We start from the raw sequence: 55,469 nt of genomic DNA on the forward strand, positions 1-55,469 counted from the left end.
CGGGGCGTCGTCGGGGTGACGACGTCCGGCTCGGCGACTTACCTGGGTCCCCCGCTCCTGCCGTACACGGATGAGTTGGTCCGATGGTGGATGCCGGACGGCGGCAGGATTAGGCGTCCATCCGACAGGCCGGGAAGTTATGCGAGAGCTGATGCCGGGAACAAGTACCGGTTTCACCTAATGCCCTGGTTGACCTTGGTCCGGGGCGTTTGGGCTGCTTGATCCTTTGTGATCGTCTAGGCCCAACTTGCTTGTGAGGGCTGGTTAAACGCGGGGCGGACGGACAGGAGACCGACGAGAGGCTCGCGTGACCCAATTCACTGGTGTCACAGGGGAAACACATTTGGTACCAAGGTGACCAAGGTGGATCGGCTGATTAATTACGGCAAAACGGGCAGTCGGGTCGTGTTGTGGCACGGTGGGGCGGGGTCTGTCGCCGAGGGTGGGGGTGGTCTTCGCGGTGGTCTTCGCGACACGAGCATGGTTGATATCGGTACTTTTCGGTTGATCAGATTTGATCGATAAACATATCGGGCGCGATCCGATACCGCCTGGCCTGTAACCGTGGGCGCTATCGGTGATCGAAACGTGACCGGATACGCTGACTTGAGTGATGTCAGCGACCTATCGACAAACCGTGTAATCGCCAACCGGCACCAGCAGACAGGAGACCCCTCGTGACCGTCGTCGGGCCGTTCGGGCTTAGCGTGCGGGACCAGGCTCTCGAGGCCGATGTCCAGGCCGGATTGGCGGCTGTCGAGGAAGGGCTGCTCGAGGCCACCAAGAGCGAGGTTCCCTTCATCACGGAGGCCGCGCAGCACCTGGTGCGGGCGGGCGGGAAGCGGTTCCGGCCGCTGCTCGTGATGCTGGCGGCGCAGTTCGGGGACCCGTATGCGCCGGGTGTCGTGCCGTCGGCGGTCGTGGTCGAGCTGACCCACCTGGCGACGCTCTACCACGACGACGTCATGGACGAGGCCGCCGTACGGCGCGGGGTGCCCAGCGCGAACACGCGGTGGGGTAACTCGGTCGCCGTACTGACCGGCGACTTCCTCTTCGCGCGGGCCTCGCAGATCCTCGCCGACCTCGGGCCCGAGGCGGTGCGGGTGCAGGCGCTGGCGTTCGAGCGGCTGGTCACCGGGCAGATCCTGGAGACCGCGGGCCCGCAGGACGGGCGCGACCCGGTCGACCACTACCTCGAGGTGCTCGGCGGCAAGACGGGGTCACTGGTGGCGGTGTCGTGCCGGTTCGGCGCGATGATGTCCGGCGCCGACGAGACGGTCGTGGACGTGCTGACGCAGTACGGGGAGCGGCTGGGCGTGGCCTTCCAGCTGGCGGACGACGTACTCGACATCGCCTCCGACTCGCACGAGTCCGGCAAGACGCCGGGGACGGATCTTCGCGAGGGCATCCCGACACTCCCGGTGCTGCGGCTGCGGGAGCGGGCCGAGCGGCTCGGGCTGCCGGAGGACCGCGCCCTGTGCGAGCTGCTGGACTCCGATCTGAGCGACGACGCGCGACACGCGGAGGCGCTGACCGCGCTGCGGGCGCACCCCGCGCTGGAGCAGGCGCGGCGCGACACCGTCCGCTACGCCGAGGAGGCGCGGGCCGCGCTGGCGCCGCTGCGGGAGTGCGGCGCCAAGGCGGCGCTGATTGAGCTGTGCGACGCGGTGGTGCACCGGGCGGGCTGAGGGCCGCCGTCCGCCCCGTTCGTTCTCCGGCTGCCGGCCCGCCGTCCGCCGCGTTCGCTCTCCGGCTGACGGCCCGCTGTCCGCCGCGTGCCTTTTCCGGCTGACGGCCCGCTGTCCGCGGCGTGCCTTTTCCGGCTGACGGCCCGCTGTCCGCCGCGTTCGTTCTCCGGCGACGGCCCGCTGTCCGCCGCGTGCCTTTTCCGGCTGACGGCCCGCCGTCCGCCGCGTTCGCTCTCCGGCTGACGGCCCGCCGTCCGCCGCGTGCCTTTTCCGGCTGAAGGCATCCGTCCGCCGCGTACCTTCTCCGGCTGACGCCCGCCATCCGCCCCGTACCACCTCCGGCCGGCGCCGGCCCCCCGCCCCGTGCCTTCTGGAGCCCCTTCCCCCGCCCCCCTTCCCCCGCCCCCTTCCTCCCCCGGCTCACGCCCCCGGGCTCCCCGGCCCCCCACTTCCCCTACGGGTAGGGGTACCTGAGGCCCCGCCATGTCATACCCCAGCAGTACACGCAGTTGCGTCCAGGGAGTGACGTCTCCCGGCGGCCGATTTGGTCTCATGGAAAGCACGGAAGACACCACTCCTCACCGATTCGGGTGAGAATGGCGGCTCGGGGTGGGGCCCGGCGGGAGCACGCGCCGCGGGTCACGGGACGGACAGCCGCCGCCGACGACGGAGGTAGCGCACACATGGCACCGTTTGGAAGCGATGACAGGGCGACGGCCGTGCAGGAGCCGGCCGGCTCGTCGGGCGGGGGGCGTCGCAGGGCCGCGCGGTACGTCGTGCCCGCGACCGTCGTGGGCGTGGCCGCCGCGACGATCGGGATCGTCCCCGCGCTCGCCAGCTCCGGCGACCCGGATCTGCCGAAGATCACCGCGCAGCAGCTCATCGAGAAGATCGCCGCGTCGGACGTCCAGCAGATGTCCGGCACCGTGCGGATCACCACCGACCTCGGGCTGCCCGACGTCGCAGGTCTCGCCGGCGGTCTCGGCGGGAAGGCGGGCGGCGCCGGCGACGGTTCGGCCGCCGATCCGTCCGCCAAGGTCACCGAACTCGCCACCGGCTCGCACACGTTGCGGGTCGCGGCCGACGGACCGGACCGGCAGAAGGTGTCGGTGCTGGAGGAGGCCGCCGAGTACAGCCTCATCCACAACGGCAAGGACGTCTGGGGCTACGACAGCAAGTCCGACGAGGTGTACCACGCCACCTCGGACGCCACCGGGAAGGACCACCGCAAGGACAAGCGGGGCGCGGACGACTTCACCGGTACGCCCAAGGACTTCGCCGAGCAGGCCCTGAAGGCCGCCGACTCCACCACCGCCGTCACGGTGGACGGCACCGCCCACGTCGCCGGCCGCGACGCCTACAAGCTGCTGATCAAGCCCAAGCAGTCCGGCAGCACCGTCGGCGGCATCACCATCGCCGTGGACGCGAAGACCGGCGTGCCGCTGAAGTTCACCCTGACCCCGAAGAGCGGCGGCGCCGCCGTGGTCGACGCCGGCTTCACCCAGGTCAGCTTCGCCCGGCCGGCCGCCTCCACCTTCGACTTCACCCCGCCCAAGGGCGCCAAGGTCACCGAGGGCGGCGACCGTGAGCACGGCAAGGGCGACGACGAAAAGAGCCCGCTGAAGGGCGGCCTCCCGCAGCACCTGCTGCCCACGCCGGGCGGGGAGCCGGGCAAGGGGCTCGGCGCACCCAAGGTCCTCGGTGAGGGCTGGAGCGCCATCGCGGTCTTCGACACCGGCGCCAAGGGAGGCGTGCCCTCCGGCAGCAAGGCCGACGGCGACCTCGGCGGCTTCCTCGACTCGCTCGGCGACAAGGTCTCCGGCCCGTTCGGCAAGGGCACGGTGTTCTCCACGCGCCTGGTGAACGCCCTGATCACCGACGACGGCAAGGTCTACGTCGGCGCGGTCACCAAGGACGCCCTGGTCAAGGCCGCCGACGCGGGCAGGTAAGCCGGCGGGACACCGCCGGGAGACGGGAAACGATCGGGGAGCCGATGGACGACGCGCCCGCCGCACGGGGTGAGCAGGGGCCGGAGGACGAGTACGTCATCCACACCCGCGCCCTCACCAAGCGCTACCGCGGCGGGCAGCTCGCCGTGGACGGCCTGGACCTGACCGTGCCGGCGGGCAGCGTCTTCGGCTTCCTCGGCCCGAACGGATCGGGCAAGACCACGACCATCCGGATGCTGATGGGCCTGATCGAGCCCACCTCCGGTGCCGCGCGCGTCCTCGGGCAGCCGATGCCCCGGGCCGCCCGCTCGGTGCTGCCACAGGTGGGCGCACTGATCGAAGGACCCGCGCTGTACGGCTTCCTCTCCGGCCGGGACAACCTGCTGCGCTACGACGCCGCCGACCCGACCGCCGACCCGCGCACCCGGCGTACCCGCGTCGCCACGGCGCTGGAGCGGGTGGGGCTGACGGCGGCCGCCGGGAAGAAGGCGAGGGCGTACTCGCTCGGGATGAAGCAGCGGCTGGGGCTCGCCGCCGCCCTGCTCCAGCCCCGCCGCCTGCTCGTGCTGGACGAGCCGACCAACGGGCTCGACCCGCAGGGCATGCGGGAGATCCGCTCGATCGTGCGGGAGCTGGCCTCGGACGGCACGACCGTCTTCCTCTCCTCGCACCTCCTCGACGAGATCGAACAGGTCTGCACGCACGCCGCGGTGATGGCGCGCGGGCGGCTCCTCGTGCAGGGCGCGGTCGCCGACCTGGCGGCGCGGGCGCGCGGCCGGCTGGTGGTCGTGACGCCGGACGTCTCCGACGCGGCCCGGGTGCTGAAGGAGCAGGGCGTCGCGGATGTCGTCGTGGCGGAGGACCGGGTGACGGGTGAACCGCCGGAGTCGGAACCGGCCGACCTCAACGCCGCGTTGGTCGCGGCGGGCATACGGGTGCGGGGCTTCGGCGTGGAACGGGCCTCGCTGGAGGACGCGTTCGTGGCGCTGACGGGGGAGGGCTTCGATGTCGCGGGATGACAGCACCGCCACCGGGACCACGGGAACCGGGGCCTCCGCGGCCGGGACCACGGGGACGGGGGCCTCCGCGGCCGGGACCACGGGGACCGGGGCCTCCGCGGCCAGGGCCACCGCCGGTGACTCCGCAGCCGGGACGGCCCGGGCGGTGCGGCCCCTGTGGACCCTGGGACTCTTCCGCAGCGAACTGCTGGTCACCCTGCGGCGCTGGCGCACGCTCGCGCTGCTCGGTGTGCTGGCCGCGGTGCCCGTCCTGGTCGGGATCGCCGTGCGGATCGAGACAGACGGTTCGTCGTCGGGGTCCGGGGGCGGCGGGGGACCGGCGTTCATCTCCCAGGTGACCAACAACGGCCTGTTCCTCGTCTTCACCGCGCTGGCCGCGACCCTGCCGTTCTTCCTGCCGATGGCGGTCGGTGTGATCGCGGGCGACGCCATCGCCGGCGAGGCGAGCGCGGGCACCCTGCGCTACCTCCTGGTCGCGCCGGCCGGGCGTACCCGGCTGCTGCTCGCCAAGTACACGACGGTGATGGCGTTCTGTGTGCTCGCCACTCTCGTCGTCGCGGTGTCCGCGTTGCTGGTCGGGGCGCTGCTCTTCCCGCTCGGCGATCTGACGACCATCTCCGGCACCAGGATCGGTTTCACGGAGGGGCTGGGGCGGGCCCTGCTGATCGCACTGGTCGTCGCCGCGTCCCTGACCGGGGTGGCGGCGCTCGGACTGTTCGTCTCCACGCTCACCAACAGCGGTATCGCGGCGATGGCGACGACCGTCGGGCTGCTGATCACCGTGCAGATCCTGGACCAGTTCCCGCAACTGCACGCGATCCAGCCGTATCTCTTCCCGCACTACTGGCTGTCCTTCGCCGACCTGATGCGCGAACCGGTCTACTGGGACGACCTGGTGAAGAACCTCGGTCTGCAGGGCCTGTACGCCGCCGTGTTCGGTTCGGCGGCGTGGGCCCGTTTCACCGCGAAGGACATCACCGTCTAGCGGCTCAAGCCCGCTCGTACGGGAAGCGGGCGAGCGGTGCCTCGCCGGCGAAGAAGGTCTTCGCGCGGGTCAGCGCCGCGTGGTCGGCCAGGACGTCGCCGGGGCGGCTGCCGTTGCCGAGGAGGACCCCGCCGAACCGCATCCCCAGGTAGGCGGCGGAGTTGTTGAGCGTGCCGACGAGCGGGTCGGCGACCTCCTCCTCGCGGTGCGCGAGCGCGGTCACGCCCCACAGGGTGCGCCCGGCCATCCGGGACTTGAAGTCCAGGCCGGGGGTGCGCAGCCAGCCCGACCAGTGGTCCAGATAGCGCTTGGTGTGGGCGGAGACCGAGTACCAGTACAGCGGTGAGGCGATCACGAGATCCGTCGCGGCGAGCGTGGCGTCGAGCAGCAGCGCGGTGTTGTCCCCGGTGGGCCGGGCGTGGTCGCTGTCGTGGCGCAGGTCGGTGAAGTCGGGCAGCGGGTGCTTCGCGAGGCTGATCCACTCCTGTTCCACGTCCTCGGGCAGCTGCTCGGCGGCCTTGCGGGCGAGCAGTTCGGTGTTGCCGTCGTCGCGGCTGCTGCCCAGCACGAACAGGAAACGGCGGGTCATGGCATCCCCTTGGCACTCGGTTACGGCGATCAGAAGGCGTCAACGTTGTATGCGTGCGCATTTAATCCCGGTGGGTCCGCTGGGCCCGGGGGCCCGGGGCCCGGGTGGGGAGCCTGCCGGGGGCCGGAAGTCGGGACGAGTCTGTGACGGGGTGGTGACCTGTGCACGGGGAGCGAGGAACGAGACTCGACAGTGCGTGTTCGACAGGGTTGTGTTGCCCCGGAGCACCATGAAAACGCTTGTGCCGTCCGCCGGCTCGCCGTCGAGTCCGAGTGACGCATCGGGAGTGAGGGAAGCGATGACTCGACTCAGCCGCGTGAAGACGCTGGAGGTCCGTGTCGCGGTGGACGGCTCGTTCGTGGACGAGGGAGGCCGTGCGGTGGCCCGGGCCGGAGCCTGGATCGCCGGTGTGCCGCTTCCGGTGGCGCCCGGCGAGGAGGCCCAGGACGCCGTCCTCGCCCACCTGCACCGCCTGGCCCGCGCCGACGGCCACTCCGTCCTCGCCACGATCCACGACGAACGCCTCGGGTACGTCGTCCCCCTGCGCGTGGACCCGGACGGCTCCAGCCACCTGACCTCACAGCCCCAGCCGCAGCCACAGCCGCAGGCGCCCCGGACGGTGCCGCTGCGTGCGGTCCCCGGGCTCCACCGGGACGCGGCCGTCCCCGGCGCGGTCGCCGCACCCCAGGGGGTCTTCGGGCCGCCGCCCGAGATGTCCCCGCCAGCGGCGCGTCCGGCAGCCGCCATAGCCGACGCTGCTCCGCAGGAACCCGCGGCCCCGGCCCCGGAAGCCGTCACGGCCCCGGAGCCCGCCCCGACCGCACCCCCCGCCCCGACCTCGACCCAGACCCCCGACCCCTACACCTACATCGCCCTCGCCGAAGCCGCCGCCGAGGCGAAGCCCACGCCCGCCCGGGGGTTCGATGCCATCGCCGAGGCCGTACTGGAGGATGTGCCGTCCGCCAGGGGCGGTGCCGCGTCCGCGCTGCCGGCCGGGCGGGTCGCGCGGGTGAACGAGGCCGTGCGGTCCGGACGGACGGATGCCGCGGCGGAGCTGGCCGAGGAGACCGTGGCCGAGGCGACGGCCACGTTGGGGCCGGAGCACCCGGAGGTGCTCCGGCTGCGCGAACTGACCGCCTACATCGCCTACCTGGCCGGAGAACCCGAGCGTGCCTTCCGGATCTCCCTCGACCTGGCCGGCATCCACCGCCGCAAGCAGGACGCGGAGGCCGCCTACGGCAATGTCCACAGCGCGGCCACCGCGTGGCGTGCGGTGCGCGACCCGCGGCAGGGCCTCAGCCTGGGCGGCGAGCTGATCGCCCTGTGGGCCGCACTCGCCGCCGAGAGCGGCCCCGCCGCCGACGACGCCGAGGAGCTCCGGTCGGCCCGCGCCCGCATGGACCGGCTCACCGCCCGCCTCGCCGCCCGTGCCGCCGACGGCGACTGACGACTGCTCAGCAGGAGGTCACGACGGCAGCGTCACGACGACAGCGTCCACACCGCGTACGCGATGGCGTCGCTGTTGCGGTCCAGTGCCGTGTCGTCGATGTTGGCCGTCGTGTCGCACGACGAGTGGTAGCAGCGGTCGAAGGCCTGCCCGGCGGTGCCGCCCCACTTGGCGGCCTGGGCCGACGTCTTGATGTAGTCGGCGCCGCTGAACAGCCCGCCCACCGGTACGCCGGCGTTCTTGAAGGGGGCGTGGTCGGAGCGGCCGTCGCCCTCGGTCTCGGGCTCGGTGGCGATGCCGAGGCCGGCGTAGTAGTCCTTGAAGGTCTTCTCGAGGGCCGGGTCGTCGTCGTAGACGAAGTACCCGGGGTTCGGCGAGCCGATCATGTCGAAGTTCAGGTAACCGGTGATGCGGGCGCGGTCGGCCGAGGACAGTCTGCCGACGTAGTAGCGCGAGCCGACCATGCCCAGCTCCTCGGCGCCCCACCAGGCGAAACGCAGATGCTTGGCGGGGTGGTAGCCGGTCCGTGCGACGGTGAGCGCGGTCTCCAGGATGGCGGCGGAGCCTGAGCCGTTGTCGTCGATGCCGGGGCCTGCGGTCACGCTGTCGAGGTGGGCCCCGGTCATGAGGACCTTGCCCGTGTCGCCGCCGGGCCAGTCGGCGATCAGGTTGTAGCCGGTGCGGCCGGAGGAGGTGAACTGCTGGACGGTGGTGGTGAAGCCGGCCGCGTCCAGCTTGGCCTTCACATAGTCGAGGGAGGCCTTGTACCCGGCGCGGCCGTGCGCCCGGTTGCCGCCGTTGGCGGTGGCGATGGACTGCAGCTGGGCGAGGTGGGCCTTGACGCCCGCGACGGGGATGTCGGGAGCGGCGGCGACCGCGGTGGGGGCGGGCGCCGCCCCGGCTATGGAGCCGGTGGCGACCAGGGTGGCGCCGGCGACGACGGCAGCGGCCGTCGCCCGCGCGGAAACGGAGAGGTTCATGTGGGGGGCTCCGAATTCCTTGAGGAATGGGGTGCCCGATGGTGAAGCTGATGCTGACGCTCCGTCAAGAGCACAATCCGGACACTGCTGTTCGCATTCCGGATCATTCACCGGACCCGCGCGGGAGCCCCACGCCCGGTGCACGCGGACCCCTCCGCTCAGTGCACGCAGAACTCGTTGCCCTCCGGGTCCGCCATCACCACCCACTGCCCGCTCGGCTCGTTCACCTCGCGCAGCACGCTCGCGCCGAGCGCCTTCAGTCGCTCCACCTCGTCCGCGCGCCGCCCGTCGCCCGGGTGCAGGTCGAGGTGGAGCCGGTTCTTCACGGTCTTCGGCTCCGGCACCCGCTGGAACAGCAGCCGCCGCCCCAGCCCGGTACCGCTGTGCGGGTCGTACGGGTCCTGCGGATGGCGTACGGCGACGAGGTCCCGGAAGGCGGGGCGGCCGTGGTACTCCACGGTGGCCGCGCCCGGCAGCGCCCCCGCGGCGAGCAGCTGCTCGATGAGCGCGGCGTTGTCCTCCACCGTGTAGTGCAGCGCGGCGGCCCAGAAGTCGGCCTGCGTGTGCGGGTCGGCGGCGTCGATGACGATCTTGAAGTGCACCGGAGCCGGTGCCGTCGTGGTCATGTAACCAGTAATAATGGTTACATGAGTGAGCGTGCAACGGAATCGCCGGAACCGGCCGGTCTTTCCGCCCGTGCGAGCGGCCCCCCGGGGCTGGTCCTGCACACCTACGACGGCCGGCCCTACCGCTTCGACCCCGGCGCGCTGTGCCTGGAGCTGCTCACCACCGGCGGGCCGGGCGCCTTCGCCCGGTACGAGACGCTGCACACCCCTGCCGACCTGGTCGCCTGGGCCGCACGCAGCCGGCTCCCGCAGGGGCTCGACCTGCGGGTCACGGACGCCGAGCTGGTCCGGGCCCGCGAGGTGCGCGACGCGCTCTTCCTGCTCACCGCCGACCGCGCGCACGGACGCCCGCTGCGCCCGGATCTGGTGGCGACGCTGAACGAGGCGGCCGCGCGGCCGTCGCTGGTGGCCCGGCTCGGCCCGGACGGCACGCGCGCATGGGCGCCGGGCGCGAGCGGCGCGCAGCTGTTGTCCACGGTCGCCCGCGACGCGATCGACCTGTTCAGCGGCCCGTACGCGGACCGCGTCCGCGAGTGCGGCGCCCACGACTGCCATCTGCTCTTCGTCGACACCTCGCGCCCGGGTCGCCGCCGCTGGTGCGCGATGGAACACTGCGGCAACCGCGAGAAGGTCCGCGCCCACCGGGCCCGCGCCGACCGGCCGGCCGGCTAGGGTCTGTCGTTTGGATCAGGCCGGCCTCGAGTTGCGGTGCGTCTCGGCCGACCCGAGCGGGGTCTGGTGCGTGCAGCTGCAAGGCGGAGGAGGGCGCCAACGCGGTGGGGGTCCCCCCTGCTCGAAGAGCTAGGGGGAGTGCGTGCCAGACCCCGCGACGCCGGGATGATCCAAACGACAGGCCCTAGCCCCGGCGGGCGTACGCCGGACTACGCCTCCACGCGAGGCGCCGCCGGGGCCCCGGTGGTCGGGGATTCGATGGCCGGAAGCCCGGCCGCCGCGGAGCCGCCCGCCGCGGGTTCGGCCGCCGTGGAAGCGGCCGTCGGGGCTTCGGCCGTCGCCGTGTCGGGCGTCGTCGCTTGGGTCGCCGCCGCGAGGGTCGTGCGGAGGCGGGCCGTGCGGCGGGCGGTGCGGAGGCTGTCGGCGGTGAGGAGGATCAGGGCCAGCCAGACGAGGGCGAAGCCCGCCCAGCGCTCGGGCGGCATGGCCTCGTGGAAGTAGAGCACTCCGCACAGGAACTGGAAGACCGGGGCGAGGTACTGCAGCAGCCCCAGCGTGGACAGCGGCACGCGGATCGCGGCCGCGCCGAAGCAGACCAGCGGGATCGCGGTGACCACGCCGGTGGAGGCGAGCAGCGCGGTGTGGCCCGGGCCCTCGGTGGTGAACGTCGAGTGCCCCTGCGCGGTCAGCCACAGCAGATAGCCGAGCGCGGGCAGGAACTGGATCGCGGTCTCGGCGGCCAGCGACTCCACGCCGCCGAGGTTCACCTTCTTCTTCATCAGGCCGTACGTGGCGAAGGAGAAGGCGAGGATCAGCGAGATCCACGGCGGCCGGCCGTAGCCGACGGTCAGGACGATCACGGCGGCCAGGCCGACGCCGACGGCGGCCCACTGGGCCGGACGCAGCCGCTCGCCGAGCAGCAGCACGCCCATGGCGATGGTGACCAGCGGGTTGATGAAGTAGCCGAGCGAGGCCTCGACGACATGGCCGCTGTTCACGGCCCAGATGTAGACGCCCCAGTTGATGCTGATGACGCCCGCGGCGACCGCGACGAGGGCCAGCCGGCGGGGCTGGCGCAGCAGCTCGCCGGCCCACCGCCGGCGTCGCATGACGGCCAGCACCGCGGCGACGACGACGAAGGACCACAGCATCCGGTGGGCGAGCACCTCGCCGGCGCCGGCGGGCTCCAGCAGCGGGAAGAAGAGGGGGAACAGCCCCCACATCCCATACGCAGCGAAGCCGTTCAGCAGGCCTATGCGCTGCTCACCCTTCGACGTCCCGCCCACGGGCTCCTCCTTCGCCTCTGCACATGCCTCCACGAAGGTAACGCCGCGCCGCCCGCCTGTCATGTCCGTATCGCCATACGGTCATGACAGCGCGGGCGGGTGAGACTACGCGGTCCTGCGCTCGGCCGTTCAGCCCTTCAGTGCGGCGGTGATCGCCTCGGCCAGCGGGGTGGTGGGGCGGCCGGTCAGGCGGGACAGGTCGCCGGAGGTGACCTCCAGCTCGCCCTTCTCGATGGAGACGTCGACCCCGGCGAAGACGGCGGCGAGCGGCTCGGGCAGCCCTGCGCCGGTCAGGACGGAGGTGAGCGCCTCGGGGGTGACCGGGTTGTAGACGATCTCCTCACCGGTCTGCCGGCTCAGCTCGGCCGCGTACTCGGCGAAGCTCCACGCGGTGTCACCGCCCAGCTCGTACGTCTTGTTCTCGTGACCCTCGCCGGTCAGTACGGCGACGGCGGCGGCCGCGTAGTCGGCGCGCGAGGCCGAGGACACGCGCCCCTTGCCGGCCGCCGCGACGACGGCGCGGTGCTCCAGGACCGGGGCCAGGTTCTCCGTGTAGTTCTCGTGGTACCAGCCGTTGCGCAGCAGCACGTAGGGCAGGCCCGAGGCGAGCAGCGCCTCCTCGGTGGCCCGGTGGTCGTCGGCGAGCGCGGCGGTGAGGCTGCCCGGGGCGCTGGTGTAGGCGAGCAGGGCGACGCCCGCGGCCCTGGCGGCGTCGATGACGACCTGGTGCTGGCCGGTCCGGCCCTTGTCGAACTCGTTGCCGGAGATCAGCAGCACCTTGTCGCCGGCCGCGAAGAGGCCCTCGAAGGTCTGCGGGGTGTTGTAGTCGGCGATCGCGAGGCGCACGCCGCGTTCGGCGAGGTCGGCGGCCTTCTCCGGGGTGCGTACGACGGCGGTGACCTGGTCGGCCGGGACCTTGTCGAGCAGCTGCTCCACGACGTGGCGGCCGAGGTGTCCGGTGGCTCCGGTGACGACGATGCTCATGGTCTGCGCTCTCCTCGGGGGGTGACTTCTCCGTTGTCTGACACCCACCGTACGGATTGCGCTAACTTTTGGAAAGTACCCACTTTGAAGTAAGGTACTGGCATGACGGTAAGTGCAGTGGGCTCCGACGCCGAGGCGATGTGTCCCTACCGGCTCGTCCTGGAGCACGTCACCAGCCGGTGGGGCGTGCTCGTCCTGATCGCGTTGCTGGAGCGCTCCTACCGGTTCAGCGAGCTGCGCCGCGAGGTGAGCCGCGTCGGCCGGACGGTCAGCGAGAAGATGCTCACCCAGACCCTGCAGACCCTGGAGCGCGACGGACTGGTCCACCGCGACGCCCGGCCGGTCATCCCGCCCCGCGTCGACTACTCCCTGACCGCACTGGGCCGGGAGGCCGCCGAGCAGGTCCGCGCACTGACCCAGTGGACGGAGCGGCGCATGCCGGACGTGGAACGCGCCCGCACGGCATACGACGAGGCCCGGGACGCTTCGTCGTCGTCCCGGGCCTCGTGAGGGAAGGCGGCGTCAGCCGACGACCGTCCAGGTGTCGCCGCCGGCGAGGAGCGCGGCGAGGTCGCCCTTGCCGCGCTGTTCGACCGCGGTGTCGAGCTGGTCGGCCATGAGGGTGTCGTAGACCGGCCGCTCGACGGAGCGGAACACGCCGATCGGCGTGTGGTGCAGGGTGTCCGGGTCGGCGAGCCGGGACAGCGCGAAGGCCGTGGTCGGGGAGGCGGCGTGGGCGTCGTGGACGAGGACGTCGGCCTCGTTCTCCGGCGTCACGTCCACCACCCGCAGATCACCGGTCCGCGCATCCCGTACGACCCCGCGCTCGCCGTCGGTGCCGAGGCGGATGGGCTGCCCGTGCTCCAGGCGCATCAGGGCCTCGGCGGCCTGCTGCTGGTCCTTCAGGGCGTCGAAGGCGCCGTCGTTGAAGATGTTGCAGTTCTGGTAGATCTCGATCAGCGCGGTGCCCGGGTGGGCGGCCGCCTGCCGCAGGACCTCCGTGAGGTGCTTGCGGTCGGAGTCGATGGTCCGGGCGACGAAGGACGCCTCCGCGCCGAGCGCCAGCGACACCGGGTTGAAGGGGGCGTCCAGGGAACCCATCGGCGTCGACTTGGTGATCTTGCCGAGCTCGGAGGTCGGGCTGTACTGGCCCTTGGTCAGACCGTAGATCCGGTTGTTGAACAGCAGGATCTTGAGGTTGACGTTGCGCCGCAGGGCGTGGATGAGGTGGTTGCCGCCGATGGACAGCGCGTCACCGTCACCGGTCACCACCCACACCGACAGATCCCGGCGCGAGGTGGCCAGGCCGGTCGCGATGGCCGGGGCGCGGCCGTGGATGGAGTGCATCCCGTAGGTGTTCATGTAGTACGGGAAGCGGGAGGAGCAGCCGATGCCGGAGACGAAGACGATGTTCTCCCGGGCCAGACCCAGTTCGGGCATGAAGCCCTGCACCGCCGCCAGGATCGCGTAGTCGCCGCAGCCCGGGCACCAGCGCACCTCCTGGTCCGACTTGAAGTCCTTCATCGTCTGCTTGGCCTCGGCCTTGGGGACCAGCTGAAGCAGCGTGTCGGCGTCAGTCATGGATGGCCTCCTTCAGCGCCGCGGCGAGCCTCTCCGCCTTGAACGGCATGCCGTTGACCTGGGTGTGGGAACGGGCGTCGACCAGGTACCTCGCCCGGATCAGGGTGGCGAGCTGGCCGAGGTTCATCTCGGGGATCACGACCTTGTCGTAGGCCTTCAGGACCTCGCCGAGGTTGCGCGGGAAGGGGTTGAGGTGACGCAGGTGCGCCTGTGCGATCGCCTCGCCGGCCGTCCGCAGCCGCCGTACCGCCGCCGTGATCGGGCCGTACGTCGAACCCCAGCCCAGCACCAGCGTGCGCGCCTGCTGCGGGTCGTCGACCTCGAGGTCCGGGATCTCGATGCCGTCGACCTTGGCCTGCCGGGTGCGGACCATGAAGTCGTGGTTGGCCGGGTCGTAGGAGATGTTCCCGGTGCCGTCCTGCTTCTCGATGCCGCCGATCCGGTGCTCCAGACCCGGCGTGCCCGGCACCGCCCACGGCCGGGCCAGGGTGTGCGGGTCGCGCTTGTAGGGCCAGAAGACCTCGGTGCCGTTGTCCAGGGTGTGGTTCGGGCCCTGCGCGAACTGCACCCGCAGGTCCGGCAGGCCGTCCACCTCGGGGATCCGCCAGGGCTCGCTGCCGTTGGCCAGGTAGCCGTCCGAGAGCAGGAACACCGGGGTGCGGTAGAGCAGCGCGATCCGCGCGGCCTCCAGCGCGGCGTCGAAGCAGTCGGCGGGTGTCTTCGGCGCGACGACGGGCACCGGCGCCTCGCCGTTGCGGCCGTACATCGCCTGCAGCAGGTCCGCCTGCTCGGTCTTGGTCGGCAGACCGGTGGAGGGGCCGCCGCGCTGGATGTCCACGATCAGCAGCGGCAGCTCCAGCGACACCGCGAGGCCGATCGTCTCGCTCTTGAGCGCCACACCCGGACCGGAGGTCGTCGTCACGGCCAGCGAACCGCCGAACGCCGCGCCCAGGGCGGCGCCGATGCCGGCGATCTCGTCCTCGGCCTGGAAGGTGCGCACACCGAAGTTCTTGTGCCGGCTCAGCTCGTGCAGGATGTCCGAGGCCGGGGTGATCGGGTACGAGCCGAGGAACAGCGGCAGGTCGGCCTGGCGGGAGGCGGTGATCAGGCCGTAGGCGAGGGCCAGGTTGCCGGAGATGTTGCGGTACAGGCCGGGCGGGAACGCCGTCGCCGCCGGCGCGACCTCGTAGGAGACCGCGAAGTCCTCGGTCGTCTCACCGAAGTTCCAGCCCGCCCGGAAGGCGGCGATGTTCGCCTCGGCGATCTCCGGCTTCTTCGCGAACTTGGTGCGCAGGAACTTCTCGGTGCCCTCGGTCGGGCGGTGGTACATCCACGACAGCAGCCCCAGCGCGAACATGTTCTTGCTGCGCTCGGCCTCCTTGCGGGAGAGCTCGAACTCCTTCAGCGCCTCCACCGTCAGCGTGGTCAGCGGCACCGGGTGCAGGCTGTAGCCGTCCAGCGAGCCGTCTTCCAGCGGGTTGGAGTCGTAGCCGACCTTCTGCATGGCCCGTTTGGTGAACTCGTCGGTGTTGACGATGATCTCCGCACCGCGCGGCATGTCGCCGATGTTCGCCTTCAGGGCGGCCGGGTTCATCGCCACCAGCACGTTCGGCGCGTCGCCCGGGGTGAGGATGTCGTGGTCGGCGAAGTGCAGCTGGAAGCTGGAGACGCCGGGCAGGGTGCCGGCGGGCGCCCGGATCTCGGCCGGGAAGTTCGGCAGGGTCGAGAGGTCGTTGCCGAACGACGCGGTCTCCGAGGTGAACCGGTCGCCCGTGAGCTGCATGCCGTCACCCGAGTCCCCCGCGAACCGGATGATCACCCGGTCCAGCCGGCGGACGTCCTTTCCCCCGGCCGGTCTGCGCTGCTCTCCTACGACGGTGGTGTCGGCCTGCTCCGCTGGGCTGCTGACCTGACTGGTCACTGAACTGGACCTCCCTCGAGGCGGCTGTCGGGAGCGGCCCACCCACGGGCCTCCCAGATCAACCCTACGTCTGTAAGGGTCGCCTTCCCTTGAGTTTCACCATGGTGGTCACTCGACCGCCCTGCCGCCGCCGCGAGCCGTGCTCGTCATCGCTCCGGGTTCCCCCAGGGGTGCCCCTGTCCCGGCGCGGCGCTCAGAAGCTCAGGAGTCCAGAGTTCAGGAGTTCAAGGCCGATGGGCCAAAAGCTTCGCCGACGGGCCAAGAGCTCAAGAGCTCAGGAGTTCAGATACGTCAGCACGGCGAGCACCCGGCGGTGGTCACCCTCGCTCGGGGACAGGCCGAGTTTGAGGAAGATGTTGCTGACGTGCTTCTCGACCGCGCCGTCACTGACGACGAGCTGCTTGGCGATGGCCGAATTCGTACGCCCCTCGGCCATCAGTCCGAGGACCTCCCGCTCCCTCGGGGTGAGCCCGGCGAGGACGTCCTGCTTGCGGGAGCGGCCCAGCAACTGGGCGACGACCTCGGGGTCGAGGGCCGTACCGCCGTCGGCGACGCGCACCACCGCGTCCACGAACTCGCGCACCTCGGCCACACGGTCCTTGAGCAGATAGCCGACGCCACGGCTCGAACCGGCCAGCAGCTCGGTGGCGTACCGCTCCTCGACGTACTGCGACAGCACCAGCACCCCGAGCCCGGGATGCGCCTTGCGCAGCTGTACGGCGGCCCGCACGCCCTCGTCGGTGTGGGTGGGAGGCATCCGTACGTCCGCGACGACGACGTCGGGCAGCGCGCCCTCCGCGTCCAGCTCGGCGATGGTCTTCACCAGCGCCTCGGCGTCCCCCACACCGGCGACGACGTCGTGCCCGCGGTCGGTGAGCAGCCGCGTCAGCCCTTCCCGCAGCAGCACCGAATCCTCGGCGATGACCACCCGCACCCTGACCTCCACGACGCCGTTCCCCCCACACTGCGCGACAACAGCCCAAGCATTCCATCATCGCGGGCGCGCCGCGGCCCCGGGAGCAGGGAGAGGGGGGAAGGGTGGCGGCTTTCGGCCGGGGCGGGGCCGGGGCCAGGAAACGGAGGCCGGGTGCGGCGTGAGTCGGTTGAGTCGGTTGAGTGGGTTCAGTGGGTTCGCCAGGGGAGTTCCGCCGTGACGCGGGTCGGGCCGCCGGGCGGGGAGTCGACGATGAGGATGCCGTCGACCGCGTCGAGGCGTTCGGCGAGGCCGGTGAGGCCGGAGCCGGGGCCGGGGGCCGCGCCGCCGGTGCCGTCGTCCGTGACCTGGAGCATCAGACGGTCCTCCGAGCGCCACACGTCCACCGTCGCGGACCGCGCCCCGCTGTGCTTGCCGACGTTCTGCAGCAGCTCGCAGACCGTGAAGTAGGCGATGCCCTCGATCGCGGGGACCGGCCGCGACGGCAGGTCCACCTCCACCCGCACCGGCACCGCCGAGCGGGAGGCCACCGCGGACAGCGCCGCGTCCAGGCCGCGGTCGGTCAGCACCGCCGGGTGGATGCCGCGCGCCAGGTCCCGCAGCTCCTGCAGAGCCGTCTTCACCTCACCGTGCGCCTCGTCCACCATCCGCGCGGCCGCCCGCGGGTCGTCCCGCAGCTTCTCCTTCGCCAGCCCCAGATCCATGGCCAGGTTGACCAGCCGGGCCTGCGCCCCGTCGTGCAGATCACGCTCGATGCGGCGCAGGTCCGCCGCCGCCGTGTCCACGACCACCCCGCGGTCCGACTCCAGCTCCACCACCCGCGCGCCCAGCCGTGACGGGCCGAGCAGCCCGAGCACCAGCAGCCGGTCCACCGTCGTCAGCGCCCGCACGATCCACGGTGTGGCCATCGTGAAGAGGGCCCCCACCAGCACCGTCACGGTGATCTCGAACGGGTTGTCGATGTAGATCCGGTGGTGCTCGTCGCCGTACAGCTGCAGGCCGCCCTGTCCGGCGTACATCGGGAAGACCCAGAACCACAGCGGGTACGTCAGCATCGCCCAGCCGTACGCCCAGAACGCCAGCGCCACGCAGAAGGAGAACACCGCCCACGGGAACTGCACCACGGCGTACAGCAGATGCCGCCAGGACGCGCCGCTCTTGAGGACGGCCCCGATCCAGCCCATCAGGCCGCTCTTGCGGGTCCGCAGCGGCTCCGGCTCGGCCACCTCCAGGCCGAGCAGCCCGCGCGCCCGCGCCCGTTCCAGCGCGCCGAAGCCACGGCAGCCGGCGAGCGCGGCGGCCAGCACCGGGACGCCGAGGAACGTCACCAGCAGGCCGGCCCCGAGCGAGAGCATCGTGACCGCGAAGACGAACAGCACGATCCCGATCGGCAGGCCCAGCAGCACATATCCCAGCTCCCGCCAGCTGCGGCCCTCGAACGGCGCCCGCAGCGCCGCGGGCATCCGGTGCCGGCCGGAGCCGTCGTCGTACCCCGGCCGGTAGTGCTCCTGATACTGCATGGCCATCGGTGTGTCCGTCCGTTTCTGCTCGTGGCCGCCGTCCGGCTGCACGCCCCGTCATCTGCGTCCAGCCTGCTGCGTCGCGGGCCGACGGACCATGGAGGCCGTCGGCCTCTTGGACGGGGGGTTTTCCCCACCTCGGGAACTCCGGCGGGTCAGGAGGGGGCGGCCTCAGGCGCGGGCGTCCTCCGCCCGGTCGCGCCACGGCAGCTCCGCCGTGACCGTCGTCGGGCCGCCGGGCGGGGAGTCCACGACGAACAGGCCGTCCACGGCGTCCAGCCGCTCCGCCAGCCCCCGCATCCCGGTGCCGCGGTCCGGCGACGCGCCGCCCCGCCCGTCGTCCCACACCTGGATCAGCAGCCGGTCGTCGGACCGCCACACCTCCACCGTGGCCGACCGCGCACCACTGTGCTTGCTGATGTTCTGCAGCAGCTCGGACACCGTGAAATAGGCGATGCCCTCGATCGCGGCGGCCGGCCGCGAAGGCAGTTCGGCGGTCACCTTCACCGGCACCGTGCACCGCGACGCCACGGACGACAGCGCCGCGTCCAGACCGCGGTCGGTCAGCACCGCCGGATGGATGCCGCGGGCCAGATCGCGCAGCTCCTGAAGCGCCAGCTTCACCTCGCCGTGCGCCTCGTCGACCATCGCGGCCACGTGCTCGTCGGCCTGGCCCTCCAGCAGCTTCTCCTTCGCCAGGCCCAGTCCCATCGCCAGATTGACCAGCCGGGCCTGCGCCCCGTCGTGCAGATCACGCTCGATGCGCCGCAGATCGGCCGCCGCCGTGTCCACGACCACCCCGCGGTCCGACTCCAGCTCCGCGATACGGCGCTCCAGCTCGTCCGACGGCGACAGCAGCCCGCGCACCATCGCCCGGTCCACGTTGCTCATCCCGCGCGCCAGGAACGGCAGCACCGGCCACAGCACGAACAGCGAGGTCAGCGTCACCACGAAGGTCACGATGCCCCACGGCAGCCTGACCAGGTCGTACAGCGCGGTCCGCCAGGCAACCGAGTCCTTCAGCACCATCCACATCCGGCCGAGGACACCGTCCGCGCGGTGCAGCGGCAGCCGGCTCGGCTCCTCGACCCGCACCCCGAGCAGCGCCCGCGCCCGGGCCCGTTCGAACCGTCCCAGCAGCCGCGCGCCCATCAGGGCCAGCGCCAGCAGCGGGAAGCCGATCACGGTGATCGTCAGCGTGCCGCTCACCAGCAGCACGGTCATGACGTAGACGAAGCCGATCAGCGTCAGCGGAAGGTTCGCCAGAAGATGGGCGATCTCCTTCCAGGTGTGCGCGTCAAAGGCGAGGCGGGCCGGTGGCGGACGGTCGTCGTCGGCCGGCCGGCGGGCGGGGTCGGTTGCGGTCATATGGGCTAGCGTGCCGCGCGCCGCCGCGCCGCGCCATGAGGTCGCCCGGCCTCGCCCCGGTGGGGAAAACCCCACCCCGGCCCCAGCGCGCCCCCCAGCCTGCCCCGTGCCGCGCGTCTCAAGGTGTGACGGGCTGCTTACCGCCTCTTTATCAGGGCCTAGACTCCCGTGCGTACAGATCGTCGAACACCTCTCGGTGGTCGTCGAAAGCCGAGAAACGCGAAGCCAGGGAGCGAGGAGACGGACGTGCGGGATATGACCGTCGTCGTCGCGGCGGACTACTTCCACTCCTATTCGGTCGTGGGACTGCTCGCCGTCGTCGGCGTGCTTTTCGTCGCCGTCGCCTTCGGGGCCGGCCGCCTGCTGCGGCCCGTCGTCCCCACACCCGAGAAACTCCTGACGTACGAGTGCGGTGTGGACCCCGTGGGCGAGGGCTGGGCCCACACCCAGGTCCGCTACTACGTCTACGCGTTCCTGTACGTCATCTTCGCCGTCGACTCGATCTTCCTCTTCCCCTGGGCGACGGTCTTCGCCGCGCCCGGATACGGCGCGGCCACCCTGGTGGAGATGTTCATCTTCCTCGGCTTCCTCGCCGTGGGCCTGCTGTACGCGTACAAGAAGGGCGTCCTGGCATGGACGTGAACCCGGCCGTTCCGAAGCCCGCCGTCCCGGAGGCCGTCGCCGCGGAGGCCGTTGCCCCGGGGCCCGTGCTGCTTCCCGAACCGAAGAGGCTGGGCGCGCTCGCCCGCCTGGCCCCCGAGCCGATGAAGGTGGTCCTGAACTGGGGCCGCCGCTACTCGCTGTGGGTCTTCAACTTCGGGCTGGCCTGCTGCGCGATCGAGTTCATCGCCGCGTCGATGTCCCGGCACGACTTCATCCGGCTCGGCGTGATCCCGTTCGCGCCGGGACCGCGCCAGGCCGACCTGATGATCGTCTCGGGCACGGTCACCGACAAGATGGCCCCGGCCGTCAAGCGCCTGTACGAACAGATGCCCGAGCCGAAGTACGTCATCTCCTTCGGCGCCTGCTCCAACTGCGGCGGCCCGTACTGGGACTCCTACTCCGTCACCAAGGGCGTCGACCAGATCATCCCCGTCGACGTCTACGTCCCCGGCTGCCCGCCGCGGCCCGAGGCGCTGCTCCAGGGCATCCTCAAGCTCCAGGAGAAGATCGCCCGCGAATCGCTCGGCGAGCGCTACGGCCACGGTGCCGCGTCGCGTCCCTCGCCGGCGGCGCTGCAGAGCGGTCTCGTGCAGCCGCCGCAGCCCGCGCAGGGGGAGGACCGATGAGCGCCGGCACGGTCGGCTGGCTGCCCGCCGACGCCGAGGAGCTCTTCGGTACGGCGGCGACGGCCGAGGAGTCGTACGACGTCCTGACCGTCGACGTCCCGCCCGAGTCCTGGCTCGCGGCGCTCACGACGGCCCGTGACCGGCTCGGCTGCACCTACTTCGACTGGCTGAGCGCGGTCGACGAGCCCGGCGTCGGCTTCCGCGTCGCCGCGCACGTGGCCGCCCTGGGCCCGGTGCGGCGCCTGCTGGTGCGCACGACCGTGCCGCACGAGGCGCCGGTGCTGCCGTCGGCCGTCTCCGTCTACGCGGGTGCGGCCTGGCACGAGCGCGAGACGCACGAAATGTTCGGCGTCGGCTTCGAGGACCACCCGAACCTCGACCACTTGCTGCTGCCGGACACCTTCGAGGGCCACCCGCTGCGCAAGGACTTCGTCCTGGCCGCCCGGGTCGCCAAGGCATGGCCCGGCGCGAAGGAGCCGGGGGAGTCCGAGCACGGAGGTCCCAAGCGCCGCCAGATGCTGCCGCCGGGCGTCCCCGACCCCAATGAGTGGGGCCCCCTCAAGGGCCAGCTCCCACCTGCCCCGGCCCGCCCGACCCGCGCAGCGGGCGCGGGCCGCGCGGCGGGCGCCGGCCGTGCCGCGGCAGCGGGGGAGCGCCCGGCGCGCCGCACGCGCACGGCGTCGGAGGGCTCGGCGAGCCAGGCCGCGGCGGGTGCTGCGGAGGCTGCGGGCACCGAGGCGCCGGAGGCCCCGCCGGGAGCTGCTGCTCGGCCGCGCCGGACGCGCACGGCGTCGGAGGGCTCGGCGAGCCAGGCCGCGGCGGGTGCTGCGGAGGCTGCGGGCACCGAGGCGTCGGAGGCCCCGTCGGGAGCTGCTGCTCGGCCGCGCCGGACGCGTACGGCGTCGGAGGGCTCGGCGAGCCAGGCCGCGGCGGGTGCTGCGGAGGCTGCGGGCACCGAGGCGTCGGAGGCCCCGTCGGGAGCTGCTGCCCGCCCGCGCCGGACGCGTACGGCGTCGGAGGGCTCGGCGAGCCAGACCGCGGCGCGCTCGGTGGAGGAGGACAGTGACGACGCCGTCGCCGGGCAGGCGGACGCGGCGACGCGCAAGCAGGACGCGACCGAGGGCGACGCTTCCCGGGCGGCGGCCGAGGGCCCGGCCGCCGAGGCCTCGGTGGCGCATGAGCCCGGCCCGGCACCGGCCCGCCCGCGCCGGGCACGCAGCGCCTCGCAGGGCTCGGCCTCCCAGCAGGCCGAGGCCGAGCAGCCCGCGGAGCCGGCGGCACCGGAAAAACCCGCCCGCCGCAGCTCGGACGCCCCGTGGCACCACGCCCGCCCGGCCTTCGACGACACCCAGCCGGAGCCGGAGCCGGAGCCGGAGTCCCGGCCCGAGCCGGGGTCTCGGCCCGAGCCTGAGGCCGGGCAGGAGCCGGAGTCGGCGACCAAGCCTGAGTCCGGGGCCGGGCCGGAGCCGGAGTCCCGGCCCGAGCCGGAGTCGGTGACCGGGCCGGAGTCGGTGACCGGGCCGGAGTCGGTGACCGGGCCGGAGTCGGTGACCGGGCCGGAGTCGGTGACCGGGCCGGAGTCGGCGACCGAGCCCGAGTCGGCGACCGAGCCGACCGGCGACGACGCCCAGGCTCCTCAGAACTCCCCGGACCCCCGGAACCCTCAGGACCCCCAGAACCCCCAGAAGCCCCAGAACCCCCCGAGTCCCCGAGACCCCCACGATCCCGCAGGAGGCCCGCAGTGAACGGCGTTCTCGACGTCGCCCTGCGACTCGTGGTCGTCTTCGTCGTCTTCCTCACCTTCCCCCTCATCGTGGGCCAGACCGAGCACAAGGTCATGGCCCACATGCAGGGCCGCCTCGGCCCGATGTACGCCGGTGGTTTCCACGGCTGGGCGCAGCTGATCGCCGACGGTGTGAAGTTCGCGCAGAAGGAAGACGTCGTCCCGGCGGGCGCCGACCGCCGTATCTTCCAGCTCGCGCCCGCCGTCGCCCTGCTCCCGTATCTGCTCGTGCTGCTCGCCATCCCGATCGGCCCGGGCGAGGGCGCGGTCGGCCAGGTCCTGGACGCCGGTGTCTTCTTCGTCCTCGCGGTGATGGGCGTCGGCGTGCTCGGCTCCCTCATGGCCGGCTGGGCCAGCGCGAACAAGTTCTCCCTGCTCGGAGGCCTGCGCACCGCCGCCCAGCTGCTGGCCTACGAACTGCCGATGCTGCTCACCGCCGCCTCCGTCGCCATGGCGGCCGGCACGGTGTCCATCCCCGGCATCCTCGACGCGTTCGAGTGGTGGTGGCTGCCCTGGCAGATCGTCGGCGCGATCGTCTTCTTCGTCGCCGGCCTCGCCGAGCTCCAGCGGCCGCCGTTCGACATGCCCGTCGCCGACTCGGAGATCATCTTCGGCGCGTACACCGAGTACACCGGTCTGCGCTTCGCCCTGTTCCTGCTCGCCGAGTACGCCGGGATCATCGTCCTGTGCGGCCTGACCACCGTCCTCTTCCTCGGCGGCTGGCACGGGCCGTGGGGCGCCGACGGTCTGGGCTGGGTGTGGACCCTGCTGAAGACCGCCGTCCTCGCCTTCATCGTGATCTGGCTGCGCGTCACCTACCCCCGGCTGCGCGAGGACCAGCTCCAGAAGCTTTCCTGGACCCTCCTCGTCCCCCTCTCCCTCGCCCAGATCGCCCTCACCGGCATCGTCAAGGTGGTGATCCAGTAGCTATGGCGATTCCCGGCAGCGGCCTGGCCAAGGGCCTGGCCGTCACCCTCCGCACGATGACGAAGAAGCACGTCACCGCGCAGTACCCGGACGTCCAGCCCGACCTCCCTCCCCGCACCCGCGGTGTGATCGGCCTGTTCGAGGAGAACTGCACGGTCTGCATGCTCTGCGCCCGTGAGTGCCCCGACTGGTGCATCTACATCGACTCCCACAAGGAGACGGTCCCCGCGGCCACCCCCGGCGGCCGCGAGCGCAGCCGTAACGTCCTCGACCGGTTCGCGATCGACTTCTCCCTGTGCATGTACTGCGGTATCTGCATCGAGGTGTGTCCTTTCGACGCGCTGTTCTGGTCGCCGGAGTTCGAGTACGCCGAGACCGACATCCGCGAGCTCACCCACGAGCGCGACAAGCTGCGCGAGTGGATGTGGACCGTCCCGGCGCCGCCCGCCCTCGACGCGGGCGCCGAGGAGCCGAAGGAGCTGTCGGCCGCCCGCAAGAGCGCCGAGAAGCTGGCCGCCGCCCGCGACGAGGAGGAGGGAACGCCGTGACCCTCGCCGCTGCGCACGCCGCCGCCTCCCACGGTTTCCTCTCCCCGACCGGCGTGGAGATCGCCTTCGTCCTGGTCGGCCTGTTCACCTTCGGCGCCGCCCTGGTCACCGTCACCACCCGGCAGCTGGTGCACGCCGCCCTGTGGCTCGTCGTCACCCTCGGCGGCCTCGCCGTCGAGTACCTGCTGCTGACGGCCGAGTTCATCGCCTGGGTGCAGGTGCTGATCTACGTCGGTTCCGTCGTCGTCCTCCTGCTGTTCGGTCTGATGCTCACCAAGGCCCCCATCGGCCGCTCCCCGGACGCCGACTCCGGCAACCGGTGGGCCGCCCTGACCGTGGCGGTCGCCGCCGCGGCCGCCCTGGTCTGGGTGGTCGTCGACGCCTTCCGCACCACCTGGATCGACCTGGACGGCCCCGCCGCCGGCTCCACCGCGGTCACCGGCGCGAGCCTGTTCCAGAACTGGGTGCTGCCCTTCGAAGCCCTCTCCGTCCTCCTCCTCGCCGCGCTCGTCGGCGCGATCGTCCTGTCCCGCAAGGCGAAGGCGGAGGCGGCGACGCGGGCCGGCACCGATGCCTCCCGCGCCACGGCCGCCGGGGCACCGGCCGGCCCGAACGCCGCCGAGGCCCCCTCCGCCACCGGTAAGGAAGGCGCCTGATGCACCTCGTCTGTCCCGCCGTCCTCTCCGCCCTCCTCTTCTGCACCGGCCTCTACGGCGTCCTCGCGCGCCGCAACGCGATCCTGGTGCTGATGTCGGTCGAGCTGATGCTCAACGCCGTCAACCTCAACCTGGTCGCCTTCGACGTGTGGCTGAGCAAGGCCGCCGAGGAGACCCTGCACTCCGGGCAGGCCCTGACCCTGTTCACCATCGCCATCGCCGCCGCCGAGATCGGCATCGGTCTGGCGATCGTCCTGGCCGTCCACCGCAACCGCGGCACCTCGGACATCGACCGGCTCCGCGACACCGCCGAGGGCCCCGAGCCCGACGGCTCCCGCGGCGACGCCCTCACGGCCGGCACGACCGAGAAGGCTGAGGCCACCGCGTGACCACGACCACTCTCGCCGTCCTCGTCCCCCTCCTGCCGTTCCTCGGTGCCGCCGCCGGTCTGCTGCTCGGCCGCACCGCACCCGGGTTCGTCCGCCCGCTGGCGATCCTGCCGACCCTCGCCGCCCTGGCGCTGGCCGTCGCGGTCGCCGCTGACCAGGGCGGGGGCGCCGCGATCGACGCCGCCACCGAGCTGACCCCGACCGGCTCGGTGCCGATCGAGCTCGCACTGCACATCGACGGCTTCGCCGCGCTCGTCGCCGTCCTCGTCGGTGTCGTCGCGACCTGCGTGCAGATCTACTCCACGGGCTACCTGCGCGACGACCCGCGCTATGCGTCGTACGCCGCTCTGGTCTCGCTGTTCACCTCCGCGATGCTGCTGGTCGTCTACTCCGGCGATCTCATCGTGCTCCTGGTCGGCTGGGAGGTCATGGGCATCTGCTCCTACTTCCTGGTCGGCCACTACTGGGAGACGCCCGAGGCACGCGCCGCCTCCCTCAAGGCCTTCCTGGTCACCAAGCTCGGTGACGTCCCCTTCCTGATCGGCCTGTTCGTCCTCGCCGGGGACACCGGCTCCTTCCGGATCACCAAGATCCTCGGCGCCGTCGCGCACGGCGGCCTGGACCACCCCACGCTGATCGCCCTGCTGCTCCTGGCCGGCGTGGCGGGCAAGTCGGCGCAGTTCCCGCTGCACACCTGGCTGCCCGACGCGATGGCGGGCCCCACGCCCGTCTCCGCGCTGATCCACGCCGCGACGATGGTCGCCGCCGGTGTCTACTTCATCGCCCGGCTCCTCCCGGTCTTCGAGGCCTCCCAGGCCGCGATGGTCACCCTCGCCGTCATGGCCGCCGTGACGATGGCCGGCTCCGGCCTCGCCGCGCTCGCCCAGGACGACATCAAGCGGGTCCTCGCCTATTCGACGATCGGCCAGCTCGGCTACATGACCGGCGCCCTCGCCGTCGGCGACCGCGGTGCCGCCGTCTTCCACCTCCTGTCCCACGGCGCCTTCAAGGCGCTGCTGTTCCTCGCCGCCGGCGCGGTCATCCACGCCGCCGGCACCAACTCGCTCGCCGCCATGTCCCGCATGGGCCATCTGCGCGACCGTGTCCCGGACGCCTACTGGACGATGACCGTGGCGCTCCTCGCTCTCGCCGCGATCCCGCCGTTCAGCGGCTTCTTCTCCAAGGAGACGGTCCTCGGCGCCGCCGAGCACGTGGCCACCGGCCACACCGACCACGCCCCCGGCGCCGCCGGCTGGATCGTCCTCGTCGCCGGCCTGGTCACCGCCCTGCTCACCGCCGCCTACGCGATGCGACTGTGGCTGCTGGCCTTCCGCGGCCACGGCACCGAGGCACCGGACCACGGCCGTCAGCCGCTGACGATGACCGTCGTGCTGTGGGTGCTCGCCGTGCCCTCCCTCGCGCTCGGCGGCCTCGCCTACCGGCTGCTGCCCGACTGGTTCGACGGCCGCTCCCTCGCCCCCGCCCTGACGACCTCCGTCATCGGCACCGGCGTGGCCCTCGTCGGCGGCATCGTCACCTACGCCGCCTGGCGCCACACCACGGCACGGGCCCGGGTTCCGCTCGGCGCGGTCGCCGCCCACCCCGAGGGCGACGCCGGACTGGTCGAGGCCGAGGCCATCGCGAGCCACGAGCCGGCCTACGGAGACATCGCCTCCGCCCCCGACCCGGCCGACCCCGGTCGCCTGCTGCTCGGCCCGCTGCACCGGCCCGCGGCCGCCGGCTTCCACCTCGACGCGGTCTACTCGGCGCTGTTCGTGCGCCCGGTGCAGGCCGGGGCGAGCCTCGTCAGGTTCCTCGACCGCGAGGTCGTCGACACCTACGTCCGGGGGGCAGGTGCGCTGCCCCGCTGGCTCGGGGCCGCCGTGCGGCGCGCCCAGACCGGCAATGTGCAGACCTATGTGAGCGCGCTGCTCGCCGGCACCGTCGTCCTCGCGGTCGCCGCCGTCCTCGTCGCCACGGGAGCGTGAGCAGGCGTGATCGATATCAACGAGTCCGTGATGCAGTTCCTTCTTGCGTTCGTCGTCGTCGGCCCGCTCCTCGGCGCCGTCGCCGCTCTCCTGCCGGCCCCGCCCGGGCTGAAGGGGAAGTCCCCCGAGCAGGCCGTGCTCCGCCACGGTGTGACCGTGACCGGCGTGGTCCTGATCGCCGCGATCGTCCTGGCGCTCGGCTTCGACCACGACCATCCGTCGAAGATGCAGGCCAGCACCGACATCAGCTGGATCCCCGCACTCGACGTGCGCATCCACCTCGGCATCGACGGCATCTCCCTCCCCCTGTTGGTCCTGACCGCGCTGCTGACCTTCCTCAGCGCGCTGTACAGCTACTTCAAGATGCCTCAGGGCCCGTCCCCGAAGGCCTTCGTCGCCCTGATCCTGGTCCTGGAGGCCGGCACCCTCGCCACCTTCGCCGTCCTCGACCTGATTCTGTTCTTCCTCGCCTTCGAGATGGTCCTGATCCCCATGTACTTCCTCATCGCCCGCTGGGGCGGCGAGGGCCGGGCCGCGGCGGCGTGGAAGTTCATCCTGTACACGCTGCTCGGCTCGGTGGTCATGCTGCTCGGCCTGCTCCTGATCGGGCTGCGAGCGGGCACGTTCGACATGGTGGCACTCGCCACTGACAACGGCCGGTCGCTGACCACGTCCGTGCAGGTCATCGCCGTACTGGCGATCGGGATCGGGCTCGCCGTGAAGACCCCGATGTGGCCGCTGCACAGCTGGCTTCCCGACGCGCACACCGCCGCGCCGACCGTCGGCTCGGTCCTGCTGGCCGGTGTCCTGCTGAAGATGGGTACGTACGGGTTCGTCCGGATCCTGCTGCCGATCGCCCCGGACGGCATGCGCACCTTCGCGCCCTACCTCGCCGCCCTCGCCGTCGTCGGGATCATCTACGGATCCCTCGCCTGCCTGGCCCTCGCCAAGCGGGGCGCGAAGGGCGACCTCAAGCGGCTGATCGCCTACTCCTCCGTCGGCCACATGGGCTTCGTCCTGCTCGGCATCGCCACGATGTCCCCGACCGGCGTCAACGGCGCCCTGTTCGCCAACATCGCCCACGGCCTCATCACGGGCCTGCTGTTCTTCCTGGTCGGCGCGCTCAAGGACCGCACCGGCACCACCGACCTCGACACCCTCGCCGAGGAGACCGGCGCCGCGCTGTACGGCAAGGCGCCGCGCCTCGGCGGCCTGCTCGCGTTCGGCGCGGTCGCCTCCCTCGGCCTGCCGGGTCTGGCCGGGTTCTGGGGCGAGATGCTCGCGCTGTTCGGCGCGTTCAGGCCCGCCGCCGACCTCAGCCGTCCCGCCTTCCTCACGTTCATGGCGGTGGGCGCGTTCGGCACCCTGCTGACCGCGGCGTACATGCTCGTCGTCGTCCGCCGCGTCTGCATGGGCGCCGTCCCCCAGGACACCCCGAAGCTCGCCGACGTCCACACGTACGAGTTCGCGGCCTGGACCCCGCTCGTCGTCCTCACCGTCGTCGCGGGCCTGTGGCCCAAGGCCCTGCTCGGTCTGACGAACCCGGCCGTGCAGCAGCTCCTCGCAGGAGGCACCCGATGAGCTTCCCGGCCCAGCCGCTCGCCCAGCCCCTGGCGGAGTCGCTCGTCCAGTCCGTCGACTGGCTCGCGATCGCGCCGCCCACCCTGACGGCCGTCGTCGCCCTGGCCGTCCTCGTCGCCGACCTGTTCGTGCCGGAGGCGAAGAAGGCCGTCCTCGGCTGGGTCTCCGTCGCCGGACTCGCCGGCTCCGCCCTCCTGCTGCTGCCGCTCCTGAACGGCGACCGGCACACCTTCTGCCTGCCCTCCCGTCAGGACGCGTGCAGCTACACCGCGGACCGCTTCACCCTCGTCATCCAGCTGCTCGTCCTCGGCGGCGCCCTGCTGGCCGCCCTGCTGTCGGTCACCGCCCTGAAGGACGCCCGCAAGGACATGCCGGAGGGCGAGTACTGGTTCCTGCTGCTGTCCTCCGCCGCGGGCGCCGCGCTGCTGCCCGCCTCCCGCGACCTCGCCACGCTCATCGTGGCCCTGGAGGTCGCCTCCCTGCCCGCCTTCGCGCTCGTCGGCCTGCGCCACGGCGACAAGCGGTCCTCCGAGGCGGCGCTGAAGTTCTTCCTGTCGTCGGTGACGGCCACCGCCGTGAGCCTCATGGGCGTCAGCTTCCTGTACGCCACGACCGGCACCCTCTACCTCACGCAGATCGCCGACCGCATCCAGCACGTCGACGGCCAGTTCCAGACCCTCGCCCAGACGGGTGTCGTCCTCACCCTGATCGGCTTCGCCTTCAAGACGGCGGCCGTCCCCTTCCACTTCTGGGTGCCCGACACCTACGTCGGCGCGCCCCTGCCGATCGCCGCCTATCTGTCGGTCGTCGGCAAGGCCGTCGGCTTCTCCGGGCTGATCCTCGTCACCGTCGTCGCCCTCCCGTCGTACGCCGACGCCTGGGGCCCGGCGCTCGCCGTGCTCGCCGCCCTCACCATGACCGTCGGCAACGCCGGCGCCCTGCGTCAGCAGGCCACGCGCGCGTACAGCGCCGTCCGGCTGCTCGCCTGGTCCTCCGTCGGTCAGGCCGGCTACCTGCTGGTGCCGATCGCCGCCGCTGCCTACACGGACGACCCCGGGCGCTCGATCGGCTCCACGGTCGCCTACGCCCTCATGTACGGCGCGGTGAACCTCGGCGCCTTCGCGGTGGCCGCGCTGGTGGGCCGTACCAAGCTGCTGAACCGTGTCGCGGACTACCGCGGCCTGTACGCCACCAACCCGCTCACCGCCCTGCTGCTGGCCTTCTTCCTGCTGTGCCTGGCGGGTCTCCCGCCGGGCATCATCGGCCTGTTCGCCAAGGTCACGGTCTTCTCCGCGGCCGTCGACGCCGGCCTGGGCTGGCTCGCGGTGATCATGGCGGTCAACGTGGTGATCGCGCTGTTCTACTACCTGCAGTGGACGGCCCTGCTGTTCCGCGCCCCCGAGGGCGAGGCCGCCCGGCACCGCCTCCCGGCCCCGCTCAGCGCTGCGCTCGCCCTGACCGCGGTGGTCGCCGTCGCGCTGTCCGGCGCACCGCAGCTGGTCCTGCGCTTCGCGGACACGGCGCTCTTCTGACGGTGCCGCGGGGGCCCTCACCCGAGTGGCGCAGGGGCCCCCGCGATCGCCGGGGAACTGGCGGCCCTCGCCTGGCGTTGACCAGAGCGGGAGGGTCCACTGGACGTGACACCACGACCTCAGTGGGTACCGCAGATCAGCAAGGCAAAGGGTTCCCCTGCCGCACCACTTGGAGGGTGTACCGTGCACCGCCGGCACAACGGGCTCAGGACGGCAGTACTCCTCGGGGGGCTGTCCGCACTCATCATCGTCATCGGCAGCTTCTTCGGCCGTACGGGCCTGATCGTGGCCGTTGTGGTGGCGCTGGGCACCAACGCGTACGCGTACTGGAACAGCGACAAGCTGGCCCTGCGCGCCATGCGGGCCCGCCCGGTCAGCGAGTTCGAGGCGCCGGCGCTCTACCGCATGGTCCGCGACCTGTCGACGCAGGCCCGCCAGCCCATGCCGCGCCTGTACATCTCACCGACGGAGGCGCCCAACGCCTTCGCGACCGGCCGCAACCCGCGCAATGCCGCCGTGTGCTGCACGGAGGGCATCCTGCGCCTGCTCGACGAGCGGGAGCTGCGCGGCGTGATCGGCCACGAGCTCAGCCATGTCTACAACCGCGACATCCTGATCTCGTCGGTGGCCGGCGCGCTCGCCTCGGTGATCATGTTCCTGGTGAACTTCGCCTGGCTGATCCCCGTCGGCCGCTCCGACGACGACGAGGGTCCCGGCCTGCTCGGCATGCTGCTGATCATGCTGCTCGGCCCGATCGCCGCCAGCCTCATCCAGCTCGCCATCAGCCGCTCCCGGGAGTACGAGGCGGACGCCTCCGGAGCCCGCCTCACCGGCGACCCGCTCGCGCTCGCCAGTGCGCTGCGCAAGCTGGAGACCGGCACCCAGCAGCTGCCGCTGCCGCCCGAGCCACGCATCGAGACGGCCAGCCACATGATGATCGCGAACCCCTTCCGCGCAGGTCAGGGTCTGTCCAAGATGTTCTCCACCCACCCGCCGATGGCGGAACGCATCGCCCGGCTCGAGAAGATGGCAGGTCGCCCGCTGTGAGAACCATTCTGAACGTCATCTGGCTGGTCCTGAGCGGCTTCTGGCTGTTCCTCGCCTATCTCGCGGCCGGCGTGCTGCTCTGCATCACGATCATCGGCATCCCCTTCGGGATCGCGGCCTTCCGCATCGGCGTCTACGCGCTGTGGCCCTTCGGATACACCACCGTCGAGCGCGGCGACGCCGGAGCGCCCTCCTGCGTCGGCAACGTCCTGTGGCTGATCCTCGCGGGCTGGTGGCTGGCCATCGGTCACATCGTCACGGGCCTCGCCCTGTGCGTGACGATCATCGGCATCCCGTTCGGCATCGCCAACTTCAAGCTGATCCCGGTCTCGCTGTTCCCGCTGGGCCGCGACATCGTCCGCACGGACGAGCCGTTCGCCGCGCGCTGACGGGGACTGCGCGCTGACGGGACTGCGCGCGTGGCCGGGCGCCGGCTACTCGCGTGCGGCCCACTGCCGTACCGCGTACGCCCCCATGCCCACCGCCAGTACGCCCGCGCCGACGGCCACGGACAGGCCCGGCAGGGCGAAGGCCAGGGTCGCGCAGCCGACGAGGCCCACGGCGGGCACCACGCGCGAGTGCCAGGCCGGCGTCAGCGTCCAGGCCGAGGCGTTGGCGACGGCGTAGTAGGCGAGGACACCGAAGGACGAGAAGCCGATCGCGCCGCGTACGTCCACCGTGGCGGCCAGCACCGCGACCACCACGCCCACGGCGAGCTCGGCCCGGTGCGGCACCTGGAAACGCGGGTGGACGGCCGCCAGGACGCCCGGCAGATGGCGGTCCCGGGCCATCGCCAGCGTCGTCCGCGACACGCCCAGGATCAACGCGAGCAGCGAGCCCAGCGCCGCCACGGCCGCCCCCGCCCGCACCACCGGTGCCAGCCCCGGCACGCCCGCCGCGCGCACCGCGTCGGCGAGCGGCGCGCCCGCCCCACCGAGCCGGTCCGCGCCCAGCACGGCGAGGACGGCGACCGCCACGCACGCGTAGACGCCCAGCGCGATGCCCAGTGCCAGCGGGATCGCCCGCGGAATGGTCCGCGCCGGATCGCGTACCTCCTCACCGAGGGTGGCGATCCTCGCGTACCCGGCGAAGGCGAAGAACAGCAGACCCGCCGCCCGCAGCACGCCGCCCGCGCCGCCCGGGGCGCCGGCGTCCAGCCGTCCCGCGTCCGCCGCCCCCGACCCCAGGCACGCCACGACGACACACGCCAGCACGGCCAGGACGACCGTGACGATCACCCGGGTCAGCCACGCCGACTTCTGCACACCGCCGTAGTTCACGGCGGTCAGCGCCACGACGGCCGCGACCGCCACGGCATGCGCCTGCCCGGGCCACAGGTACGTGCCCACGGTCAGCGCCATCGCCGCGCACGACGCGGTCTTGCCGACCACGAACGACCAGCCCGCGAGGTAACCCCAGAACGCGCCCAGCCGCTCCCTGCCGTAGACGTACGTGCCGCCCGAGGCCGGGTAGCGGGCCGCGAGCCGGGCCGAGGACAGGGCGTTGCAGTAGGCGACGAGGGCGGCGAGGGCGAGGCCGGGCAGCAGGCCGGTCCCGGCGGCGCGGGCGGCCGGCCCCAGGGCGGCGAAGATCCCGGCGCCGACCATCGAGCCGAGCCCCACGACCACGGCGTCACCGACGCCGAGGGTGCGCCGCAGTTCGCCCCCGACGGCCGGTCCGGACTGTGTCATGGCCCGCACCCTACTGATCGCCGCAACCATCGGCCGTCCGTGTGACGTCCTGTTCATCAACGACGCACGAACACGCGCACCGGGGCCGCCAGGACGAAGATCACAGGGATCGGACTGGGCCGGCACAGCGCGGAAGGGCAGGTTCACGGCATGGGAATCATCAGCTGGATCATCCTCGGCCTGCTGGCCGGGGCCATCGCCAAGTTCCTGCTGCCGGGCCGCGACCCGGGCGGCTTCGTCGGGACCACCCTCATCGGCGTCGCGGGCGCCTTCATCGGCGGCTGGATCTCGGCCCGCTGGCTGGACCACCCGATCGCGAAGAACTTCTACGACGGCGCCACCTGGGCCGCGGCCATCGGCGGCTCGCTGGTCCTGCTGATCGCGTACCGCATCCTGTTCGGCAACTCACGCGACTGACGCCGGACGGCAGCGCGAAGGGTGGGTCCCCCGGTCATCGGGAGCCCACCCTTTGTCGTTCCGCGTCGCTCGCGTCGTTCCGCGCCGCTTCGCGTCGGTCCCGCGTCGTTCCGCCGGTGGTCCTACCGGTAGTTCACGAACTGCAGGGCGAAGTCGAAGTCCTTGCCCTTCAGCAGCGCGATGACGGCCTGGAGGTCGTCCCGGCTCTTGGAGCTGACCCGCAGCTCGTCACCCTGGACCTGCGCCTTGACGCCCTTCGGGCCCTCGTCGCGGATGATCTTCGCGACCTTCTTGGCGTTGTCCTGGGAGATGCCCTCCTGGATCTCCGCGAAGATCTTGTACTCCTTGCCGGACAGCTGCGGCTCGCCCGCCTCCAGCGCCTTCAGCGAGATGCCCCGCTTGATCAGCTTGGACTGGAAGACGTCGAGGACGGCGTTCACCCGGTCCTCGGAGTTCGCCTCCATGAGGATCTTCTCGCCGGACCACGAGATCGAGGCACCCACGCCCTTGAAGTCGTAGCGCTGCGAGATCTCCTTGGCGGCCTGGTTGAGGGCGTTGTCGACCTCCTGCCGCTCGACCTTCGAGACGATGTCGAAACTGGAGTCGGCCATGTCCTGTGGCTCCTTGTATCGGGGTGCGAAACGGGTGCGTATCGGCGTCCGTGGGGCTGCCGCCGAGCCCGGCGTAGGTCCCGGGCCGCATCCCGCCCAGCCTAGTCACCCCGCCCCGCCGGGGTGGTCATCAATGGGGTGGCGAAGCACCCCTGGGCATCGGGTATTGTTTACGTCGTTGCCGGGGAGCAGCGCCGAAAGGTCGCTCGAAGGCAGCACCACTTGGCGGTGTGCCCGAGCGGCCAAAGGGAGCAGACTGTAAATCTGCCGGCTCAGCCTTCCCAGGTTCGAATCCTGGCGCCGCCACGCGGAATGAGGGGCCCGTGATCTGCGAGAGCAGGTCGCGGGCCCCTTGTCGTGCGTTCGCAGGCCCCTTGTCGTGCGTTCAGTGGTGCGGAGGTTCACCCGCAGCCGGGGCGCAGGGCGAGCAGGGCGATGTCGTCGGTGGTGTCGGCGCCGAACTTGAGGACGAGTTCGTCGCAGAAGACGTCGAGCGGGGCCCCGGCCTGGGCTGCGGTGTGGCGGCGCAGCCGGGTCATCGCGTCGTCGAGGGGTTCGCCGCGGCGCTCGATGAGGCCGTCGATGTAGAGCAGCAGGGTGGAGTCGGGCGGCAAGGGGTCCTGGGCGGAGTGCCGCGGGTGGTCGGGGTCCATGCCGATCAGCAGGCCCCGTCCGGTCTCCAGAAAGCGCGTCTCGCCCTCCTTCGTCGTCAGCAGCGGCGGCAGGTGCCCGGCGGAGGAGTGGTGCAGGTGCCACGGGCCGCCCTCGGTGCCCTTGATGACGCCGTACACACAGGTCGCGGTGGTGTGCGGGCTGAGCGTGTGGCTCACGACGTCGAGGCGGCGCAGCACGTCTGCGGGCGGTTCCTGGCTGTCGACGGCGAGGCCGCGCAGCATGTTGCGCAGGGCGCTCATCTCCACGGCGGCCCGCAGATCGTGCCCGGACACGTCACCGACGACCAGGGCGGTGTCACCGCTGGGCATGGTGAAGGCGTCGTACCAGTCCCCGCCGACCTCGGCCGTGGTGCTGGAGGGGACGTAGCGGGCGACCAGCTGCAGGTGGTCGACCTGAGGCGGTTCGGGCAGCAGGGCGCGCTGGAGTTGCTCGGCGGTGGACCGGGCGTGCTGGTGCAGGCGGGCGTTGTCCACCCCGAGGGCGATGGTGCGGACCAGTTCCGCGATCGGGCGGATGTCCTTCCTGGTGAACGGCTGCTCGCCCTTGGTGCGCACCAGGGTCAGCGCGCCGAGGATCTCCCGGTGGGCCTGGAGCGGAGCGACGACGGCGCTGTCCCCGCCCAGCTGCTCCACCAGCTCCAGCTGCCGGGCGTCCAGCGGGCTCTGCGCCGCGCCGAGGGGCGGCACGCCGGACACCAGGAGCGGGCCCGCGCCGCGCAGCACCCGGGGCAGGGTGCCGCGGGCGCTCTCGGACATCGAGGGCAGCGTCCCCAGGTATCTGTCGTCCACCAGCACGCCGGGGTCGTGGTGGACGACGCACACCCGCGTCACCCGCCCGTGCTCGTCGAGGAGGTCCACCGCGCACCAGTCGGCCAGCCCCCGGGTCAGGACGTGGCACACCTGCCGCAGCCGCTCCTCCAGGTGAAGCGTGCCGGTCAGGGCGCGGCCGGTCTCGGCGAACAGGGCCAGCCACTCCGGTGCCGCCCGGTCGACGCTCTCGACCTGAGCCTTCTCGGTGGCGGGCGGCAGAGTGACCGGGCCGGGCGCCGGACGCGTCGCGGTCCGGTCGCCGGCGGGAGTCCGGCGCGGCCCGGAAGGGGCCGTCCTCGCCGTCAGCTGGGCGACGAACACGGTGTGCCCGTCGATCGCCTCCTGCGTCTGGATGCGCAGCCGGACGGGGACCACCCGGCCGTCGCGATGCAGCGCGGGAACCGGGACGGAGCGGCCCAGGATGCGGGGCTCGCCGGTCAGCAGCAGGGAGGTGAAGGCCGCCGTGTGGCGCTGACGCAGGTGCTCGGGCATCAGCACCGTCAGCCGCTGCCCGACCAGGTCCTGGGGGTCCCAGCCCAGCAGACTCGCCGCGGAGTTGTTCACCGCGATGATCCGGTTGCCGTCGTCGGCCGCGATGGTCGGCACATTGCTCGCCTCCATCTCGGTCGCGTCCCAGGGCGCCAGCTCCATCGCCGTGTGGCTCGGCGCGCCCGGGACCAGCGTCCACGCGGTCGCCCGCTCCCCGGACAGCTGGCCGGCGATCTGGTCGAGCAGCCAGCGCCGGAAGGCGCGGATCTGCGGCAGCGCCGGAAGAGTGAGCAGGCTGCCCTGCTGAGCGGCCTCGTCGGCCTCGTCGAGCACCCGGCGCAGGTTCCGCACGGACGGGGCGGCGTCCGCCGGGAACCCCACCAGCAAGGAGAGCGTCGAGCTGTCGGGCCTCTCCTGCTCCACCGCGCAGGTCATGGACGCGCAGACCACATGGCTCGTGTCCTGGACGGCGAGGAGGCCGGGCGGCAGCACCCCGGGCTGCTCGGCACCGGTACCGGCACCGATACCGGTACTGGCATCGGCATCGGCCCACGCGGCCAGGAGCAGCTCGCGCAAGGACGCCTCCCAGTGCTGCTGCGCGGCCCAGTAGAGCGCGTACGGCACGTCGTGCAGCGCCACCGTCCTGGTCGGGCCGGGCGGGGCCACGGCCTCCCAGACGGACTCCGGCGGCGCCGGCGCCTCGGGCCACAGCTCGAACCAGACGGTCTTGCGGCCCGCCCCGCTGTGCGTTCCATGGCAGGTGGCCAGCTCCTCCACCAGGGTCAGCCCCCTGCCCGTCGCGGCGTACCGATGCCGGTCGTGCGGCACCAGCCCGCGGTCCGGCCGCTCATCACTCACGCGTGCGTGAACCCGGCCCTCGGTCGCCCAGACCTGCACCTCGATGTCGGTACGCGCGTGGAGGACCGCGTTGGTCACCAGCTCGCCGACCAGCAGTTCGGCGTCGGCCACCAGCTCCGGTGCGACGCCCTCCAGCGCCGATCGAGTGAATCGCCGGGCCGGCGCGACGTTCTCCGGCGCCGGAGACAACCGCCGCGACGCTGCGTCGGGGGGAGGGGGGCTCGCCATACCAGCGGGGTGCCCAAAAAGGTCCGTCCGAAGAGTGCCGTCGGGCGGTGTGGCGAGTGGGGGTGCCTGTTGCTGGAGCCGCGCGGGTGCGCGAGACGGCAGGTGGGGTGGTGGGGCGCTGGGAGGGGGCCGGGGGAGCCAACCGGGGGAATGGCGGCCGGGAAGGGGCGGCTGCCCCCGGGGGCTCGGCTGCCCTCCCCGGGGGCTCGGCTGCCCTCCCCGGGGGCTCGGCCGCCCTCTTGGAGCGGGGCGCTCTGCCGAGACGAGCTCGCCGCTCTGCCGGGCCGGAGACCGTAACCGTCCCGGAGACCGTAACCGTCCCGGGCCGAGACCGGTAACCGTCCCGGGCCGGAGACCGGTAACCGTCCCGAGCCGGGGATCGGCCACCGTCCCTGGACGTCGGCCACCGCCCACGGTCGGACGTCGGCCACCGTCCTGGACGGACCGTCGGCCACGTCCTGGGGCGGAAGAACCCGGCCGCCCCCTACGGCGCTTCCATGGACGCCTTCTTCACCTCCGCCTCGACCTCGTTGCGCATCCGGCCCTCGTCCTTTGCGAACTCGGACACCGATGCCTGCACGTCGCGCGCCAGGTCCCGCCAGGCGCGCCAGGCCGTCTCGTACGTCGAGGTCTGCTCCTGCGTCCACGGGGCCGCCGTGGGCGGGCCGAAGGCCTCGCGCAGCTCGAGCACGCGCGTGTGCGCCTCATTGGCCGCGCGCTGTTTCTCCACGAGCTCGCCGAAAGTGTGTGCCACGTACGAAGGCTAAGGAGACGGCGGAGGTTTTGCGCGCCGAGCGGGGCGCGCCGCGCGGAACGTCGTTGTCAGTGGGCCCGGGCACACTGGTGGCATGTCCAGCCGTCGCAGACACTGCCCCGAGTGCCGTCGAGAGATCGCCGTCGTGGCGGGACGCTATGCCCGGCACGACCCGCCCGGCACACGGGAGAGCGGCGCGCTCGTCTCGTGCCCGGGCTCGCGCAGACCGGCGCAACTGGGCGCGGCGCAGCCGTCCTTGGACGGCCACGTCGTTGCGGAGTTCCCGGGGCAGCTGCCGTTGTTCTGACGGCGGCCGGCCGGGCTCAGTTGCCCGCCACCGACTTCACCGCCACCGACACGGGCGCCGATCCGCTCACCAGTTCCAGGGTCAGGCCCGCCGTCGCCGGGGTCTCCACCAACTCCGCCAGTACGGCGGCCACGTCGTCGCGGGGGATGAGGCCGCGGCCGGTGTGTGCCTCCAGGCGGACCTGACCGGTGCCGGCGTCGTTCGTCAGTGAACCGGGCCGCAGGATCGTCCAGTCGAGGGCGTCCAGGCCGCGCACGTGGTCGTCCGCCTCGCCCTTGGCCCTCAGGTAGACGTCGAAGACCTCGTCGCCCTGGTGCCGGGCGTCCGCGCCCATCGACGACACGACCACGAACCGGCGGACGCCCGCCCGGACGGCGGCGTCCGCGAAGAGCACCGCCGCGCCCTTGTCCACCGTGTCCTTGCGGTCCACTCCGCTGCCCGGGCCGGCGCCGGCGGCGAACACCGCCGCGTCCGCGCCGCGCAGTGCGTCCGCGACCTGCTCCACCGACGCCGACTCCAGGTCCAGCAGGACCGGTTCGGCGCCGACCGCCCGCAGGTCGTCGCCCTGTTCGGCCTTGCGGATCAGCCCCGCGGCCTCGTATCCGCGCGCGGCGAGCAGCCGCTCCAGCCGCAACGCGATCTGACCATGACCACCAGCGATGACAATGCGCATGCTTTCGACCGTACGCCTGCCGGAGGACGGGTGCCCGCGGCGTCGACGTGCCGGTGCGCCACACCCTGTGCGGCGGGCGTCACGACGGTCACGACAGCTCGGTGCGGCCCTGGCGGGGGAGATCCAGGTCCGCTGCCGTCGAGTCGCAGAACTCCCTGACCGCGCTGGTGCGGGCCACCACCCGGCCCCGGTGGATCACGATGCGGCTGTAGGCCAGGGACAGGGCCGCGGCGAGATGGTCCGCGCGTACGGCCAGGAGTTCGGCCGGGAAGCCCGCCTCCACGCGTACCTCGGGCAGGCCGAGCATCGCGCGGGCGGAGGCGCTGACGGTGTCGTAGGCCTCCTCCGGGCGCAGGCCGTGGCGGGAGGCCAGCAGATAGGCGGCCTCCAGCGGGTCGCCGCGGCCGACGGGGTTGGAGACGTCCCGCAGCGCGCCGCTGCCGGCCGCCACCTGGACGCCGGCGGCGCGCAGGAGGCGTACCGGTGCCGTGTCGCGCCCCTGGGCGCCCCCGCAGCCGCCCTGGGGCAGGCAGACGACGGTGACCCCGGCCGCGGCGAGCTGGTCCGCGGTACGGGCGGCCGTCTCCGCGGGGAGCCGGTCCAGGCCGCCGCACGGGCCGAGGGTGACGCCGGGGCGCAGGCCGCCCGCCATGGCCGCGAGCCGGGCCAGGCGGGCCGGGTCGGCGGCGTCGGTGTGCAGGTCGACCGGGCAGCCGTGCTCGGAGGCGACCTCCAGGACGGCCTCCACGTAGCCCGTGGGGTCGGGGTCGAGGTCGGGGCAGCCGCCGACGACCGAGGCGCCCATCTTCATCGCGTCACGCAGCATGGCCAGCCCGTCGGCCCCGGCCCGGCCGGTCAGGACGCGCGGTACGGCCACCGTCGTCAGCTCGGTGAGCCCGCGCAGCGCCCGCCGCGCCTGCAGGACCGCGCCCAGGGCGCCGAGGCCCTGGACGTCGCCCACGCGCACGTGGGCGCGCAGGGCGGTCGCCCCGTGGCCCAGCTGGAGGAGTGCGGCCTCGGTGGCGCGCCGCTGGACGTCCTCCGGGTCGGAGGAGGCCGGCCCGTCGCCGTCGGCCGACAGGGCGGTGTCGGCGTGGGCGTGCGGCTCGGCCGGGGCCGGCAGCAGCAGATGGCCGCGCAGATCCACGCGCGTGCCGCGGCACCGGGTCTCCGCCGCGAGGCTCCCCGCGGTGCCGACCGCCTCGATGCGCCCGCCGCACAGCCGGACGTCGACCCGCCGGCCGTCGGTGAGCCGTGCCCCGCACAGCAGCAGCCCCGGGTCGGCAGGTCCCGGGGACGGGGTCGACTGTGCCGGCTGACTGTCGGGCATCGCGCTCCAGGGGCTCGTCGGACCGCGCGCGGCGGCGCAAGATCACACAGAGTGGGTCGAGCCTAGGGTGGCGGCCCGCGCAGGTCAGGGAGGAGCGCAATAGTCGTACCGGTGTGGTCCTCGCGGGCGAGGGGCTGGTGGGACGCCTGAGAGGGCCGGAGGAATCGGATTTGGGGGAACGGCGGGCGACCGTGTAATGTCTTCCTCGCTCGCCCCAATAGCTCAGTCGGCAGAGCGTCTCCATGGTAAGGAGAAGGTCAACGGTTCGATTCCGTTTTGGGGCTCTGGTGAGTGAGACTCCCGTCGCGAGGCGGGAATCGATCACACCGCAGCGGTGTAGCTCAGTCGGTAGAGCAAGCGGCTCATAATCGCTGTGTCACCGGTTCAAGTCCGGTCACCGCTACTTCAGTAGCCGATTGGTGGGTCGGTCCGTCGATCGGCTACTCTTCATGTGCATTAATCTCTAGCAACCGTTCGTCAAGGAGCACTCACGTGGCTGCCACCGACGTCCGCCCGAAGATCACGCTGGCCTGCGTGGAGTGCAAGGAGCGGAACTACATCACCAAGAAGAACCGGCGTAACAACCCGGACCGTCTTGAGATGAAGAAGCACTGCCCGCGTTGCAACGCGCACACCGCGCACCGCGAAACGCGATAAATCAGGCTCGTACACGAGGCCGCCCCCGAGACATTGGGGGGCGGCCTCGCGTCGTTTCGTCACTGCGGCGAACGTTCGTTGTTCACACCAGGAGTGATTCACACCAGGAGGTGCCGGGCCATGGCGCTCGACCAGTCCTTCGTGGGGCGGACCTACCCGCCCACCGAGCCCTATGAGGTGGGCCGGGAGAAGATCCGGGAGTTCGCGGAGGCGGTGGGGGACACCAATCCCGCGTACATCGACCCGGAGGCCGCCAAGGCGCTCGGGCACCCGGATGTGATCGCTCCGCCGACCTTTGTGTTCGCCATCACCTTCAAGGCCGCCCGTCAGGTCATCGCCGACCCGCAGCTCGGCCTGGACTACAGCCGGGTGGTGCACGGGGACCAGAAGTTCGCCTACCGGCGTCCGGTGCGGGCCGGTGACCGGCTCAGGGTCACCTCGACCATCGAGGCGATCAAGTCGATGGCCGGCAACGACATCCTGGACGTCCGCGGCGAGGTGCACGACGAGGCCGGGGAGCACGTCGTGACTGCCTGGACCAAGCTCGTGGCCCGCGGGGCCGAGGAGGGGTGACGCGCATCATGACGGCGAAGATCGCTTACGACGACGTCGAGGTCGGCACCGAGCTGCCGGCCCAGACCTTCCCCGTGACCCGCGCCACACTCGTGCAGTACGCGGGCGCCTCCGGGGACTTCAACCCGATCCACTGGAACGAGAAGTTCGCCAAGGAGGTGGGCCTCCCGGACGTCATCGCGCACGGCATGTTCACCATGGCCGAGGCGATCCGGGTGGTCACCGACTGGGCCGGCGACCCGGGCGCGGTCGTCGAGTACGGCGTCCGCTTCACCAAGCCGGTCGTCGTGCCCAACGACGAGCAGGGCGCCACGATCGAGGTCAGCGCCAAGGTCGCCGCCAAGCTGGACGACCGGACCGTGCGCGTGGACCTCCTGGCGACCAGCGCCGGGCAGAAGGTCCTCGGCATGTCCCGGGCCGTGGTCCGCCTGGCCTGAGCCACGCACGCCGTACGTCACACGTAAGGGGCGCTCTCCAAGGGGGGGCACCCCTTACGCGTGTTCGACGCGCGCACGAAGGCGCCTTCACAGCCGGCCCTGACCCCCGAGCACCCCCTTGCATAGTTAGTGATTGAGTACTAACTTACTGTCCATGGTCAGGATGAGCGCGGAAGAGCGACGGGAGAGCGTCATCCGGGCGGCGACCGCGGAATTCGCCCGGGGCGGGTACCACGGCACCTCCACGGAGGCGATCGCCAAGCGGGTCGGGGTCTCGCAGCCGTATCTCTTCCGGCTGTTCCCCGGCAAGCGGGCGATCTTTCTCGCGGCGGCCGAGCGCTGCGTCGAGGACACCATCCGGACCTTCGAGGAGGCGGCCGAGGGCCTGCGGGGCGAAGAGGCCGTGGTCGCCATGGGCCGGGCCTACCGGCGGGTGATCGCCGAGCAGCCCGAACGGCTGATGATGCAGATGCAGATGTACCTCGCGGTCGCCGCCGCCGAGGCCGACGGTGATCACGAGTTCGGTGAGGCCGTGCGGCAGGGCTGGATGCGGCTGTGGGACACCGTGCATCTGCCCCTGGGCGCGGACGCCGGCGAGACGACGACGTTCATGGCGTACGGCATGCTCATCAACTGCCTGGTGGCGATGGGGTTCCCCGCCGACCACCGGGTGTGGGCGGGGCTGACCCCGCCCGAGCGGCCGGCGACCTGACGTGACCGACCCACAGCGGTCGGCCTCCGTATGCCCGCAAAGCTTAGTAATCACTAACTAATGAATTCTCTGGGGGAGAGATGTCACAACCCACCACCCGGGGCACCGCCTGGGCCCTGGTCATCACCAGCGTCGCCGGATTCATGGCGGCCCTCGACAACCTCGTCGTCACCACCGCGCTGCCCTCGATCCGCGAGGACCTCGGCGGCGGGCTGGGCGACCTCGAATGGACGGTCAGCGCGTACACGCTCACCTTCGCCGTCCTGCTGATGTTCGGCGCGGCCCTCGGTGACCGCTTCGGCCGCCGCCGGCTCTTCCAGGTCGGCGTCACCGTCTTCACCGTCGCCTCCGCGGCCGCGGCCATGGCCCCCGGCATCGGCGCGCTGATCGCCGCCCGGGCCGTCCAGGGCGTGGGCGCGGCGATCATGATGCCGCTCACCCTCACCCTGCTCACGGCCGCCGTCCCCGCCGCGAAGCGCGGCATGGCGTACGGCATCTGGGGCGCCGTGAACGGGCTCGCCGTCGCCTCCGGGCCGCTGATCGGCGGCAGCCTGACCGAGCACATCTCCTGGCACTGGATCTTCTGGCTGAACGTCCCCCTCGGCGTCGCCCTGCTGCCCCTCGCCCGGCTCCGCCTCGCCGAGTCCCACGGCACGGGGGCGCCGCTGGACCTGCCCGGCACGCTGCTCGCCAGCGGCGGCCTCTTCGGGATCGTCTACGGCCTGGTCCGCGGGCCGGCGGACGGCTGGACCAGCTCCCTGGTGCTGCTCGGTCTCATCGCGGGCGGCGCGCTGCTGGCCGGTTTCGTCCTGCACGGCACGCGGGCGAAGAACCCCATGCTGCCGATGAGGCTGTTCCGGTCGCGGGCGTTCTCCGGGATCAACGCGGCGAGCCTGCTGATGTTCCTGGGCATGTTCGGGTCGATCTTCCTGCTCAGCCAGTACATGCAGGGCGTGCTCGGTTACTCGCCGACCGAGGCGGGGCTGCGGATGCTGCCGTGGACCGGCATGCCGATGCTCGTCGCGCCGGTCGCGGGGATCCTGGCCGACCGGATCGGCGGGCGGCCGGTCGTCGCGGTGGGTCTCTTCCTCCAGGCCGCGGGGCTCGGCTACCTGGCCTCCGCGTCCACCGACCACGCGTCGTACGCGTCCCAGCTGCCGGGTCTGATCCTGAGCGGCGTCGGGATGGCGCTCTTCTTCGCGCCGGCGTCCCATCTGGTGATGTCCAGCGTCCGGGCCTCCGAGCAGGGGATCGCCTCCGGTGCGAACAACGCGCTGCGGGAGGTCGGGGGTGCGCTGGGTATCGCGGTGATGTCGTCGATCTTCTCGGCGCAGGGCGGATACGAGTCGGCGCAGGCCTTTGTCGACGGGTTGCGGCCGGCGGTGTTCACGGGGGCGGGGGTCGTGGCACTGGCAGGCGTGGCGACGCTGCTGATCCCTCGCGGCCGCCGGGTCCTGCCGGAGCCGGCCCGGCTGCCGGAGCGCCCACGGGAAACGTCGACGCACTGACCCTGCGCGGTGCCGCCCGCGGTCGCTCACCGGTGCCGCCCCTAGCGGCGGCACCGGTGCCCGCAGCTGGGTCGGCATGGCGCCCGCCCGGCGCCATGGCTGGCCGGGGGTGGGGACGCTCGCCGGCGCCGGCGGGGTGCCTCCCCCAAGCTCTTCGAGCAGGGGGGACCCCCAGCGCCCACCCGTGCCGCCCCAAGCGGCACGACTGCCCGCAGCTGAGTCGATGACGGCGTGCGCCCGCCCGCGGCGGGGAGGGGACGGGGTGGGGGGTGTCCGCCCGCAGCGGCCGGCACCGGGACACCGAGCACTCGTCGGGGACGGGTGGCCGGACCGAGGACGGACACCCCCCACCCCGGCCCCGACTCACCCACCGGCCGGAGGCGAGGACCGCAACCGGCCACCGGAGCGCGACGGGCCGCCGCAGGCACAAACAGGGGCGCGGGGAACTGCGCGACCAGCCACAACGAAACCCGCAGACGACAACGCACCCGCCCCCGGGGAGGCCTCCGCGCTCGCCCCGCCGCCGGCAGGCTTACGCTTGCTCGCGTGCTCGAACAACACGACGCCCCCCTCGCCCCCCTCACCACCCTCCGGCTCGGCGGTCCCGCCACCCGGTTGCTCACGGCGAGCAGTGACGCCGAGGTGATCGACGCCGTCCGGGAAGCCGACGCTACCGGCACCCCACTGCTGGTCATCGGCGGCGGCTCCAACCTGCTCGTCGGAGACAAGGGCTTCGCCGGGACCGCCCTGCGCATCGCGACCCGCGGCGTCGAGCTGAACGGCACCACCCTGGAACTCGCCGCCGGTGAGGTCTGGACCGACGCCGTCGCCCGCACCGTGGAGGCCGGGCTCGCCGGCATCGAGTGCCTCGCCGGCATCCCCGGGTCCGCCGGCGCCACCCCGATCCAGAACGTCGGCGCCTACGGCCAGGACGTCTCCGCCACCATCACCGAAGTGATCGCCTACGACCGCCGCACCCACCGCACGGTCACCCTCGCCAACGCCGACTGCGCCTTCTCCTACCGGCACAGCCGCTTCAAGCAGGACCCGGACCGCTACGTCGTCCTCCGCGTCCGCTTCGCGCTGGAGGACGCCGGGGGCCTGTCCGCCCCGATCCGCTACGCCGAGACCGCCCGCGCGCTCGGCGTGGAACCCGGCGACCGCGTCCCCCTCGCCGCGGCCCGCGAGACCGTTCTGAAGCTGCGCGCCGGGAAGGGCATGGTGCTGGACCCCGAGGACCACGACACCTGGTCCGCCGGTTCCTTCTTCACCAACCCCATCCTCACGGACACCGCCTTCGCGGCCTTCCGCGCCCGCGTCCACGACCGCCTAGGCGCCGGCACCGAACCGCCCGCCTACCCGGCCGGCGACGGCCACACCAAGACCTCCGCGGCCTGGCTGATCGACAAGGCCGGTTTCACCAAGGGCTACGGCACCGGTCCGGCCCGTATCTCCACCAAGCACACCCTCGCCCTGACCAACCGCGGTGACGCCACCACCGAGGACCTGCTGACCCTCGCCCGCGAGGTCGTCACCGGTGTCCACGAGGCCTTCGGCATCACCCTCGTCAACGAGCCGGTGACGGTGGGCGTCAGTCTGTAGCGCGGGCATCACATAGGGTCGTTCCCCGACCGCGCACCACGAGGGGAATCACCATGCACGCCGCCCGCCGCACCCATCGCACCCGTACCGCCGCGGCCCTCGCGGCGGCGGCCGTACTGCTGGGAGCCGCCACGACGGCCTGCGGCGGGAAGGACGAAACGGGCGGCGGCGCCACCGCATCCGACGGCAAGCAGGCCCAGGCGCCCGCCCCGGCCCGGACGTACGCCACGGACGCCGATCTGCCCGAGTCCCTCGCCCCCGACGGCACCACCGTCCGCGTCGGCTCCCCGGCCGCCAAGACCGTCGTGCACGTCTACGAGGACATGCGCTGCCCGGTCTGCGAGCGGTTCGAGACCCAGGGCGGCGGCGAGGCGCTGCGCGAGATGGTCCGCTCGGGCCAGGTCAGGGCCGAGTACACCCTGGCGTCCTTCCTGGACGACAAGCTCGGCGGCCAGGGCTCGAAGAAGGCCGCCAACGCCCTGCGGGCAGCCCTCGACCAGGGCAGGTTCGTCGAGCTGCACGACGCCCTCTTCGCCCACCAGCCCGACGAGAGCATCGACGGCTACACCGACGACTTCCTGCTCCGGACGGCGTCCCAGGTGCGGGGCCTGCGCGGCGCCCGGTTCGACGCGGCCGTCAAGGGCATGACGTACCGCTCCTTCGTCACCGCCTCCGAGAAGGCCTTCGACACCTCGGGCGCGAGCGGCACGCCCACGCTGAAGGTCAACGGCGAGGTCGTCCCGCAGAGCCTGGCCAACGGCCTGTTCGACAAGCAGTCGTTCCCGATGGTGATCGGCTCCATGAGCCAGTGACCCGAGGGCTCAGCCGTCCAGCCAGTCGTCCACCCCGGCCAGCAGCTCCCGCTTGACGCCCTCCGGCGCCGCCGTCGCGCGCAGCGACTGCCGGGCCAGCTCCGCGAGCTCCTCGTCCGTGAACCCGTGGTGCCGCCGCGCGATCTCGTACTGCGCGGCGAGCCGCGAGCCGAACAGCAGCGGGTCGTCCGCGCCCAGCGCCAGCGGCACGCCCGCCTCGTACAGGGTGCGCAGCGGCACGTCCTCGGGCTTCTCGTAGACGCCGAGGGCCACATTGGACGCCGGGCACACCTCGCAGGTGACGCCCTGCTCGGCCAGGCGCCGCAGCAGCCACGGGTCCTCGGCCGCCCGCACGCCGTGCCCGAGCCGGTCGGCGTGCAGGTCGTCCAGGCAGTCGCGCACCGAGGACGGGCCGGTCAGCTCACCGCCGTGCGGCGCGGACAGCAGTCCGCCGTCACGGGCGATGGCGAAGGCCCGGTCGAAGTCGCGCGCCATGCCCCGGCGCTCGTCGTTGGACAGCCCGAAACCGACGACGCCCCGGTCGGCGTAGCGCACGGCGAGACGGGCCAGGGTGCGTGCGTCCAGCGGGTGCTTCATCCGGTTGGCGGCGACCACCACCCGCATCCCGAGCCCGGTCTCGCGGCTGGTGGTCCGAACCGCGTCCAGGATGATCTCCAGCGCCGGGATCAGCCCGCCCAGCCGCGGGGCGTACGACGTGGGGTCGACCTGGATCTCCAGCCACCGGGAGCCGTCCTTCAGGTCCTCCTCCGCGGCCTCCCGCACCAGCCGCTGGATGTCCTCCGGCTGCTGGAGGCACGAGCGCGCGGCGTCGTAGAGCCGCTGGAAGCGGAACCAGCCCCGCTCGTCCGTCGCCCGCAGTCGCGGCGACTCCCCGCTGGCCAGTGCGTCGGTCAGCGCGTCCGGCAGCCGGACGCCGTGCTTGTCGGCGAGCTCCAGCAGGGTGGCGGGCCGCATCGAGCCGGTGAAGTGCAGGTGCAGATGGGCCTTGGGCAGTGCAGACAGATCACGTACGCGCTCCATCCCAGGATCCTGCCGCACGTCCGGGGCGTCCCGGTAGCTCTTTCCCCGATCGAGGTCTTGCCCGCACGAAGAAACGGGCCGCCCCCCGAAGGAGGCGGCCCGTGCCCAGCTCAGCGGGGTTGTCAGTCCCTGGCCTCCGCCAGCAGCTTCTGGATCCGGCTCACGCCCTCGACGAGGTCCTCGTCGCCGAGCGCGTAGGACAGCCGCAGGTAGCCCGGCGTGCCGAACGCCTCGCCCGGGACGACCGCGACCTCGGCCTCCTCCAGGATCAGCGCGGCCAGCTCGACGGTGTCCTGCGGACGCTTGCCGCGGATCTCCTTGCCGAGCAGCGGCTTGACCGACGGGTAGGCGTAGAAGGCACCCTCGGGCTCCGGGCAGAGCACGCCGTCGATCTCGTTGAGCATCCGCACGATCGTCTTGCGGCGCCGGTCGAAGGCCTCGCGCATCGTGGCGACGGCGTCGAGGTCACCGGAGACGGCGGCCAGCGCGGCTACCTGGGCGACGTTGGAGACGTTGGAGGTGGCGTGCGACTGCAGGTTGGTCGCGGCCTTCACGACGTCCTTCGGGCCGATGATCCAGCCCACGCGCCAGCCGGTCATGGCGTACGTCTTGGCGACGCCGTTGACGACGATGCACTTGTCGCGCAGCTCGGGCAGGACCGCGGGCAGCGACACGGCGGACGCGTCGCCGTAGACCAGGTGCTCGTAGATCTCGTCGGTGAGCACCCACAGGCCGTGCTCGAGAGCCCAGCGGCCGATGGCCTCGGTCTCGTGCTCGGAGTAGACCGCGCCGGTCGGGTTGGACGGGGAGACGAAGAGGACGACCTTCGTCTTCTCGGTGCGGGCGGCCTCCAGCTGCTCCACGGAGACGCGGTAGCCGGTGGTCTCGTCGGCGGTCACGAAGACGGGGACACCGCCGGCCAGCCGGATCGACTCCGGGTAGGTCGTCCAGTACGGCGCGGGGACGATGACCTCGTCGCCCGGGTCGAGGATCGCGGCGAACGCCTCGTAGATCGCCTGCTTGCCGCCGTTGGTCACCAGGACCTGGGACGCGTCGACCTCGTAGCCGGAGTCGCGCAGCGTCTTCGCGGCGATGGCGGCCTTCAGCTCGGGCAGGCCGCCGGCCGGGGTGTACCGGTGGTACTTGGGGTTCTTGCAGGCCTCGACGGCCGCCTCGACGATGTAGTCCGGAGTCGGGAAGTCGGGCTCACCGGCGCCGAAGCCGATCACCGGGCGCCCGGCGGCCTTGAGGGCCTTGGCCTTGGCGTCCACGGCGAGGGTGGCGGACTCGGAGATCGCGCCGATGCGGGCCGAGACCCGGCGCTCGGTGGGAGGGATTGCAGCGCTCATACGCCCATGCTTTCAGACCGGAAAGCGGTGCGGCACACCGGTTTCACGGAGTGAGCACGCACCGAACACCTGGCGGAACGCCCTAGGGGTCCGGCCCGTCCGGGTCGGACCCCTCACTCAGCGCCGGGCCGGCGCGCCTGTCGTACGGCTCATGGAGCGAGCATGGCCAGGGGGGCGTCCCGGGTGATCTCGGTGATCCGGGACTCGGACAGGCCGGCCTCGGTGAACCACTTCTGGCTGGCCGTCCGCCACTCCCCGATGTCCATCTGGGAGGTCTGGCCCAGGTCGGAGCTGTAGAGCACCCGGGGTACCCGGGCCAGGACCGCGGAGAAGTCCTCCCAGTCCTGGTAGCCCAGCAGGTAGGTCAGCGCGGTCTGCTCGGTCCACACCTGTTCCGCCGTCGCCAGGTCGAGGAGGTCGGCGCAGCTGAGGCCGGTCATCGGGTTGGCCGGCTGGTTGAGCATCAGACGCGGGACGTCGAGTCGTACCGCCTCCTCCACCAGCAGCCGTACCTCGTGGCCGTCGGCGTGCCCCGTGGAGATCACGACGGGCAGGTCGCGGGCCATGCGCAGGATCTCCCGGACCTCCGGGCGCAGTGTGCCGCCGTCGTCGGTGACGGTGAGCGGGCGCAGGCCGTCCCGGGCCAGCAGGGGATGGGCGGGGGTGCGGGCCAGACGGCTCTTGTGGGAGCGTCCGGTCGCCGTCGGGAGGTGGACGATGAGGCGCAGCCCGCTGTCCTCGCCGTGCTGGACGACCGCCTGATGCACCAGCCGGGGGTCCAGGCCGCCCGCGATGTCGTTGCACACGATCGACCCGGAGACGGGCAGCCCCTGCCGGCGGGCCTCCCAGGCCTGGGCGGCGGTGGAACCCAGGTGGTTCTTCAGGACCACCCAGCCGCCCAGCCCGGCGTACTCGGCGCCGGCCGAGGCCGCGGTGTGCCGCCGTACGTAGGCGTCGGGGCCCACGTGGTAGTGGACGTCGACGAATGCGGCCTCGTCGGCGCGGATCGCCGGCCGGAGGTCAGCGAGCGTCATCCGGTGCCTCCCAGGGGCGTGCGTAGCCGAAGCGGGCCCGTGCCTCGTCCAGCCGGAGGCCGCCCTGCGCGGCTTCCCGGATGCGCCGCTCCGTCCGCTCGACGGCCTCGGCCCGGCGGACGACCTCCTCGACGAGACCGGCGGGGATACGCAGCGCGCCGTTGTCGTCGGCGAAGATCAGGTCGCCGGGGCGGACCCGCGTGCCGGCGATGTCCAGCTCGGCCCCGGTGCGGTCCAGCACCACCCGGTTCTTGCCGCTGACCATGGTGACGGCCGTGCTGAAGAGCGGGTATCCGGCCTCGCGGGTCTCCCGTACGTCCCGGACGGCGCCGTGCACGACGGTGCCCGCGACCTCCCGGCGCTGGGCCACGGAGGTGAGCAGGGAGCCCCAGTTGGTGCAGGCGCCGGTGCCGCCGTTGTCGACGACCACCACGGAACCGGGCGGTACGTCGTCGAGGTAGTTGGCCGCGTTGTGGAACGTGCCGTCGTCCTCGAGGGGCCGGTAGCGCAAGGTGAACGCCGGGCCGAAGGCCACGGTGCCCGGAGTGCGGGCCGCGATGCCGGGCAGCACGCACGGCGCCGCGCGCAGGCTGTCGAGCGCGTCGGAGAGGGCGGCGGTGTCCAGCCGGGCCAGTCGGGCGCGCAGGTCGCCGTCCAGGGCGGGGCCGGCGGGTGCGGTGGTCATGCGGTCTCCTCCTCGAGGTGGCGGGTGACGGTCCAGGCGGCGAAGTGGCCGGCGCAGCCGATGACTTCGGGGCCCCGGTTGGGGACGGTCAGTGTGCCGGTGTGCTCGCGCGTCCCGTCGCTCACGGTGCACAGCAGGCGGACGGTGCCGGTGTGGTGTTCCGGACCGCCGCCGTCCCAGGTCGCGTCGAGGGCCGCGGAGAGCCGGCCGGAAGGACTCCCGGGCCGCGTGGTGCGGCGTTCGGCGGCCAGTTCGGCCGGGAAGCGGCCGCCGGTGACGCGGTCGTCCAGCTCCAGGTCCAGCTCACGGGCGTCCAGCCGCTCGGCCAGTTCCTGCACGGCGGTGCGCTCCCGGCTGGTGACCACGTATGCACCCAGTGCCGCGTCCAGCCGCTTCGCCAGCTCCGCCGCGCTGCCGGGCGGGCAGTCGATCCGGACGTCCACGTACGGGTAGTGCCAGCGGTAGGCGGGCTTGACGCTCAGCCCGAGGTCCCGGACGAGCGCGTCCACCGCAGCGGCGGCGTCCGCCTCGATGACGCCGAGGGTGCGCCGGAACACGGTGGTGACGGGCTCCGGTTCGGGCAGGTGATCGAGGCCGTCGCGCAGGACGGCGTCGAGCATCGGCAGGCACTCGCGGGGCGGGCCGGGGAGCATCACCACGGTGGTGCCCCGCAGGTCGGCACGGCAGCCCCAGGCGGTGCCGTTGGTGTTGGGCAGCAGGTCGGCGCCCTGCGGGAACTGCGCCTGGCGGCGGTTGTCCTCGTGCACGGTGACCCCGAAGCGGGTGAGCCGCTCGACGACGCCCTGCCAGGCCTCCTCGCGGTGCTCCAGCGGGAGACCGAGAGCGCGGGCCACCCCGAGGCGGGTGACGTCGTCCGAGGTGGGGCCCAGGCCGCCGATCACCACGACCACGTCGTCCCGGCCGATGGAGGCGCGTACGGCGTCCGCGATCGCCGCCTCGTCGTCGCCGACGGTGTGCCGGGCTCGGACCGGCACGCCGCGCGCGGCCAGCCTGCGGGAGGCCTCGCCGGCGTTGGTGTCGTCCAGGACGGCCCGCAGCAGCTCGTCCCCGACGGTGACGACGGCGGCGCTGTGCGCACGCGGTACGGCACGGCAGGCGTCCAGCACCGACGCGGCGCACTCCGTCGTGGTGGCGGTGCCGCCCAGGTCGTACGTCACCCGGTCCCGGCGGCGCGTGACATGGGAGACCGCGCCGCGCACCTCGTCGGCGGCCTCGCCGAAGCCGAGGTGTTCCAGGAGCAGCCCGACGGTCAGGAAGGCGGCGAGCGGGTTGGCCCGGCCGGTGCCGGCGAGGGCCGGGGCGCTGCCGTGGACCGGCTCGAAGTAGTTGCCGTTCTCGCCGATGTTGGCGCTGGCCGCGAGGCCGAGGCCGCCCATCACTCCGCCGCCGAGGTCGGACAGGATGTCACCGAACATGTTCTCGGCGACGATGACGCCGAAGCGTTCGGGGCGCCGCACCATCCACAGCGCGACCGCGTCCACGTTGAGGATCTCGTGCTCGATCTCCGGGTACTCAGCGGCGATCGCCTCGAGCCGCTCGCGGGCGTAGGCGCTGCTGTGCCGCAGGACGTTCGGCTTGTCGGCGAGGGTGACCCGCGGGTGGCCGTGGGCACGGGCGTGCTCGAAGGCGAAGCGCAGGATGCGGTCGAGGCCGTGCCGGGTGAGCATGCGCACGCTGGCCGTGGTTGCGTCACGGCCGCTGCGGCGGGCGTTGGGGTGCTCGGCGACGAGCGGCCACAGCTCTTCCGGCACCCGGTCCCAGTCGAGGCCCGCGTAGAGGCCTTCGGTGTTCTCGCGGACGACGCAGAAGCGGTACGGGGTGCCGCCGAGGTGGTTCTCGACGGGCCGGAGATTGGCGAACAGGTCGAGGCGCTGGCGCAGTTGGATGATGGGGGAGATGTAGCGCGGGGCGCGTTCGCTCAGGTGCGGGGCGAGGTCGGCGAGGGCCTCGCGCCCCGGCTTGCTGGTGGTGGCGCCGAGCAGCACGGCGTCGCTGCGGCCGATCAGGTCCCAGGTGCGCTGCGGCACCGGGTCGCCCTCGGTACGCCAGAACTCCCAGCCGATGTCCCCGTGTTCCAGGGTGATGGGCAGCCCGAGGGTGTCGAGCACGGGGAGGGCGGCGTCGAGTACCTCGGGGCCGATTCCATCGCCGGGAAGAACTGCGACGGTCTTACTCTTCATGGGTCCTCTTCATGAGCGGTGGTTCCAGGAACGCGGCGACGGCCCGCCGGGTGGCTTCCGGCTGGTCGGCGTGGGGGCGCATCCCTGCCTGCGGGATGCCGACGCAGGTGTGTCCGGGGCCGGTGGCGAGGTGGTGGTGGCGTACCAGGCGCGACTGTGTGCCGTACACGTGCAGCAGGCTGCCGGGGAACGCCTCGACGCTGCGGCGGGCGTCGGCCCGGTGCAGCAGGCGCAGCCCGGTGGCGAGCCGCCGTCCGGCCGACGGGTCGTCGTCGGGCCGGGGTTCGCTCTCGCGGGTGGCGGGGCCGGGAGCGCGGTCGGTGTCCGGGGCGCGGCCGTGGTCCGTGCCGGTGCCCGGGTCCGGGTCGCCGCCGGGGCTGTCCGCGCAGGCGGGCTGGTCCGGGCCGCGGACCACCTCGTGGAGCAGGCGCAGCGCGGCGGCCGTGCCGTGGGAGTCCGCGGTCGCGGCGATGCGTTCCAGGGTGGCGTCGAGCGGCCCGTCCGCAACGGTGGGGGCGGAGAGCAGGACGACGCGGGCGCGGTGGGTCCACGGCTCGGTGAGGAGGTGCTGGACGACGGCGCCGCCCAGGGCGTTGCCGACCAGCACGTCCGGTTCCTCGGCGCGGAGGACGTCCGACCACCGGCGGGCCAGCGCGGCCAGGTCGTCGCCCTCGCGCAGCAGCGACAGGGTGTCGTACACCGTCACCCGGTGGCCGGTCGACGTCAGCGCCCCGGCGACGGGGGCGAGGAAGGCCCCCTGGTCCCACCGGGCCATGACGGGGGCGAGGACACACGCGGTGCGGGGTGCCGCCTCGTCGCCCAGGCGCACGGCGACCGGGGCCGGGTCCGGCGCGCTGTCGCGCGCCGGACCGGGCCGCGTGGGCTGCGAGGTCACGCCGCGACCACCGCGGCGGTGAGCTCCCGGGCGGCGCTGAAGGCGGCGCCGATGTGGTCCTGGGGCAGCTTGCCGCGTTCCTCCACGGAGAGGTCGAAGTGGCCGAGCACGAGGTCGGGCAGCGGCAGTGAGGGCCTGGCCTCGGCGATCTCGCACTCCATGCGGTGTGCGAGGGTGAGGACGCGCCCGAGGTCGTACCGGTCGGCCCGGCCGCCCCGGGCCAGGTAGGCCAGCCACTGCTCGGTGATCAGGTTGCCGGGGCCCTTGCCCATGCCGAGGACCGAGGAGTCGATCCAGGTGGCGCCGGCGTCGACCGCCGCGATGGAGTTGGCCAGGGCCAGCCCCAGGTTGTTGTGGGCGTGCAGGCCGATGGCGGAGCGGGTCACCGACCGGACGAGGGTGACCAGGCGGGCGACCTCGTCCGGCAGCAGACTGCCGTTGGAGTCCGCCAGATAGATGACGTCGGCGCCGGCGTCCTCGGACAGCGCGGCGAGTTCCACGAGCCGGCGGCGGTCGAGCTGGCTGACGCGGGTGATGTTGACGGTGGTGGTGAAGCCGATGTCGGCCGCCTTGCGCAGCATGGCGAGCCCCGGCTCGGGCGCCTTGGACGGCAGGCAGAACCGCACGAGCCGTACGCCCGCCTCGTACATCCGGGTGAGGTCGTCGTCCTCGATGTTCTTCGGATGCAGGATCATGCAGATCCGCTCCGGTGCGATGACCTCGGCCATGGCCGCTATGTAGTCGTCGGCACCGACTCCGGTCAGACCCACGCCCGGCTTGGGCTGGAAGGAACCCTTGCGGTAGCCGATCTCGACCCACTCGATTCCGGCGGCGACGGCCTCACGGGCGTGGTGCCGGGCGTAGTCGAGTGAGAAGCCGAAGTTGTTCCGGTAACCCCCGTCCCGCAGCGTCACATCGAGATTGGTGACCATGTCTCCTCCGTTGGGTGTCCGAGGTGGCGGTGGTGAGGACGAGGGGTGCTCGTCGTTGCACGCGCGCCGCGGCCGATGGATCGCATCGCAGACCGCGACGGAAAGCCGGTACCGACCGGTAATCGACACAAATGATGAAGTCCCCCGTGCCCCGCTGCCTTGTTCATGCTTCAACGGGTCCGCATAATGAACATCGGCGGATTCCCGGAAGGCTTGTCGAACGCTATCCCTCACGCCAATCGCGGCGCAAGTCACTCTTGTTTACAGGGAAATGAACACCGAATGGGCGCCTGACCGGGGAATTGACGAGTTCTTTAGCATTGCTGTGCAACCGGCGAACCCCAGCATTGAATTCCGCGCTTTCCAAGGCGCAATCCGTTATTGCAGCCATCATGATCGGTGATGAGCCATGGGGGAATCGTCCCTGTGGGCGGCGCGGGCGCGGTCCGGCCTGATCGCGGCCCGAGGGCCCGGTGCGGCGTCAGACCGGCGGGCGGTCGGCTTCCGCGATGCTGCGGCGCACGCGCGCGGCCGTCGCCGTGAGCAGCTCGAGGCGTGCGGGGTCGGCGTCCTCACGCAGGGCCAGGGACATACGCATGGTGATGGGCTCGCCGTCCAGCGGGAGCAGCGCGATCCGGCGCGAGGCGACCGAGTCGGCCGCCGTGGTGTACATCAGCGTCCAGCCGCCGGCGCCCGCGCCCATCTCGGCGAGAGTGTTCTGGAGCCCGGTGAAGGGCGGTCCCAGGGTGGGCTCGAAACCCGCCTTGCGGCAGGCGGCGAAGACGGTGTCGAAGAGCACCGGGTTGTCGCTGCGGGGCGCGATGCGCAGCGGCAGATCCGCGAGGTCGGCGAGGTCCAGGCCCGGCCGTCCGGCCAGCGGGTGCGCGACGGGCAGGGCCG

General features: G+C 72.4%; 52 protein-coding genes, 3 tRNA genes and 1 riboswitch (2 of these 56 cut by a window edge). Of the genes, 31 read left to right on the forward strand and 24 right to left on the reverse strand.

Annotated features, from left to right (window positions below; translation table 11 throughout):
* Positions 1–88: riboswitch (cyclic di-AMP (ydaO/yuaA leader) on the reverse strand; it reaches 97 nt to the left of the window's first position.
* 589 nt (positions 89–677) lie between these two features.
* The 4 genes from ACZ64A_RS19115 to ACZ64A_RS19130 all read left to right on the forward strand — a co-directional run bounded on the left by ACZ64A_RS19115 (position 678) and on the right by ACZ64A_RS19130 (position 5,641).
* The gene (locus ACZ64A_RS19115; RefSeq protein ID WP_469811561.1) at positions 678–1,688 is read left to right on the forward strand and encodes a polyprenyl synthetase family protein; all 1,011 of its coding nucleotides are present in this window, start codon (positions 678–680) and stop codon (positions 1,686–1,688) included.
* A gap of 683 nt (positions 1,689–2,371) precedes the next feature.
* A complete protein-coding gene (locus ACZ64A_RS19120; RefSeq protein ID WP_469811563.1) occupies positions 2,372–3,637 on the forward strand; it encodes a LolA family protein in 1,266 nt (421 codons plus the stop codon).
* Between the two features lie 44 nt (positions 3,638–3,681).
* Entirely contained in the window at positions 3,682–4,656 is a 975-nt protein-coding gene (locus tag ACZ64A_RS19125; protein WP_469811564.1) for an ABC transporter ATP-binding protein, read from the forward strand.
* Positions 4,643–5,641: an ABC transporter permease gene (locus tag ACZ64A_RS19130; protein WP_469811565.1), complete on the forward strand. Its 999-nt coding sequence runs from the start codon at positions 4,643–4,645 to the stop codon at positions 5,639–5,641. Before ACZ64A_RS19125 ends, ACZ64A_RS19130 begins: the two co-directional genes overlap by 14 nt.
* A gap of 4 nt (positions 5,642–5,645) precedes the next feature.
* Here the strand turns inward: ACZ64A_RS19130 and ACZ64A_RS19135 are convergent, their stop codons facing one another.
* A complete protein-coding gene (locus tag ACZ64A_RS19135; protein ID WP_469811566.1) occupies positions 5,646–6,230 on the reverse strand; it encodes a flavodoxin family protein in 585 nt (194 codons plus the stop codon).
* Between the two features lie 298 nt (positions 6,231–6,528).
* Here ACZ64A_RS19135 and ACZ64A_RS19140 point away from each other — a divergent pair, with 298 nt between their 5' ends.
* Positions 6,529–7,677, forward strand: a complete 1,149-nt coding sequence (locus ACZ64A_RS19140; RefSeq protein ID WP_469811567.1) for a tetratricopeptide repeat protein — start codon at positions 6,529–6,531, stop codon at positions 7,675–7,677.
* Positions 7,678–7,709: 32 nt separating this feature from the next.
* Here the strand turns inward: ACZ64A_RS19140 and ACZ64A_RS19145 are convergent, their stop codons facing one another.
* Positions 7,710–8,657: a M28 family metallopeptidase gene (locus ACZ64A_RS19145; RefSeq protein WP_469811568.1), complete on the reverse strand. Its 948-nt coding sequence runs from the start codon at positions 8,655–8,657 to the stop codon at positions 7,710–7,712.
* Positions 8,658–8,815: 158 nt separating this feature from the next.
* The gene (locus ACZ64A_RS19150; RefSeq protein ID WP_469811569.1) at positions 8,816–9,283 is read right to left on the reverse strand and encodes a VOC family protein; all 468 of its coding nucleotides are present in this window, start codon (positions 9,281–9,283) and stop codon (positions 8,816–8,818) included.
* Positions 9,284–9,304: 21 nt separating this feature from the next.
* Between ACZ64A_RS19150 and ACZ64A_RS19155 the strand changes: the two genes are divergently transcribed.
* A complete protein-coding gene (locus ACZ64A_RS19155; RefSeq protein ID WP_469811571.1) occupies positions 9,305–9,955 on the forward strand; it encodes a CGNR zinc finger domain-containing protein in 651 nt (216 codons plus the stop codon).
* Between the two features lie 209 nt (positions 9,956–10,164).
* Here ACZ64A_RS19155 and rarD read toward each other — a convergent pair whose 3' ends face one another.
* On the reverse strand, positions 10,165–11,241 hold the full coding sequence (gene rarD, locus ACZ64A_RS19160) for an EamA family transporter RarD (protein WP_469811572.1): 1,077 nt from the start codon (positions 11,239–11,241) through the stop codon (positions 10,165–10,167).
* Between the two features lie 129 nt (positions 11,242–11,370).
* Positions 11,371–12,225 carry an SDR family oxidoreductase gene (locus tag ACZ64A_RS19165; RefSeq protein WP_469811573.1) on the reverse strand — a complete coding sequence of 285 codons (855 nt, stop codon included), beginning with the start codon at positions 12,223–12,225 and terminating at the stop codon, positions 11,371–11,373.
* Between the two features lie 102 nt (positions 12,226–12,327).
* Here ACZ64A_RS19165 and ACZ64A_RS19170 point away from each other — a divergent pair, with 102 nt between their 5' ends.
* On the forward strand, positions 12,328–12,735 hold the full coding sequence (locus tag ACZ64A_RS19170) for a winged helix-turn-helix transcriptional regulator (RefSeq protein WP_469811575.1): 408 nt from the start codon (positions 12,328–12,330) through the stop codon (positions 12,733–12,735).
* A 12-nt stretch (positions 12,736–12,747) separates the two neighbouring features.
* Here ACZ64A_RS19170 and ACZ64A_RS19175 read toward each other — a convergent pair whose 3' ends face one another.
* The 5 genes from ACZ64A_RS19175 to ACZ64A_RS19195 all read right to left on the reverse strand — a co-directional run bounded on the left by ACZ64A_RS19175 (position 12,748) and on the right by ACZ64A_RS19195 (position 19,549).
* Entirely contained in the window at positions 12,748–13,806 is a 1,059-nt protein-coding gene (locus tag ACZ64A_RS19175; protein ID WP_469811576.1) for a 2-oxoacid:ferredoxin oxidoreductase subunit beta, read from the reverse strand.
* Positions 13,799–15,727: a 2-oxoacid:acceptor oxidoreductase subunit alpha gene (locus tag ACZ64A_RS19180; protein WP_469811577.1), complete on the reverse strand. Its 1,929-nt coding sequence runs from the start codon at positions 15,725–15,727 to the stop codon at positions 13,799–13,801. Before ACZ64A_RS19180 ends, ACZ64A_RS19175 begins: the two co-directional genes overlap by 8 nt.
* A gap of 274 nt (positions 15,728–16,001) precedes the next feature.
* Positions 16,002–16,661: a LuxR C-terminal-related transcriptional regulator gene (locus tag ACZ64A_RS19185; RefSeq protein WP_469811904.1), complete on the reverse strand. Its 660-nt coding sequence runs from the start codon at positions 16,659–16,661 to the stop codon at positions 16,002–16,004.
* A 188-nt stretch (positions 16,662–16,849) separates the two neighbouring features.
* Complete coding sequence (locus ACZ64A_RS19190; protein ID WP_469811578.1) at positions 16,850–18,187, reverse strand: sensor histidine kinase; 1,338 nt, start codon at positions 18,185–18,187, stop codon at positions 16,850–16,852.
* Positions 18,188–18,352: 165 nt separating this feature from the next.
* Positions 18,353–19,549, reverse strand: a complete 1,197-nt coding sequence (locus tag ACZ64A_RS19195; protein WP_469811579.1) for a sensor histidine kinase — start codon at positions 19,547–19,549, stop codon at positions 18,353–18,355.
* 255 nt (positions 19,550–19,804) lie between these two features.
* Between ACZ64A_RS19195 and ACZ64A_RS19200 the strand changes: the two genes are divergently transcribed.
* From ACZ64A_RS19200 to ACZ64A_RS19255, 12 genes are all read left to right on the forward strand, one after another.
* Positions 19,805–20,191 (forward strand): NADH-quinone oxidoreductase subunit A, encoded by a 387-nt coding sequence (locus ACZ64A_RS19200; RefSeq protein ID WP_361630935.1) that lies wholly within the window; start codon positions 19,805–19,807, stop codon positions 20,189–20,191.
* Positions 20,182–20,838: an NADH-quinone oxidoreductase subunit B gene (locus ACZ64A_RS19205; protein ID WP_469811580.1), complete on the forward strand. Its 657-nt coding sequence runs from the start codon at positions 20,182–20,184 to the stop codon at positions 20,836–20,838. Before ACZ64A_RS19200 ends, ACZ64A_RS19205 begins: the two co-directional genes overlap by 10 nt.
* Positions 20,835–22,583, forward strand: a complete 1,749-nt coding sequence (locus tag ACZ64A_RS19210) for an NADH-quinone oxidoreductase subunit C (protein WP_469811581.1) — start codon at positions 20,835–20,837, stop codon at positions 22,581–22,583. The genes ACZ64A_RS19205 and ACZ64A_RS19210 overlap by 4 nt, the downstream gene beginning before the upstream one ends.
* The gene (locus ACZ64A_RS19215) at positions 22,580–23,548 is read left to right on the forward strand and encodes a complex I subunit 1/NuoH family protein (protein ID WP_469811582.1); all 969 of its coding nucleotides are present in this window, start codon (positions 22,580–22,582) and stop codon (positions 23,546–23,548) included. The genes ACZ64A_RS19210 and ACZ64A_RS19215 overlap by 4 nt, the downstream gene beginning before the upstream one ends.
* Before the next feature lie 2 nt (positions 23,549–23,550).
* Positions 23,551–24,096 carry a NuoI/complex I 23 kDa subunit family protein gene (locus ACZ64A_RS19220; RefSeq protein WP_469811583.1) on the forward strand — a complete coding sequence of 182 codons (546 nt, stop codon included), beginning with the start codon at positions 23,551–23,553 and terminating at the stop codon, positions 24,094–24,096.
* Positions 24,093–24,752, forward strand: coding sequence for an NADH-quinone oxidoreductase subunit J family protein (locus tag ACZ64A_RS19225; RefSeq protein ID WP_469811584.1), 660 nt, complete (start codon positions 24,093–24,095; stop codon positions 24,750–24,752). Before ACZ64A_RS19220 ends, ACZ64A_RS19225 begins: the two co-directional genes overlap by 4 nt.
* Positions 24,752–25,141: an NADH-quinone oxidoreductase subunit NuoK gene (gene nuoK / locus ACZ64A_RS19230; protein WP_469811585.1), complete on the forward strand. Its 390-nt coding sequence runs from the start codon at positions 24,752–24,754 to the stop codon at positions 25,139–25,141. Before ACZ64A_RS19225 ends, nuoK begins: the two co-directional genes overlap by 1 nt.
* The gene (locus ACZ64A_RS19235; RefSeq protein ID WP_469811586.1) at positions 25,138–27,129 is read left to right on the forward strand and encodes an NADH-quinone oxidoreductase subunit 5 family protein; all 1,992 of its coding nucleotides are present in this window, start codon (positions 25,138–25,140) and stop codon (positions 27,127–27,129) included. The genes nuoK and ACZ64A_RS19235 overlap by 4 nt, the downstream gene beginning before the upstream one ends.
* Positions 27,130–27,135: 6 nt before the next feature.
* Positions 27,136–28,710: a complex I subunit 4 family protein gene (locus ACZ64A_RS19240; protein WP_469811587.1), complete on the forward strand. Its 1,575-nt coding sequence runs from the start codon at positions 27,136–27,138 to the stop codon at positions 28,708–28,710.
* Positions 28,707–30,242 (forward strand): NADH-quinone oxidoreductase subunit N, encoded by a 1,536-nt coding sequence (locus ACZ64A_RS19245; RefSeq protein WP_469811589.1) that lies wholly within the window; start codon positions 28,707–28,709, stop codon positions 30,240–30,242. Before ACZ64A_RS19240 ends, ACZ64A_RS19245 begins: the two co-directional genes overlap by 4 nt.
* A 183-nt stretch (positions 30,243–30,425) precedes the next feature.
* Positions 30,426–31,289 carry a zinc metalloprotease HtpX gene (gene htpX / locus ACZ64A_RS19250; RefSeq protein WP_469811591.1) on the forward strand — a complete coding sequence of 288 codons (864 nt, stop codon included), beginning with the start codon at positions 30,426–30,428 and terminating at the stop codon, positions 31,287–31,289.
* Positions 31,286–31,678, forward strand: a complete 393-nt coding sequence (locus tag ACZ64A_RS19255) for a YccF domain-containing protein (protein WP_469811592.1) — start codon at positions 31,286–31,288, stop codon at positions 31,676–31,678. Before htpX ends, ACZ64A_RS19255 begins: the two co-directional genes overlap by 4 nt.
* Positions 31,679–31,723: 45 nt before the next feature.
* On the opposite strand, the gene ACZ64A_RS19260 is transcribed toward ACZ64A_RS19255, so the two are convergent.
* On the reverse strand, positions 31,724–32,980 hold the full coding sequence (locus ACZ64A_RS19260; RefSeq protein WP_469811594.1) for an APC family permease: 1,257 nt from the start codon (positions 32,978–32,980) through the stop codon (positions 31,724–31,726).
* A 150-nt stretch (positions 32,981–33,130) separates the two neighbouring features.
* Between ACZ64A_RS19260 and ACZ64A_RS19265 the strand changes: the two genes are divergently transcribed.
* Positions 33,131–33,397: a GlsB/YeaQ/YmgE family stress response membrane protein gene (locus ACZ64A_RS19265; RefSeq protein ID WP_469811595.1), complete on the forward strand. Its 267-nt coding sequence runs from the start codon at positions 33,131–33,133 to the stop codon at positions 33,395–33,397.
* Between the two features lie 122 nt (positions 33,398–33,519).
* Here the strand turns inward: ACZ64A_RS19265 and ACZ64A_RS19270 are convergent, their stop codons facing one another.
* The gene (locus ACZ64A_RS19270) at positions 33,520–34,008 is read right to left on the reverse strand and encodes a YajQ family cyclic di-GMP-binding protein (RefSeq protein WP_469811597.1); all 489 of its coding nucleotides are present in this window, start codon (positions 34,006–34,008) and stop codon (positions 33,520–33,522) included.
* Positions 34,009–34,232: 224 nt separating this feature from the next.
* On the opposite strand from ACZ64A_RS19270, the gene ACZ64A_RS19275 reads away from it, so the two are divergent.
* Positions 34,233–34,314: transfer RNA gene (locus ACZ64A_RS19275), tRNA-Tyr, on the forward strand.
* Positions 34,315–34,409: 95 nt separating this feature from the next.
* Here ACZ64A_RS19275 and ACZ64A_RS19280 read toward each other — a convergent pair.
* Both ACZ64A_RS19280 and ACZ64A_RS19285 read right to left on the reverse strand, forming a co-directional pair.
* Positions 34,410–37,067: a SpoIIE family protein phosphatase gene (locus ACZ64A_RS19280; RefSeq protein WP_469811598.1), complete on the reverse strand. Its 2,658-nt coding sequence runs from the start codon at positions 37,065–37,067 to the stop codon at positions 34,410–34,412.
* 484 nt (positions 37,068–37,551) lie between these two features.
* Positions 37,552–37,821 carry a hypothetical protein gene (locus ACZ64A_RS19285; protein ID WP_469811600.1) on the reverse strand — a complete coding sequence of 90 codons (270 nt, stop codon included), beginning with the start codon at positions 37,819–37,821 and terminating at the stop codon, positions 37,552–37,554.
* Between the two features lie 94 nt (positions 37,822–37,915).
* Here ACZ64A_RS19285 and ACZ64A_RS19290 point away from each other — a divergent pair, with 94 nt between their 5' ends.
* Positions 37,916–38,128, forward strand: coding sequence for a hypothetical protein (locus tag ACZ64A_RS19290; RefSeq protein ID WP_469811602.1), 213 nt, complete (start codon positions 37,916–37,918; stop codon positions 38,126–38,128).
* 16 nt (positions 38,129–38,144) lie between these two features.
* Here the strand turns inward: ACZ64A_RS19290 and ACZ64A_RS19295 are convergent, their stop codons facing one another.
* Entirely contained in the window at positions 38,145–38,801 is a 657-nt protein-coding gene (locus tag ACZ64A_RS19295; RefSeq protein WP_469811603.1) for an SDR family oxidoreductase, read from the reverse strand.
* 88 nt (positions 38,802–38,889) lie between these two features.
* Positions 38,890–40,131, reverse strand: a complete 1,242-nt coding sequence (locus ACZ64A_RS19300) for an amidohydrolase family protein (protein ID WP_469811605.1) — start codon at positions 40,129–40,131, stop codon at positions 38,890–38,892.
* A 211-nt stretch (positions 40,132–40,342) separates the two neighbouring features.
* Here ACZ64A_RS19300 and ACZ64A_RS19305 point away from each other — a divergent pair.
* The 9 genes from ACZ64A_RS19305 (at position 40,343) to ACZ64A_RS19345 (ending at position 46,432) form a co-directional block, all read left to right on the forward strand.
* Positions 40,343–40,415, forward strand: a tRNA-Thr gene (locus ACZ64A_RS19305).
* A 46-nt stretch (positions 40,416–40,461) separates the two neighbouring features.
* A tRNA-Met gene (locus tag ACZ64A_RS19310) sits at positions 40,462–40,534 on the forward strand.
* An 89-nt stretch (positions 40,535–40,623) separates the two neighbouring features.
* Positions 40,624–40,788, forward strand: coding sequence for a 50S ribosomal protein L33 (rpmG, locus tag ACZ64A_RS19315; protein ID WP_003948671.1), 165 nt, complete (start codon positions 40,624–40,626; stop codon positions 40,786–40,788).
* Positions 40,789–40,908: 120 nt separating this feature from the next.
* Entirely contained in the window at positions 40,909–41,361 is a 453-nt protein-coding gene (locus ACZ64A_RS19320; protein ID WP_469811607.1) for an FAS1-like dehydratase domain-containing protein, read from the forward strand.
* A gap of 8 nt (positions 41,362–41,369) precedes the next feature.
* Entirely contained in the window at positions 41,370–41,798 is a 429-nt protein-coding gene (locus ACZ64A_RS19325) for a MaoC family dehydratase (RefSeq protein ID WP_469811609.1), read from the forward strand.
* Positions 41,799–41,952: 154 nt separating this feature from the next.
* Positions 41,953–42,510: a TetR/AcrR family transcriptional regulator gene (locus ACZ64A_RS19330; RefSeq protein ID WP_469811611.1), complete on the forward strand. Its 558-nt coding sequence runs from the start codon at positions 41,953–41,955 to the stop codon at positions 42,508–42,510.
* Between the two features lie 80 nt (positions 42,511–42,590).
* Positions 42,591–44,018 carry an MFS transporter gene (locus tag ACZ64A_RS19335; RefSeq protein WP_469811613.1) on the forward strand — a complete coding sequence of 476 codons (1,428 nt, stop codon included), beginning with the start codon at positions 42,591–42,593 and terminating at the stop codon, positions 44,016–44,018.
* Between the two features lie 546 nt (positions 44,019–44,564).
* Positions 44,565–45,620 (forward strand): UDP-N-acetylmuramate dehydrogenase, encoded by a 1,056-nt coding sequence (locus ACZ64A_RS19340; protein WP_469811615.1) that lies wholly within the window; start codon positions 44,565–44,567, stop codon positions 45,618–45,620.
* Between the two features lie 53 nt (positions 45,621–45,673).
* A complete protein-coding gene (locus tag ACZ64A_RS19345; RefSeq protein ID WP_469811617.1) occupies positions 45,674–46,432 on the forward strand; it encodes a DsbA family protein in 759 nt (252 codons plus the stop codon).
* A gap of 9 nt (positions 46,433–46,441) precedes the next feature.
* Here the strand turns inward: ACZ64A_RS19345 and ACZ64A_RS19350 are convergent, their stop codons facing one another.
* From ACZ64A_RS19350 to ACZ64A_RS19385, 8 genes are all read right to left on the reverse strand, one after another.
* Positions 46,442–47,473, reverse strand: coding sequence for an adenosine deaminase (locus ACZ64A_RS19350; RefSeq protein ID WP_469811619.1), 1,032 nt, complete (start codon positions 47,471–47,473; stop codon positions 46,442–46,444).
* A 122-nt stretch (positions 47,474–47,595) separates the two neighbouring features.
* On the reverse strand, positions 47,596–48,822 hold the full coding sequence (locus ACZ64A_RS19355; RefSeq protein ID WP_469811620.1) for a pyridoxal phosphate-dependent aminotransferase: 1,227 nt from the start codon (positions 48,820–48,822) through the stop codon (positions 47,596–47,598).
* A 149-nt stretch (positions 48,823–48,971) separates the two neighbouring features.
* Positions 48,972–49,856: a DUF6282 family protein gene (locus ACZ64A_RS19360; protein WP_469811621.1), complete on the reverse strand. Its 885-nt coding sequence runs from the start codon at positions 49,854–49,856 to the stop codon at positions 48,972–48,974.
* Entirely contained in the window at positions 49,843–50,541 is a 699-nt protein-coding gene (locus ACZ64A_RS19365) for an RraA family protein (RefSeq protein WP_469811623.1), read from the reverse strand. Before ACZ64A_RS19365 ends, ACZ64A_RS19360 begins: the two co-directional genes overlap by 14 nt.
* The gene (locus ACZ64A_RS19370) at positions 50,538–52,742 is read right to left on the reverse strand and encodes an isocitrate/isopropylmalate family dehydrogenase (protein WP_469811624.1); all 2,205 of its coding nucleotides are present in this window, start codon (positions 52,740–52,742) and stop codon (positions 50,538–50,540) included. Before ACZ64A_RS19370 ends, ACZ64A_RS19365 begins: the two co-directional genes overlap by 4 nt.
* Positions 52,732–53,637 (reverse strand): alpha/beta fold hydrolase, encoded by a 906-nt coding sequence (locus tag ACZ64A_RS19375; RefSeq protein WP_469811626.1) that lies wholly within the window; start codon positions 53,635–53,637, stop codon positions 52,732–52,734. Before ACZ64A_RS19375 ends, ACZ64A_RS19370 begins: the two co-directional genes overlap by 11 nt.
* Positions 53,634–54,569 carry a beta/alpha barrel domain-containing protein gene (locus ACZ64A_RS19380; RefSeq protein ID WP_469811627.1) on the reverse strand — a complete coding sequence of 312 codons (936 nt, stop codon included), beginning with the start codon at positions 54,567–54,569 and terminating at the stop codon, positions 53,634–53,636. The genes ACZ64A_RS19375 and ACZ64A_RS19380 overlap by 4 nt, the downstream gene beginning before the upstream one ends.
* 481 nt (positions 54,570–55,050) lie before the next feature.
* Positions 55,051–55,469: the end of a LysR family transcriptional regulator gene (locus ACZ64A_RS19385; RefSeq protein ID WP_469811629.1), read on the reverse strand. 496 nt of this gene lie beyond the right edge of the window; the window shows 419 of its 915 coding nt (coding positions 497–915); its start codon lies beyond the right edge, outside the window — the gene reads right to left on this strand; the stop codon is at positions 55,051–55,053.

The organism is Streptomyces sp. NPDC104814 (assembly GCF_055583185.1).

What these genes read in the sequence shown, in the direction of transcription:
- ACZ64A_RS19120 (WP_469811563.1), top strand. Translation starts at nt 2,372, where the DNA reads ATGGCACCGTTTGGAAGCGATGACAGGGCGACGGCCGTGCAGGAGCCG.
- ACZ64A_RS19125 (WP_469811564.1), top strand. Translation starts at nt 3,682, where the DNA reads ATGGACGACGCGCCCGCCGCACGGGGTGAGCAGGGGCCGGAGGACGAG.
- ACZ64A_RS19130 (WP_469811565.1), top strand. Translation starts at nt 4,643, where the DNA reads ATGTCGCGGGATGACAGCACCGCCACCGGGACCACGGGAACCGGGGCC.
- ACZ64A_RS19135 (WP_469811566.1), bottom strand. Translation starts at nt 6,230, where the DNA reads ATGACCCGCCGTTTCCTGTTCGTGCTGGGCAGCAGCCGCGACGACGGC.
- ACZ64A_RS19140 (WP_469811567.1), top strand. Translation starts at nt 6,529, where the DNA reads ATGACTCGACTCAGCCGCGTGAAGACGCTGGAGGTCCGTGTCGCGGTG.
- ACZ64A_RS19145 (WP_469811568.1), bottom strand. Translation starts at nt 8,657, where the DNA reads ATGAACCTCTCCGTTTCCGCGCGGGCGACGGCCGCTGCCGTCGTCGCC.
- ACZ64A_RS19150 (WP_469811569.1), bottom strand. Translation starts at nt 9,283, where the DNA reads ATGACCACGACGGCACCGGCTCCGGTGCACTTCAAGATCGTCATCGAC.
- ACZ64A_RS19155 (WP_469811571.1), top strand. Translation starts at nt 9,305, where the DNA reads ATGAGTGAGCGTGCAACGGAATCGCCGGAACCGGCCGGTCTTTCCGCC.
- ACZ64A_RS19165 (WP_469811573.1), bottom strand. Translation starts at nt 12,225, where the DNA reads ATGAGCATCGTCGTCACCGGAGCCACCGGACACCTCGGCCGCCACGTC.
- ACZ64A_RS19170 (WP_469811575.1), top strand. Translation starts at nt 12,328, where the DNA reads ATGACGGTAAGTGCAGTGGGCTCCGACGCCGAGGCGATGTGTCCCTAC.
- ACZ64A_RS19175 (WP_469811576.1), bottom strand. Translation starts at nt 13,806, where the DNA reads ATGACTGACGCCGACACGCTGCTTCAGCTGGTCCCCAAGGCCGAGGCC.
- ACZ64A_RS19190 (WP_469811578.1), bottom strand. Translation starts at nt 18,187, where the DNA reads ATGGCCATGCAGTATCAGGAGCACTACCGGCCGGGGTACGACGACGGC.
- ACZ64A_RS19195 (WP_469811579.1), bottom strand. Translation starts at nt 19,549, where the DNA reads ATGACCGCAACCGACCCCGCCCGCCGGCCGGCCGACGACGACCGTCCG.
- ACZ64A_RS19200 (WP_361630935.1), top strand. Translation starts at nt 19,805, where the DNA reads ATGACCGTCGTCGTCGCGGCGGACTACTTCCACTCCTATTCGGTCGTG.
- ACZ64A_RS19205 (WP_469811580.1), top strand. Translation starts at nt 20,182, where the DNA reads ATGGACGTGAACCCGGCCGTTCCGAAGCCCGCCGTCCCGGAGGCCGTC.
- ACZ64A_RS19210 (WP_469811581.1), top strand. Translation starts at nt 20,835, where the DNA reads ATGAGCGCCGGCACGGTCGGCTGGCTGCCCGCCGACGCCGAGGAGCTC.
- ACZ64A_RS19220 (WP_469811583.1), top strand. Translation starts at nt 23,551, where the DNA reads ATGGCGATTCCCGGCAGCGGCCTGGCCAAGGGCCTGGCCGTCACCCTC.
- nuoK (WP_469811585.1), top strand. Translation starts at nt 24,752, where the DNA reads ATGCACCTCGTCTGTCCCGCCGTCCTCTCCGCCCTCCTCTTCTGCACC.
- ACZ64A_RS19245 (WP_469811589.1), top strand. Translation starts at nt 28,707, where the DNA reads ATGAGCTTCCCGGCCCAGCCGCTCGCCCAGCCCCTGGCGGAGTCGCTC.
- ACZ64A_RS19260 (WP_469811594.1), bottom strand. Translation starts at nt 32,980, where the DNA reads ATGACACAGTCCGGACCGGCCGTCGGGGGCGAACTGCGGCGCACCCTC.
- ACZ64A_RS19265 (WP_469811595.1), top strand. Translation starts at nt 33,131, where the DNA reads ATGGGAATCATCAGCTGGATCATCCTCGGCCTGCTGGCCGGGGCCATC.
- ACZ64A_RS19270 (WP_469811597.1), bottom strand. Translation starts at nt 34,008, where the DNA reads ATGGCCGACTCCAGTTTCGACATCGTCTCGAAGGTCGAGCGGCAGGAG.
- ACZ64A_RS19280 (WP_469811598.1), bottom strand. Translation starts at nt 37,067, where the DNA reads ATGGCGAGCCCCCCTCCCCCCGACGCAGCGTCGCGGCGGTTGTCTCCG.
- ACZ64A_RS19290 (WP_469811602.1), top strand. Translation starts at nt 37,916, where the DNA reads ATGTCCAGCCGTCGCAGACACTGCCCCGAGTGCCGTCGAGAGATCGCC.
- ACZ64A_RS19295 (WP_469811603.1), bottom strand. Translation starts at nt 38,801, where the DNA reads ATGCGCATTGTCATCGCTGGTGGTCATGGTCAGATCGCGTTGCGGCTG.
- ACZ64A_RS19300 (WP_469811605.1), bottom strand. Translation starts at nt 40,131, where the DNA reads ATGCCCGACAGTCAGCCGGCACAGTCGACCCCGTCCCCGGGACCTGCC.
- ACZ64A_RS19320 (WP_469811607.1), top strand. Translation starts at nt 40,909, where the DNA reads ATGGCGCTCGACCAGTCCTTCGTGGGGCGGACCTACCCGCCCACCGAG.
- ACZ64A_RS19325 (WP_469811609.1), top strand. Translation starts at nt 41,370, where the DNA reads ATGACGGCGAAGATCGCTTACGACGACGTCGAGGTCGGCACCGAGCTG.
- ACZ64A_RS19330 (WP_469811611.1), top strand. Translation starts at nt 41,953, where the DNA reads ATGGTCAGGATGAGCGCGGAAGAGCGACGGGAGAGCGTCATCCGGGCG.
- ACZ64A_RS19335 (WP_469811613.1), top strand. Translation starts at nt 42,591, where the DNA reads ATGTCACAACCCACCACCCGGGGCACCGCCTGGGCCCTGGTCATCACC.
- ACZ64A_RS19345 (WP_469811617.1), top strand. Translation starts at nt 45,674, where the DNA reads ATGCACGCCGCCCGCCGCACCCATCGCACCCGTACCGCCGCGGCCCTC.
- ACZ64A_RS19350 (WP_469811619.1), bottom strand. Translation starts at nt 47,473, where the DNA reads ATGGAGCGCGTACGTGATCTGTCTGCACTGCCCAAGGCCCATCTGCAC.
- ACZ64A_RS19355 (WP_469811620.1), bottom strand. Translation starts at nt 48,822, where the DNA reads ATGAGCGCTGCAATCCCTCCCACCGAGCGCCGGGTCTCGGCCCGCATC.
- ACZ64A_RS19360 (WP_469811621.1), bottom strand. Translation starts at nt 49,856, where the DNA reads ATGACGCTCGCTGACCTCCGGCCGGCGATCCGCGCCGACGAGGCCGCA.
- ACZ64A_RS19365 (WP_469811623.1), bottom strand. Translation starts at nt 50,541, where the DNA reads ATGACCACCGCACCCGCCGGCCCCGCCCTGGACGGCGACCTGCGCGCC.
- ACZ64A_RS19370 (WP_469811624.1), bottom strand. Translation starts at nt 52,742, where the DNA reads ATGAAGAGTAAGACCGTCGCAGTTCTTCCCGGCGATGGAATCGGCCCC.
- ACZ64A_RS19380 (WP_469811627.1), bottom strand. Translation starts at nt 54,569, where the DNA reads ATGGTCACCAATCTCGATGTGACGCTGCGGGACGGGGGTTACCGGAAC.